Origin of the sequence: Mesorhizobium sp. Root554 (genome assembly GCF_001427025.1) — a bacterium.
Taxonomy (GTDB): domain Bacteria; phylum Pseudomonadota; class Alphaproteobacteria; order Rhizobiales; family Rhizobiaceae; genus Mesorhizobium.
In genome coordinates, this window is record NZ_LMGA01000001.1 from 1,669,329 (window position 1) to 1,726,360 (window position 57,032).

Consider the following 57,032-nt stretch of genomic DNA (forward strand, 5'->3'; position numbering starts at 1 on the left):
CAAATCGCTTGAGCCAGCGATCAAGGAAAGTGATCGCCGCGACTCAAGCGCCGGCGGGCACCCTGCCCTCGATGCGCCTGCCCCAGTCGAGCAGCGGTTTTGCGCGGCGGGTGAAATCGACAAGCTCATCCACCAGTTCCGGCGAATGGATGGACGCCGGGTCGATCTCCTGCCGCACGACGAAGTGGCGGTTGCGGATGGCGGCCGCGAGGTCTTCGTCCGCCACGCCCTCGAAGCCGCGCGGCATGCGCTTCATCCGCTCCTGGTCGTCGAGTTCGAGCCTGCCCTTGGCCAGCTTCGCTGCCAGCGCGCGAAAATCCTGCGGCTTTTCCGCGATGGTGCGCCGCATCTCCTGCAGCAGGTCCGGACGCGGCTGCCACCACGCGACGGCGGCGAAGCAGCGCTCCAGCCCGATATGGACGAAGAACACGCCCTGTTCCATCTTCGTCCCGTCCGGCGACAGGATGGCCGACAGGTGCCGGTTGTAGGGCCGCTTGTCCTTGGCAAAGCGAACGTCGCGGTTGATGCGGAACAGCGACTTCCTGCGGTCGCCCTTTAGGTCCAATCCCTCGGCAGCGAAGCGCTCGGTGAGCGTGTCGACCAGATCGCCGAACGGCTCCTTGAGGTGCAGCTCGAACAGGTCGCGGTTCTCCAGGAACCATTCGCGGCTCTGGTGAAAATCCAGCGCCTTCAGGAACGGAATGGCCTTGTCACCGAAGCCTTTGAACGAACCGCTCATCACGCCCGACCGATCCGTTCCAGCCATGCATCCTCGTCGATCACCTCGACGCCGAGATCGGTGGCCTGCTTGAGCTTGGAACCGGCGCCCGGCCCGGCCACCACGAGATCGGTCTTGGCCGAGACGGAGCCGGCCACCTTGGCGCCAAGGCGCTCGGCCATTGCCTTGGCCTCAGAGCGCGTCATCTTCTCCAGCGAGCCGGTGAACACGACGGTCTTGCCGGCGACCACGCTGTCGGCCGAAGCGGTCACAACATAAGGCTTGGGATGCACATGCGTGAGCAGCGCCTCGATCACCGCGTCGTTGCGCTCATTGCCGAAGAAATCGCGCAGCGCCCCGATCACCGTGTCGCCGATGCCGTTGACCGACGGGAAAACCGTATGCGGGTCCTCGGCCGCGGCCGTCTCCTTGCCGACCCGGATCAGTTCCTCGATGGTCGAGAAGGTGCGCGCCAGCACCGCCGCCGTTGTGTCGCCGATATGGCGGATGCCGAGCGCGAAAATGAAGCGGTCGAGTTCCGGCTCGCGGCGCGCGTCGATGGCCGCGAACAGCTTGTCGAGGCCTTCATAGGTCCGCTCCTCCGCCGACAGCACCTTCTTGCGCGTCGTGCCCTTGGCAGCCTCACGAAGTTGAGCCTGCGCCTCGCGCCGCTCGAACAGGGCGCGCTGGACATCGGCCTTGCGGTCTTTGAGAGTAAAAATGTCGGCGGCGGTCTTGATCAGGCCGGCATTGAAGAACAGGTCGATGTTCTCCGCGCCCAGTCCCTCGATATCCATGGCGCCGCGCGACACGAAATGGCGCAACGCCTCCACCGCCTGCGCCGCGCAGATCAGTTCGCCGGTGCAGCGGCGGCGCGAATCCTCCTTGCCGGTCTTCTCGTTGATCTCGCGCGTCGCCGGCGAGCCGCACACCGGACAGGCGTGCGGCATCTCGTAGGGCCGCGCCTCGGCCGGCCGCTTTTCGAGGAGGACATCGACGATCTGTGGAATGACGTCCCCTGCCCGCTGGATGACGACGGTATCGCCGATGCGGATGTCCTTGCCGTCGCGGATGGGCAGGCCGTTCGAGTCCTTGCCGGCGATATAATCCTCATTGTGCAGCGTGACGTTGACGACGGTGACGCCGCCGACCGTCACCGGGTCGAGCCGCCCCACCGGCGCCAGCGTGCCGGTGCGCCCCACCTGGATGTCGATCTCGCGCAACACCGTGGTCGCCCGTTCGGCCGGGAACTTGTGCGCCACCGCCCAGCGCGGCTCGCTGGAAACGAAGCCCCAGCGGCGCTGCAGTTCGAGCTGGTCGACCTTGTAGACGACGCCGTCGATGTCGTAGCCCAGCGAGGAACGCTGCGCCTCGATGATCTTGTATTGCGCGATCAGTTCCTCGACCGACTTCGCCCGCACCATCAGCGGGCTGATCTTGAACCCCCAATCGGCGAATTTCCGCACCGCTTCGTACTGCGTCGGCGCGGGGTCCTCCGTTGTGTGGCCCCAGGCATAGGCGAAGAATTTCAGGTTGCGGCTGGCGGTGACGGAGGCGTCCTTCTGGCGCAGCGAACCGGCCGCCGTGTTGCGCGGATTGACGTAATCCTGCCCGCCCACCGCCGCCGAACGCTCCTTCAGCGCCTGGAACTCGGCATAGGTCATGTAGACCTCGCCGCGGATTTCGATCACGTCCGGCCAGCCGGAGCCTTTCAGCCGGTGCGGAATGTCGGCGATGGTCTTGAGGTTCGCGGTTATGTCCTCGCCCACCGCGCCGTCTCCGCGCGTCGCGCCCTGCACGAACACGCCGTTCTCGTAACGCAGCGACGCCGACAGACCGTCGATCTTCGGCTCCGCCGTGAAGGCGATGTCGAAATCCTTGTCGCGCTCGAAAAAGCGCTTCGCCCGTTCCAGGAAATCCACCACGTCCTGGTCGGTATAGGCCTTGGCAAGGCTGAGCATCGGCACAGCGTGGCGCACCTTGGCGAAACCTTCCGCCGGGGGCGCGCCAACTTTCAGAGACGGCGAATCCTCGCGCACCAGCTCCGGGAAGCGTGCCTCGATGGCGGCATTGCGGATGCGCAGCGCATCGTATTCCGCATCCGTGATGGTCGGCGCATCCTCGCCATGGTAGCGCCGGTCGTGCCCGGCGATCTCGGCGGCAAGCCTTTCCAGTTCGGCGGCGGCTTCTGCCGCGCTCAACGCATCAATGGGTTTGTCGGACAAGGACATGGCAGATTCCGTCATGGTTCGGGGACGGACTATGGCCGCAGGGCGGGGTGGCGTTCAAGAGGGCGCGTGCCCTTTACCCTCCCCCTTGTGGGGAGGGTCGGCGAGCAGTCGTAGCGAAGTGAAGATTGCGAGACGGGGTGGGGGCGCAGAATCGTTTCCATACCCCCACCCGGCGGGCGTTGCCCGCCGACCTCCCCACAAGGGGGAGGTAGGACGCCGCGCTAATCTTGACTTCTCCCTTGTAGGAGAAAGAAGGATGGCATCCTCAAACCGCCGCGTTTTCCCTGAGCAGCCGCTCCGCCGCCGCGCGGGCCTCGTCGGTGATGGTCGCGCCGGCCAGCATCCGGGCGATCTCCTCCTGCCGCGCCGCCCGATCCATCTCTGCAATGCCGGTGGCGACGCGGTCGGCCCCGCCCGTCTTGGAAATAAGGAAATGCGTCTCGGCTCGCGCCGCGACCTGCGGCGCATGGGTGACGGACAGCACCTGAACCCGCTTGGAAAGCAGCGCCAGCCGTTGGCCGATGGCGTCAGCCACCGCGCCGCCGACGCCGGTGTCGATCTCGTCGAAGACCAGCGTCGGCGCAGAGCCGCGATCAGCCAGCGCCACTTTCAGCGCCAGCAGGAAGCGCGACAGCTCGCCGCCGGACGCCACCTTCATCATCGGTCCGGGCCGCGTGCCCGGATTGGTGCGGACCCAGAACTCGACCTGGTCGATCCCCTCTTCCATGCGGCTGTCCGGCTCGCTGGAAAGCTCCACGATGAAGTCCGCCCGTTCAAGCTTCAGCGCCGGCAGCTCCGCCATCACCGCCTTGGTCAGGCCGATCGCTGCCGCATGGCGCAGCGCGGAGAGCTGCGCGGCGGTCGCATCGTAGGTTTCCCGCGCGGCCACCGCCTGCTTTTCCAGCCCGTGCAGGCGCTCCTCGCCGGCGTCGAGATCGGCCAGATCCGCCGCCATCGTGTCGCGCAGCTGGGCGAGATCATCGACGGCCACATTGTGCTTGCGCGCCGCTGCCCGCAAAGCGAACAGGCGTTCTTCGGATTTCTCCAACTTCTGAGGATCGTATTCCGTCGCCCGCAGCGCTGCCTCGACACCGGATTGCGCGGCATCGAGCGACAGCAATGCTTCATCAAGAGAAGTCACCACCTCGTCCAGCAGGCCGGGGGCTTCGCCTGCCTTGCGCTGCAGGCGGCGCAGCAGGCTGGCCAGTTGCGGCAGCGGCGATGACGCTCCCGACAGCACGTCCTGCGCATCGTGGATTTCCGAGGCTATCTTTTCGGCCCGCATCATCGCCGCGCGGATGTCGGCCAAATCCGTTTCCTCGCCGGGCTGCGGGTCGAGACCGGACAACTCGGCCACGGAGGCGCGCAGATAGTCGGCCTCCCGCGCGGCCGCCTCCACCTTGGCGCGGTGCTGCGCCAGTTGCTGCTCGCAGGTCCGCCAATGGCGCCAGGCTTCGCCCGTGGCGCGCACGGCTCCCATATTCCCGCCGAACGCGTCCAGCAATTCCCGGTGCGAGGCGGCATCCACCAGCGCGCGTTCATCGTGCTGGCCATGGATCTCGACCAGCGCACGGCCGATGTCGCGCATCAGCGCCACGCTGGAAGGCTGGTCGTTGACGAAGACGCGCGTGCGCCCATCCGCCGTTTGCAGCCGCCGCAGGATGACGTCGCCGTCGTCGTCGATGGCGTTCTCGGCCAGCAGCGCGCGCACCGGATGGTTGCGCGGCACGTCGAACACGGCGGTCACCTGGCCCTGCGCCGCGCCGTGGCGGACGAGCCCGGCATCGCCGCGCGCTCCGAGCGCCAGAGACAGCGCATCAAGAAGGATGGATTTGCCGGCGCCTGTCTCGCCGGTGAGCACGGACAGGCCGGACGCAAAATCGATGTCCAGCTTTTCTATCAGGACGATATCGCGAATCGACAACCTGGAGAGCATCGACAGCCTATAGCACCTATCCAATGAAGCCGTGATGCGGCCTCAAAAGCCGCATCAGGCGCCGGTGATCATCTTTCCGGCCTTGGATATCCAGGAAGCACCGTTCTCACGCGGCTCCAGGCCCTTGGTCTGCAGCAGCTTGTAGGAATCCTTGTACCACGGGCTGTCGGGGAAGTTCTGGCCGAGAACCGCGGCGGAAGTCTGCGCCTCGTCGGTCAGGCCCATGGCGTAGTAGGCTTCGGTCAGGCGAGACAGGGCTTCTTCGACATGGCGCGTGTTGGAATAGGTCTCCACCACGGTGCGGAAGCGCTTGATGGCGGCGATATATTCGCGGCGCTCCAGATAATAGCGTCCGACCTGCATTTCCTTGCCGGCGAGCTGATCCTGCGCGAAGCGCATTTTTGCTCTCGCGTCCTCGGCATATTCGGAATCGGGCCAGCGGTTGACCAGATCCTGCATCGCCTGGATGGTCTGGCGCGCTTCCTTCTGGTCCTGCGTCACGTCCTTGATCTGCCGGTAGTAGCTCAGGCCGATAATGTACTCGGCATAGGCCGAATCCTCGGTGGACGGATAGAGCGTCAAATAGCGCTTGGCCGAACTGATGGCATCGTCGTAGTTGCCCTGCCGGTAATTGGTGAAGGCGCCCATGACCATCGATTTGCGCGCATATTCAGAATAGGGGTGCTGCCGGTCGACCGCGGCGAATTTCTTCGCCGCCTCGCCCAGCCGCCCCGAATTCAGGTTGGCCAGGCCCTGATTGTAGAGCACATCGGCCGGCTCCGTCTGGTCGACATAGGTCGACAGGTCGACGTCGGTCTCCGACGACATGCAGGCGGAAAGGAAGAGCGGCGCAGCAATCACCGCGATGAAAGCGGCGCTTGCCGGTGCTTTCGCTATATCAGCCCGTCTGAAAAACATGATCGGTTCGCTCTTTCGGCACCGTTTCGGTCATTCGGCGAGCAGCCATAGACTATAACTGCCCAGTGCGGCAACGCTATCGTCCGGCAATCGCACATTTTTGTGGCGCAGCCCACCCAGCCGGCGGACAGCAGGTTTCGGCTGGCGCGCGTGACATTTGGGCAACAGGCCGGCGCAAGGGGCAGTCTGCGGGCGGATAAGGGATCAGATCACCCAAGGCGCATGAACAGGCGCGCTCACCGGGCTCATCTCGGCCGTGCGGCCGCGATCCCGGCGCGTCGTTTCGACAACCTCGAAGGCGGTGCGGTCCGAAAGCAGACGCCGCAACGCCGCCGCGTTCAGACGATGGCCGCCGCGGTAGGAGCGGAAGCAACCGATGAAGCGCGCGCCGGCAAGCGCCAGGTCGCCCATCGCGTCCAGCGTCTTGTGCCGCACGAACTCGTTGGGATAACGCAGCCCGCCGATGTTGATGACCTTGTGATCGTCGCCGATGACCAGCGAATTATCCAGCGATGAACCCAGCGCATAGCCGGCCGCCCACAGCCGTTCGACATCCTTCATGAAGCCGAAGGTTCGTGCGCGGGCGATGTCCCGCCTGAAGATATCCGCATTCATATCGGAGGCAAATTGCTGACGGCCGATGGCCGGCGTCTCGAAATCGATCTCGACCTCGAACCGCGTGCCGACATAGGGACGGAATTCTGCCCAGGATGCGCCATTTTCGATGCGCACCGGCTTGACCACGCGGATATAGCGGCGCTTGGAAGACAATGTCTCGATGCCGGCCTGGTCGAACGCCTCGACAAACCCCATCGCGGTGCCGTCGAGGATAGGAACCTCGCTGCCCTCGATCTCGATCACGAGATTGTCGACGCCCATGCCGAAAAGCGCCGCCATCAGATGCTCGACGGTCGCGACGTGGTAGCCCTCCGGATCGCCGAGCAGCGTGCACAGGTCAGTGGCGCCGACTTCGGACACCAGCGCGCCGAGCTCCTTGACGACGGATCCGTCCTCGCCCAGCACGTGGAACACGATCCCTGTATCGGCTTCAGCGGGAACGAAATGAACGGAAACGGGCTTGCCGCTATGAACGCCGATGCCTTCCAGCGTTATCCGCGATCTGACCGTCGTTTGATAATCGTGCAAGATCAACCCCACGCCCGAAGCTTCCGCGTCCGCTTTGTCAATTCCGTGTCTGCGGCTCTTGGTTGTCATGACACTCCGGCGAAATCCCCAAAACGCCGCATGCCACCTCAAGTTTTGTGGAAGATAGTGGTGCCCGGAATATACGCCAAATCACGCTTTCTTACTCTTTGTTACGAAACAAGACGTTTCCACGATACGAATAAGCGATTGATTCTATTGCGCTAAAAACATCAACAGGCAAACGATCTCTCGTTTGCCTGTTGATAATCGTCGGGACTTGGGGACGTCAGTTCGCCTGGCGGCGCAGGAAGGCCGGAATCTCCAGCTGATCGTCCTCCTGAGTCCTTTGCGACTGTGGAGCCAGACGGCCATGCTCGTCGAGCTGACCACGACGCGGCGCATAGAGCTGGGCGTCATGACCGGCAAGGCGGCGAACCTCGGGCGCGGCCTGGCGCAGTTTCGGCTCGCGCGGCTGTGCCGGCTGCAGTCTGGCAGGCTCCTCCTCGCGACGGGTCAGGCCCGTGGTGAGGCGCTTGAGCAAGCCCATCGGACCGCTGTCATGGTCGATCGGGTTCGTCTTGGCTTCCACTTCGGCCTTCACGACCGGCGGGAAGTCTTCGACCCGCGGCATACGCTGCGCGGCCACAGGTTGGACCATCTCGCGCATCTGCACAGGCTGCGGAGCCGGCTGAGCGACAGGCTGCTGCATCTGCGGCTGGGCAGCGGGAGCCTGGAACAGCTTGCTCTGCGGACGGGCCTCTTCCACTGCCGCCGGGCGCAAGGCCATGGCGGCGGCGTTCGCTTCAGCCTGCTGGATCGCCTCGGCCACCGGATCGGCGGCACGCGGCTCCTGGATCGGCGGCTGGGCGACAGGACGGATCTCGGCAGTGGCAGGCCGCGCGACCGGCTTGGGCTGCGCGGGACGGATCGAAATCGGCGCGGCGGCGATCTGTTCGGCCGACTTGTCGATGCCGGTGGCGACCACCGACACGCGGATGACGCCTTCCAGATCCTCGTCGAAGGTGGCGCCAAGAATGATGTTGGCGTCCTGGTCGACTTCCTCGCGGATGCGGGTAGCCGCCTCGTCGACTTCGAACAGGGTGAGGTCACGGCCGCCGGTGATCGAGATCAGCAGGCCCTTGGCGCCCCGCATCGAGGTCTCGTCGAGCAGCGGGTTGGCGATCGCGGCTTCGGCAGCGGCCATCGCCCTGCCCTCGCCGGAAGCCTCGCCGGTGCCCATCATCGCCTTGCCCATCTCGCGCATCACCGAACGGACGTCGGCGAAGTCGAGGTTGATGAGGCCTTCCTTGACCATCAGGTCGGTGATGCAGGCGACGCCCGAATACAGCACCTGGTCGGCCATGGCGAAGGCGTCGGCGAAGGTGGTCTTGTCATTGGCCAGCCGGAACAGGTTCTGGTTGGGGATGACGATCAGCGTATCGACGCTTTTCTGCAGTTCTTCGATGCCGAAGTCCGCGGTCTTCATGCGGCGCTGGCCTTCGAAGTGGAAAGGCTTGGTGACGACGCCGACGGTCAGGATGCCCTTTTCGCGGGCCGCGCGGGCAACAACGGGAGCAGCACCGGTGCCGGTGCCGCCGCCCATGCCGGCGGTGACGAAGCACATGTGGGTGTTGGACAGGTGATCGATGATCTCATCGATGCACTCTTCGGCGGCGGCCCGGCCGACTTCCGGCTGCGAACCGGCGCCGAGGCCCTCGGTGACGTGCGCGCCGAGCTGGATCAGCCGTTCGGCCTTCGACATGGTCAACGCCTGGGCGTCGGTATTGGCCACCACGAAATCAACCCCGCGCAACCCGGCGGTGATCATGTTGTTGACCGCGTTGCCGCCGCCACCGCCGACACCGAACACGGTGATCCGCGGCTTGAGCTCGGTGATGTCCGGCTTTTGTAGATTGATTGTCATAGTCCTCGTCCTTTGCCTTTCCCGCCGCTTCGCCGTCGCGGCCGCTTACGGGTTGCCCCGCCAAATCCAAAACCTACGGGTTGCCCCGCCACATCTAGAAACTGTCCCTCAACCACTGACTCATGCGATGGAACGTTCCACCCGTTCCCGTCATCTTCAGACGGGACATTCCTTGCGCATATTGGCTCTCGAAGCTGGCCATCTGCGGATAGATCAAAAGGCCGACCGCCGTCGAGAAAGCCGGCCCCTTGGCCGCTTCCGGCAGCCCGGCCACGCCGAGCGGACGGCCGACGCGAACGTTGCGTCCCAGCACCCGCCGCGCCGCTTCCGGCAGGCCGGAAAGCTGGCTCGCGCCGCCTGTGAGCACGACACGCTTGCCGACGGCATTGCCGAAACCGGACTTGTTGATGCGCTCGCGCAGCATTTCCAGCGTTTCGTCGATGCGGGCGCGGATGATGCGCGTCATCACCGAGCGCGGCACCTGCAGCGGTGCGTCGCCTTCCTCGCCGATCGGCTGGATCGTCACCAGGTCACGGTCGTCGGCGCTTCCGGGCAGCGCCGAGCCATGCATGACCTTAAGCCGTTCGGCAGCCTCGATGGAGGTCGACAGCCCCTTGGCCAGATCGAGCGTCACATGATTGCCGCCGACCGGAATGGCGTCGCCATAGACGAACTTGCCTTCGGAAAACACCGAGATCGTCGTGGTGCCGCCGCCCATGTCGATGCAGGCGGCGCCCATTTCGAGCTCGTCGTCGACCAGCGCCGCCAGGCCGGAGGCATAAGGCGTCGCCACCATGCGCTCGACCGAGAGGTGCGAGCGGTTGATGCCGAGTTCCAGATTGCGCAGCGGCGCGGAATCGCCGGTCAGCACATGCATGTCCACGCCCAGCGTGTCGCCGACCATGCCGCGCGGATCGCGCACGCCGCGTTCCGAATCCAGCGAGAAACCGACCGGAAGCGAGTGGAGCACTTCGCGTTCGGCCCGCAGCGCCTGCTTGGCGCCGGCGGCCAGCACACGCTTGATGTCCGCCTCGTCGACCTCATGGCCGCCGAGATTGATCGTCGCCGAGAAGCCTTCGCTCTTCAGCCGTCCCGCCGTCATGTTGACGATCAGCGAATCGACAGTCAGGCCGGCCATGCGCTCGGCAGCGTCCACCGCAAGACGGATGGCGTGCTCGGCGCGGTCGAGATCGACGACCACGCCCGATTTGACGCCCTGCGACTTCTGGTGGCCGATGCCGATGACCTGGATGCGATGCGACCGGCCGCGCAGCAGCTTGCCGTCATCGCATGGCTTCAGCTTCGCCACCACGCAGCAGACCTTGCTCGAACCGACGTCGAGCGCCGTCAGCACGCCCGAACGGCGCGCGCCGGCATCGTTTTGACCGCCAAGCCAGCTCATATCCGTGCCTCCGGCTTGCGCTTCATCGCCTTCGGCTTTTCTTTCAGCGCCGCGGCCCGCTCGGTGGCGGCCTCGGGCGTCAGCTGCACCACCAGCTTGTCGGCAAGGCGCATGTCGATGGCGACGATGTTGCGCGACAGGATGCCCTTGTCTCGATCCATCGCCACCAGATCGGCAATCGCCTTGTCTTCGCCGACTTCCGGCAGCTTCACGGTGATGCCGTTGTCGAGCTTGATGTCCCAGCGCCGTTCGCCGACACGGATATAGCCTTTGACCCGCGACGCCAGGTCCGGATACGGCGCCAGCTTGGCCAGCAGGTCGGGCGCATGTTCCGGCGCGCCGAAGCCGACGATCAGCGGCAGTTGCGCCTGGTTGCCGCCGGCATAGGGCGCGATGCGGTTGCCGGAACGCTCGATGACCGAAAGCTGCGATCCCTGCTGCCAGATCGCGAACGGCGTGCGCTCGTCAAGGCGCACTTCCAGCGTATGCGGATAGACCTTGCGGACGGCGGCTTCCTGCACCCAGGGCAGCGTCGCGATGCGCTCGCGCGCCGCCTCGGCGTCGAAGCCGACCAGCGAGGTCCAGCCATTGAGATCGAGCTTGTCGAGAACGTCGATTTCGGAGGTTTCGCGGTTGCCGACAACCTTGATCTGGTCGACGGCAAAGCCGGTGCGCGCGGTGACCGCCTGCACGAAACTATCGAGATGGCCGCCCAGATAGCCGCCGTAAAGAGAGCTGGAAACCAGGAACACCGCCGACATGATGGTCGCGGCATAAGGCGGTGCGTTGACCTCGCCATTGCCCATGCGCGAAAGCAGGCGCACCGGCCGGCGCAGCCAGCGCGGCAGGACGAAATGATCGAACGAGAAGGACAGGGCCGACAGCGGCGTCCGCGCCGAACCTGTCCTGATCTGTCCCGACCTCAACGCAGACACGAAGCGTCCTCCACCATCCAGCTCAACAGATCGCCGAACGAATGACCCGCTTGCGCGGCGATCTCCGGCACAAGCGAGGTCGGCGTCATGCCCGGCTGGGTGTTGATTTCCAGCCAGACGACCTCGCCGTTTTCGGAGTGACGGTCGTCATAGCGGAAGTCCGACCGGGAGACGCCCCGGCAGCCGATTGCTTGGTGAGCCTTGAGTGCCAGTGTCTGTATTTTTTGGTAAATATTTAATGAAATTTTAGCCGGAACTTCGTGTTTTGATCCGCCGGCGACGTATTTTGAATCATAGTCGTAGAAGGAATGGCCCGTCGGGATGATTTCGCACACCCCGAGCGCCACATCGCCCATCACCGCGCAGGTCAGTTCGCGGCCGTGGATATAACGCTCCACCATGACCGTATCGCCGTACTTCCATTCCGGCGACGAGATCACCTGCGGCGGATGCGATTGCCCTTCCTTGACGATGACGACGCCGAAACTCGAACCTTCGTTGACCGGCTTGACCACATAGGGCGGCTTCATCGGATGCTCGCCGCCGATCGAATGGCGGTTCATGACCTTGGATTCCGCCAGCGGAATGCCGGCTGCCTTGGCGACTTTCTTGGACTGCTCCTTGCTCATGGCGAGAGCCGAAGCGAGCACGCCCGAATGCGTATAGGGGATGGCGAGATATTCCAGGATGCCCTGGATCGTGCCGTCCTCGCCGAACGGGCCGTGCAGCGCATTGAAGACGACATCCGGCTTGAGATCGGCGAGCACCGAGCCGACATCGCGTCCGACATCGACGCGCGTGACCTGGTAGCCTTCAGCCTCGAGCGCATCTGCGCAAGCCTTTCCCGAAGACAGGGACACGGGCCGCTCGGACGAGAAACCACCTAGCAGGACAGCCACATGCTTGTTTTTCATATCCCCGTCATTTCCCTCTCACGGCGGGTCCGCACTTCAATTCCGGAGTTGAATCCGACGTCTTCCGGCTGGGTGCCCCACCGGACGGAAAACGCGCCGCACGCGCTGCACGACTCAAATCAGGAAACTCTTGAACCCACAGAATCAGAGAGTTGATTCGCTGGCAAGTGCTTCGGATTCCGAGGGATTCACTTTCTGAAAAAACTTGGAAGAAAAAGTTCGACTGAGTCCGCAAAGCAACGGAAAGGACAATCGATCAGAGCAACTGGCCGAGGAATTCCTGAACCTCGCGGCCGGAGCGGAAATTGCCGATGCGGCGAATTTCCCAATGCAGGCGGATGCCGGAATTTTCCATCACCCGGGCGCGCACCGTCTCACCGAGATATTCCAGCTCGAAACCGGTGGCCGAACCGGTGTTGATCATGAAGTTGCAATGCATCGGCGACATCTGCGCGCCGCCGACCATCAGGCCGCGGCAGCCGGCCTTGTCGATCTCCTTCCAGGCAGAGGTGCCTTCCGGATTCTTGAAGGTGGAGCCGCCGGTCTTCTCGCGGATCGGCTGCACCGTCTCGCGATGATGCTGGACCGCATCCATGGCCGTCCTGATCGCTTCCTTGTCCTCGGCATACCCCTCCATCACCGCCGACGTGAAAATCAACCCGGCCGGCGCGGACGAATGGCGATAGGCGTAGCCCATGTCGGCATTCGTAAGCGTATGAATCTCACCCTTGCGGTCGAGCGCCCGCACCTCGACCACGCGCTCGCGGGTCTCGACGCCGTTGGCGCCGGCGTTCATGCGCAGCGCGCCGCCGATGGAGCCCGGAATGCCATGGTAGAAATGAAACCCGCCGATCCCGGCTTCGAGCGCCGCGGCTGCAACGCGCTTGTCCGGCGTCGCCGCGCCGGCCTTCAGCCGGGTCGGCGAAATCGCCTGCGTCTCGCCAAAACCCTTGGCCGAGAGGCGCACGACAAACCCCGGCACGCCGCCGTCGCGCACCAGAAGGTTGGAGCCGACGCCCACAATCACCAGCGGGATTTCTTCCGGAACCGCGCGCAGGAACTGCGCCAGGTCCTCCTCGTCGGCAGGCTGGAACAGCACCTGGGCAAGCCCGCCGGCCCGGAACCAGGTGATCTTGTCCATGTCGGAGTTCGGCGTCAGCCGGCCCCGCAGGCCGGCCAGCCTGTCGCCAAGTTTGTGAAGAAGCGCGTCGCCCTGCATCAAGCGGCGGCCTCGGACAGTTCGCGCGGCAGCGCATAGGCCCATTGGGTGATATTGCCAGCGCCGAGGAAGACGACGAAATCGCCGGGTTTTGCGATGTCGCGGATAATCGGCGCCACGGCTTCCGCGCCCTCGATGTAGCGCGCGTCGCGATGCCCGCCGGAGCGGATGCGCGAAACCAGCGCGTCGGACGACACGCCCTCGATCGGATCCTCGCCCGCCGCGTACACCGGCGCCACCATGACCGTGTCGGCATCGTTGAAGCAGGCGGCGAAATCGTCGAACAGATCGTGCAGACGCGTATAGCGGTGTGGCTGCGCGATGGCGATCACCCTGCCCCTGGCCGCGTCCCGCGCCGCCGCCAGCACCGCCTTGATCTCCACCGGATGGTGGCCATAGTCGTCGAACACCTCGACGCCGTTCCACGACCCTGTATGGGTGAAGCGCCGCTTGACGCCGCCGAAGGAAGCCAGCCCCCTCTTGATCGCGTCTTCCGAGAGGCCGAGTTCATGCGCCACGGCAATGGCGGCGGTGGCGTTCGATACATTGTGCCGGCCTGGCATCGGCAGGCGCAACCCGGACATGGTGACGGTCCTGCCGTTCTTGCGGTCACGGATGACGACATCGAATTCCGAGGCCGCGCCATCGACGCGATGATTGGTGAAGCGCACATCGGCCTGCGCATTCTCGCCATAGGTGATGACGCGGCGGTCCTCGATGCGGCCAACCAGCGTCTGCACCTCCGGATGATCGGTGCACATGACGCCGAACCCGTAGAACGGCACGTTCTCGACGAACTGGCGGAACGCCTCGCGCACCTTCTCGAAGGAGCCGTAATGGTCGAGATGCTCGGGATCGATATTGGTGACCACGGCCACGTCCGCCGGCAATTTCAGGAAAGTGCCGTCGCTTTCGTCGGCCTCCACCACCATCCATTCGCCGTCGCCCATGCGGGCGTTGGTGCCGTAGGCATTGATGATGCCGCCATTGATGACGGTCGGATCGAGCCCGCCGGCGTCGAGCAGCGTCGCGACCATGGAGGTCGTCGTCGTCTTGCCATGCGTGCCGCCGATGGCGACCGCCTGGCGAAACCGCATCAGCTCGGCCAGCATTTCGGCGCGCCGCACGATCGGCAGCAGTTTTTCCCGCGCCGCCTTCAGTTCAGGATTGGCTTTCTTGATGGCGGTCGACACGACAACCACCTCGGCCTTGCCGAGATTCTCGGCGCGATGGCCGACGAAGCACTCGATACCCTTGTCGCGCAGCCGCTGCACATTGGCGCTGTCGGCCTGGTCCGAACCCTGCACCTGATAGCCGAGATTGTGCAGAACCTCGGCGATGCCGCTCATGCCGATGCCGCCAATGCCGATGAAATGCACCAGACCGATGGTCTCCGGCATCTTCATGCGCTCATATCCTTCCTGAATTCCGAAACCGTTTTGCCGGACGCAATAGCCTCTGTCAGGTCGGCGAGCAACCGCGCCGCGTCCGGTTTTCCGGCCGATTTCGCCGCCGCCGCCATACCGGCAAGCCTGTCCGCGTCGTCCATCAGCCCGCCGATCAGCTCGGCGATGCGTTCCGGCGACAGCGTCGCCTGCGGATGCACCTCGGCGCCGCCGGCCGCGGCCAGCGCGGCAGCATTGGCCGCCTGGTCATGGTCGAGCGCATGCGGATAAGGCACCAGAAGGGCCGGCCGGCCCACCACGGCGATCTCCGACACGGTCGAGGCCCCGGAACGCGACATCACCAGATGGGCAGCGGCGATGCGCTGCGCCATGTCGGTGAAGAAGGGCGACACCTGCGCTTCGACGCTCAAGGCACCATAGGCCTCCTTGACGCGCGCGACGTCGTCGGCGCGCGCCTGCTGCACGATCTTCAATCGCCGCCGCTGCGCCTCGGAAAGCAGAGCGATCGCCGCCGGAACCGCATCGGAGAAGAACTGCGCGCCCTGGCTGCCGCCGAAGACCAGGAGATGGAACGGCTCATCGCTCCGCGACGGCGTGTAGGGCGTTGCGGCTGCTTCGATCACCGCCGGACGAACAGGGTTGCCGGTCGTCACCGTCTTCGCGCCGGCGGCGCTTTCGTCTTCGGCGAGAAACCCGCCGGCAATGGCATCGACCCGGCGCGCGAGCACGCGGTTGGCGCGCCCCATCACTGCGTTCTGCTCATGGATCAGCGACGGCACCCGGCGCCGCGTCGCGGCATAGAGCGGCGGCAGGGTCGGATAGCCGCCAAAACCGACCACGGCGTCGGGCTTGATGCGCGCAATCACGCTGGACGCCTGTCGCACGCCGCGCCAGATCGACCAGAATGAGGCGGCCACCGCCAGCGGGTTGCGCGAGCCGATCGTCGCCGACTGGATCTGGTGAACGCCGGCAGCCGGGAAATGGCCGGTAAAACGGTTGACGCGGTCGTCCGTGGCCAGATGCACCGTCCAGCCGCGTTCCTTCAATTCATGCGCAAGCGCCTCGGCGGGAAAAAGATGCCCGCCGGTGCCGCCCGCTGCGAGGAGGATGACACCTCTCGCCATCTATTCCGCCGGCATCGGATGCTGGGCAACGCCGCCGAAGCCGATCGGACGGCGTTTCTCCGGCTTCTTGCGGGTCAGCGCCAGCACCATGCCCATGGAGATGGCGATGGCGATCTGCGAGGAGCCGCCATAGGAGATGAACGGCAGCGTCATGCCCTTGGCCGGGATGAGCTGCAGGTTCACGCACATGTTGATGGCCGATTGCAGGCCGAACACGGTGACCAGCCCGCCAACCGCGTAGCGGCTGAAATCGTCATGTTCCTTCATGGCGGCGTTCAACCCGCGCAGAACGATAAAGGCGAAGATGGACATGATGAAGAAGCACATGACGAGGCCGAACTCCTCGCCTGCGACCGAGAAGACGAAGTCGGCGTGGCTGTCGGGAATGACGCGCTTGATCGTCCCCTCGCCCGGACCGACGCCGAACCAGCCGCCATTGACCAGCGCCTCGTGGCCCATGTCGACCTGGAACGTATCGCCCTCTCCGGTCAGGAAGCGGTCGATGCGGCCGGCGACGTGCGGGAACACGGTATAGGCCGCGAACAGCCCGGCGGCGCCCGTGGCGCCGAGCACGATGATCCACAGCCACGGCAGGCCTGCCATGAAGAACATGACACCCCAGGTGCCGGTCACCAGCATCGTCTGGCCGAGATCGGGCTGCGCCACCAGCAAGGCCAGCACCAGGCCGAGCAGGATCATGGCGAACAGGTTGCCCGGAATATCGGGGTGACGCTTGTGCTCGGCGAACAACCAGGCGCAGATCACCACGAAGGCCGGCTTGAGGAATTCCGACGGCTGGATCGACAGGCCGGCGAAGGAAATCCAGCGCCGCGCGCCCTTTACTTCGACGCCGACGTAAAGAACGGCCACCATCAGCACCAGCATGACGCCGAGCATGAGCAGGGCCGTGCGCCTGATCTGACGCGAATCCAGGAACGAAACCGCCAGCATCACGCCCAGCGCCGGCACGGTGAAGATGATCTGGCGGGTCGCGAAATGGAACGGATCGAGGCCGATGCGTTGCGCGACCGCCGGGCTTGCGGCGAAGGACAGCACGATGCCCAGCCCCATCAGCGACAGGAAGGCCGCCAGGAACCATCGATCGACGGTCCACCACCATGTGGCGACCGGGCTTTTATCCAGACGGCTCGCGCGTGCCATAGTCACTTCCCTCCGATGGGTTCGACACCCTCGATAGCATTCGCAGCTTGCCTGAAGGCTTCGCCGCGAACCTCGAAATTCTTGAACTGGTCGAAACTGGCGCAGGCCGGCGACAACAGCACCGCCGCCTCGCTGCCCGTTTCGCGGGCCGCATCCGCCGCGGCGTGCTCGACCGCCGCCGCCAGCGTGCCGGCGATCTCGTAAGGCGCCGCCTCGCCCAAAGTCGCAGCGAAGGCCGGCGCCGCCTCGCCGATCAGGTAAGCCTTGGCGATACGCGGAAAGTAGTCGCGCAGCGGCTCGATGCCGCCTTCCTTCGCCAGTCCGCCGGCGATCCAGTAGATGCGCTCGAAGCTCGACAGCGCCGGCGCCGCGGCATCGGCATTGGTCGCCTTGGAATCGTTGATGAACAGGACATGTCCCTTGCGGCCGACCTGCTCCATGCGGTGCGCCAGCCCGGGGAAGCTTTGCAGGCCTGACTGGATTTCCGCGGCGCTCAGCCCGACCTTGAGGCAGGCGGCCAGGGCGGCGAGCGCGTTCTGCGCATTGTGCTGGCCGCGCAGCGAACCGATGCTGTCCAGCGAGGCGACACGGCTGACGCGGCCCCCGGCTGCTTCCATCAGGTTCGCGCCGTCGGCGAAATAACCGTCCGTGAGCGCCCGCCGCTTGGAGATGCGCACGACATCACTGCCGGCGCGCTCCAGCCGGTCTGCGATCTTGGCGCACCAGTCGTCATCGACCCCGACGATGGCCGTCCGGCTGCCGGCTACCAGCCGCTCCTTGATCGCGGCGTAATGCTCCATCGAGCCATGCCGGTCGAGGTGGTCGGGCGTCAGGTTGAGCAGGATGCCGGCCGTCGGATCGAGCGAGGGCGCGAGATCGATCTGATAGGATGAGCATTCGACCACGTAGTGCCGTTCGGGCGCAGGCGGATCGAGCGTCATCACCGCGCGGCCGATATTGCCGCCCATCTGCGTGTCGCGTCCCGCGGATTTCAGCACATGCGCAATCAGCGCGGTGGTGGTGGATTTGCCGTTGGTGCCGGTGATCGCGATGAAGGGCGCATCCGGCGACTGCTTCGCACGCTCGCGCACGAACAGCTCCACATCGCCGATGATCTCGACGCCCGCCTGATGCGCCAGGTCGACGGTCCAGTGCGGCTTCGGATGCGTCAGCGGCACCCCCGGCGACAGCACGAAAGACGAAAAGCCGGACCAGCCGGCCTCGCGCAGATCGGCGGTGGCGATGCCCTGCGAGGCGGCCTTGGCCACGCTGTCGGGATTGTCGTCCCAGGCCAGAACCTCGGCCCCGCCTTCCTTGAGCGCGAGCGCGGTCGCGATGCCGGACCCGCCGAGCCCGAACAGCGAAACGCGCTTGCCGCCGAAGGTCGTTGCGGGGATCACGGGTCTACCTGAGCTTGAGAGTGGAGAGGCCGACCAGCGCCAGGATGACGGCGATGATCCAGAAGCGGATCACCACCTGGCTTTCCGTCCAGCCGAGCTTCTCGAAATGGTGGTGGATGGGGGCCATCAGGAAGACGCGCTTGCCGGTCATCTTGAAGTAGCCGACCTGGATGATCACCGACAGTATCTCGACCACGAACAGGCCGCCGACGATGGCCATGACGATCTCGTGCTTGGTGGCGACGGCGACCGTGCCGATGAGGCCGCCGAGCGCCAGCGAGCCGGTGTCGCCCATGAAGATCGCCGCCGGCGGCGCGTTGAACCAGAGGAAGCCGAGGCCTGCGCCGATCACCGCGCCGAGAACCACGGCCAGCTCGCCGGTGCCGGGCACGAAATGGATCTGCAGGTATTCCGCGAACACGGCGTTGCCCGACAGATAGGCGATGACGCCGAAGGACGCGGCCGCGATCATGATCGGCACGATGGCGAGGCCGTCGAGCCCGTCGGTCAAATTGACGGCATTGCCGGCGCCCACCACCACGAACGCCGCGAACGGAATGAAGAACCAGCCGAGATTGATCAGGAATTCCTTGGCAAAGGGGAAGGCCAGCGATGACGAGAACGGCTCCTGGCCGTTGTGCATGATGACCCAGGCGGCGATGCCGGCGATGACAAACTCCAGCGCCAGCCGCGCCTTGCCGGAAAAGCCGAGATGTGACTGCTTCGTCACCTTCAGATAGTCGTCATAGAAGCCGATGGCGCCGAAGCCGACGGTCACCAGAAGCACCGTCCAGACATAGACGCTGGTCAGGTTCGCCCACAGCAGCGACGAGCCGATGATGCCGGTCAGGATCATCAATCCGCCCATCGTCGGCGTGCCGGCCTTCTTGAAATGCGTCTGCGGCCCGTCGGCGCGGATCGGTTGACCCTTGCCCTGCCGCAGGCGCAGCGAATTGATGATCGCCGGGCCGAAGATGAAGACGATGAGCGCCGAGGTGATCAGCGCGCCGCCAGTTCGGAACGTGATGTAGCGAAAGACGTTAAACGCCTGGAAATCTTCCGCGAAATCGACGAGCAGCGTAAACATCCGTTTGTCCCCCGATCCGGCCCTAGCCCTGTCCTTTGACAGGCGCATCCGCCGGAAATTTTTTCAGCAGCGCATCGATCAGCCTGGAAAAGCCGATCCCCTTCGAAGACTTGACGACGACCGTGTCGCCGCCTTCGACCATGGCCATCAGCTTGGGCTTCAAATCATCCGCCGTCGGCTGGTAGACGACCTCGACTTCGCCCGACAGGGCATCGGCCAGCCCCTGCATGTGCGGCCCGGCCAGCAGAAGCACTTGGACGCCGGCATCCTTGACCGGTCCGGCCAGAGCGGCGTGCAGCTTTGCCGAATGTTCGCCCAGTTCCAGCATGTCGCCGAGGACGGCGACCCGCCGCCCGCCTTCGCCGACCGGCGCGGCCTGGAGCAGGGAAAGCGCTGCCTGCATCGAAGCCGGATTGGCGTTGTAGCTTTCATCGATCAGCGTGATCGTGCCTTTCGGGTGGCGCAGCCTGTAGCGCTTTCCCCTGCCCGCCTCCGCCGACAAATCGCCCAGCGCCATAGCAACGGCAGGTACATCCGCGCCGACGAGGTGCGCCGCGCCGAGAACGGCCAGCGCGTTCTGCACCATGTGGCGGCCCGCGGCGCCGATCCGGGCGACGATCTCGCGCCCGCCGATCTTGGCCGTGATAGTGGAATGATCGACATGCAGCACGCATTGCAGCAGCCGGTAGGTCGAGCGCGCATTTTCGCCGAAGCCGTAGACATGCTCGACGCCGGCGGCGCGCGCCATCTTGCCCAGCATGTTGGCGCGCGGATCGTCACGGTTCAAAAGCGCCGAGCCGCCGGGCTCGATACCTTCGAAGATTTCGGCCTTGGCCTTGGCGATCTCGTCGAGATTGCGGAAGAAGCCGAGATGCGCCGCCGCGATCAGCGTGATGATGGCGACGTGCGGCCTTACCATCTTCACCAGCGGGCGGATCTCGTCGGGATGGTTCATGCCGATCTCGAACACGGCATAATCGGTGTCCTGCGGCAGCCGCGCCAGTGTCAGCGGCACGCCCCAGTGGTTGTTGAAGGATTTGTCGGAGGCGTGCACGGTGCCGACCGTTGAAAGGGTGTGGCGCAGCGCCTCCTTGGTCGAGGTCTTGCCGACCGAACCGGTCACGGCGATGACCTTGGCGGTGGTCCGCTTGCGCGCCGCGATCCCAAGTTTTTCAAGCGCCACCAGAACGTCCGGCACCACCACCATGGGCGCGGTGAGACGGCCGAGCCCGGCCAGCCGGCCCTCGGCCACGACCAGCACCGCGGCGCCGGCCTTGACGGCAGCGGTCGCGAAGTCATGGCCGTCCATCGCGTCGCCCTTGATGGCGAAGAAAGCGTCGCCAGCGTTCAGGCTGCGGCTGTCGATCGAAATGCCGGTGACGCCCGCTGGCAGCGTACCGAAAGGACGGCCGCCCATGGCCTGCACCAGCGCGTCCGAAGTCCACAAAAGGGTCATGCTGCGCGCTCCTTCAGCGCTGCCCGCACCTCTTCATGATCGGAAAACGGCAGGGTCTGCGACCCTACGGTCTGCCCTTCCTCGTGGCCCTTGCCGGCGACGATCAGCGTATCGCCCGCCCTCAGCATCGCTACCGCTTCATGGATCGCCCGCCGCCGGTCGCCGATCTCGATGGCGCTGGGGGCAGCCACGAGGATCGCAGCACGGATGGCTTCGGGAACTTCGGAACGCGGATTGTCATCGGTGACGATCACCACGTCCGCCAGCCGCGCTGCGATCTCGCCCATGATCGGACGCTTGCCCGTGTCGCGGTCGCCGCCGCAGCCGAACACGACGACCACGCGCCCGGTGGTGAAGGGCCGCACCGAGGCGAGCACATTCTCCAGTGCATCGGGCTTGTGGGCGTAGTCGACATAGACCGGCGCGCCACCGACGGTCGTGCCGACGAGGTCGAGGCGGCCCGGCGCTCCCTTCAGCTTCTCCAGCGCGGCAAGCGCCCTGTCCGCCGGCGTGCCGGTCGCGATCGCCAGACCTGCCGAGACGAGCGCGTTGGATATCTGGAAATCGCCGGCAAGCGGCAGGTCGATCTCGCGCAGCACGCCCTCGAACTCGACCTCGGCGCGCTGCCGATGGCGTTCGTGCTCGACACGCTTCAGCTTGAGGAAATTCCCGTGCCGCCCGACGGTCAGTACATCCAGGCCCGATGCCGTTGCAGCCTTGATAGTCGGTTCCGACCACGGATCGTCGGCGAAGATCACCGCCGGCGCGCCCTTCGGCAGCAGCGCCTCGAACAGCCGCATCTTGGCCTGGTGGTACGCCTCGACGGTCGGGTGATAGTCCATGTGGTCGCGACCTAGATTGGTGAATCCGCCGGCCTTCAGCTTGACGCCATCGAGGCGGCGCTGGTCGAGGCCGTGGCTGGATGCTTCCATCGAGGCGTGGCTGACGCCGGCATCGGCGAGTTCGGCGAGCAATTTGTGCAGGGCGATCGGGTCCGGCGTCGTCAGCGAGCCGTAGTCGTTGCGGCCCGGGGCCACCACCCCTGTGGTGCCGATGGAGGCGGCTGCATAACCCGCCTGCTCCCATATCTGGCGGGTGAAGGCCGCCACCGAGGTCTTGCCGCTGGTGCCGGTCACGGCGACCATCGTCTCGGGTTGCCGGCCATAGAATTTAGCCGCCGTCAGCGCCAGCGCCAGGCGCGCGTCCTCTACCTCAATAACCGGAACCGAAACGCCGGTGCTGCCGCGCGTCGAGGTCACGATGGCGGAAGCACCGCGTTTGGCGGCGTCGGCGGCATAGGCCATGCCGTCAGCCTTCGTGCCCGCGAGCGCAAAGAAAAGCGTTCCCGGCACGACCTGCCGGGAATCCGACGAAACGCCGGTTACCGCGGTGTCGGAGAGCCCTTCGACAGGCAGGATACCGGCTAGATCTCTAAGCTTCATCGAATCCCAGTCATGGCAACGAATGGACGCGCATCGGGCGCAAGGGCAATTCCGCCGGCCTGTGCGGAAACGCCGGAAGAATCATTGGAAGGAAACCAGCGTTGGATCATTTTCATGGCTGAAATCTGGCTTCACGCCAAGCATGGCGGCCGAACGGGCAATGATGTTGTGGGCAATCATGCCGGCGTTCGACGCCGCGGTGGCGCCCATGCCCGGCTTTTCCGCCTTTGGCTCGTCGGCGATGCTCAAAACGATGTATTGCGGATCATCCATCGGGAACGCCGCGACGAAGGCGTTGAAGTTCTTTTCCTTGGAATAGCGGCCGTTGACGACCTTTTCCGCGGTTCCGGTCTTGCCGCCGACGCGGTAGCCCGGCACGCGCGCATTGCGGCCTGAGCCTTTCTCGGCGTTGAGGCGGTAGACATAGCGCATCCCCGCGACCGTGGTTTCCTTGACCACGCGCTTGGCGGTCGCCATCGCTTCTTCCTGCGTGCGGCGCAGGAAGGTCGGCTCCATCAGGAAGCCGCTCATCAGCGCAGCACAACCCACCGCCGTCTGCAGCGGCGTCGTCGAGACGCCGTGTCCGAAGGCGATGGTGATGGAATGCACCTTCTTCCACACTTTCGGCTCGGTCGGCCTGGCGACTTCCGGCAATTCCGTCTGCATTTTTTCAAGAATGCCGAGGCGATGCAGGAACTCGCGGTGGCCGTCGATGCCGACCACGTCGGCCTCCTTGGCCGAACCGATGTTGGACGAGTAGATGAACACCTCCGGCACGGTCAGCCAGCGGCCCTTGCCGTGGAAATCGTGAATGGTCTGGCGGCCGATGCGGATCGGGCGCGTCGCATCGAACTTGGTGTCCATGGTGACCTTGCCGGAATCCAGCGCCATGGCCGTGGTGAAGCTCTTGAAAGTCGAGCCCATCTCGTAAAGGCCGGCCGACATGCGGTTCAGCCGGTCCTTGTCCTGCGCGTTATAGGGATTGTTCGGATCGAAATCCGGCACCGACGCCATCGCCAGCACTTCGCCGGTCTTGATGTTGAGCACGACGGCGCCAGCGGCGATCGCATGATATTTCTCCATGCCGATCGCCACCTCGTCGCGCACGACATGCTGGACCCGCAGGTCGATCGACAATTGCACCGGCTTCAGATCCTTGGCGATGGCGAGCCCCGACTGCTGCAGGTCCGAAAGGCCCTGCTCGTCGATATATTTCTCCATGCCGGAGATGCCCTGATTGTCGATGTTGGTCAGGCCAACGACATAGGCAGCGGTTTCGCCACCTGGGTAGAACCGGCGCTTCTCGGTGCGGAAGCCAATGCCCGGTATGCCGAGCTGCAGGATTTCGCCCTGCTGCTTCGGCGTCAGCTGGCGCTGCAGCCAGACGAACCCCGCCCCGCTCTTCAATTTGCGATAGGTCTGCTCGTAGTCGATCTCGGGCAGCACCGTCGCCAGCCGCTCGATCGCCTCGTCGGCATCGACGATGTGGCGCGGCTCAGCATAGAGCGACGCGGTCTTGATGTCGGTCGCCAGCACCTCGCCGTTGCGGTCGACAATGTCGGGTCGCGACGCGGTGATGCGACTCGCCGGAACCCCGGAGGTATCCGGGTCCTGGAAGCCGAGATAGACCAGCCGCCCGGCAATCGTCGAATAAATGGCGAAGAACACTGCCATCGTCATGACAGTGCGCGTCCTGGTGCGGCCCCCGGTCGCCTTGCGGGCGCTGTCGAACACGATGGAGCCGTCGGATGCGGCCGTCGAGGCCCTTTTCAGCAGCTTGCCGATCATCGCACCGCTCCAGTGACCGTCTGATCGACCGTCTTGTCCTGGCCGTTGTCGGCCATGTCGCCACCTGGGTCCGCCGACAGATCCTCGATCGTCAGCGCCCGAATGGGGATATCGTCCAGCTTGACGATCTGGTGCGGATCGACCGGCTCGAGCGCCAGCTGGGATTTGTAGATCTCTGCCAGCTTCTGCAGCCGTGAGGGTTGCGTCAACAGGCTCCAGTCGGCCTTCAGCAGGTCGATCGTGTCTTCCTCGGCGTTGATCTGTGCCTGCAGCCGGTGCACCACCGTCTGCTGTTCCTCGGCCTCGCGCTTGATCTTGTAGGTCAGGGCCGCAGCCGAAACCATGACAGCGATCAGGACTATGTCGGTGGTACGGAACACGTCTTACCTCTCTCCCGGGCGGTCGATGCCGGGCAGCTTTGGAAGGCCGAAAATCGAAAGATCGTCCGAGCGCGCGGGCGCCCCGGTGCGCACCGCGGCCCGCAGCCGGGCGGAGCGCGAACGCGGATTGGCGGAAAGTTCGGCCTCGCCGGCGGTTGCCGCGGACCCAAGTTTCTGGAACGTGGCGACGCGCGCCTGCGCCTCCGGCATGTGCCGCGACCCGCTGCCCATCTCGGAACGGTCGGCGATGAAGCGCTTGACGATACGGTCTTCGAGCGAATGGAACGTGACCACGACAAGCCGCCCGCCCGGCTTCAGCACGCGCTCTGCCGCGAGCAGCGCCCTCGCCAACTCGCCCAGCTCGTCATTGACGAAGATGCGCAGCGCCTGGAACACGCGCGTCGCCGGGTGGATCTTGTCGCCCGGCTTGCGGCCGATATGCGTCTCGATGGCGTCGGCGAGATCGAGCGTCCGCTCGAAGGGACGCTTCTCCCGCCGTTGTTCGATCATCCGGGCGATGCGGCCGGCGTGGCGCTCCTCACCGAGGAAACCGAAGATGCGCGCCAGGTCGCCGGTCTTGAAGCTGTTGACCACTTCGGCGGCGCTCAGGCCCGCCTGCGCCATGCGCATGTCGAGCGGGCCGTCGAAGCGGAAGGAAAAACCGCGCTCCGCCTGGTCGATCTGCATGGAGGAGACACCGATATCGAGCACGACGCCATCGGCGCTTTCGGCATGTTCGTCGAGAGTTGAGAACGGCGCCTGTACCAGTCGGAGCCGGCCTTCGGCTTCCTGCTCCAGCGGCCTGCCGGCCGCTATCGCGTCGGGATCGCGGTCGATGGCGACAACCGATGCGCCGGATTCCAGGACCGCCTTGGTATAGCCGCCGGCGCCGAATGTTCCGTCGATGATGGTTTCACCCGGCCGCGGCGAAAGCGCCGTCAGAACCTCGGCGAGAAGGACCGGAATGTGACGGGCCGGTCCGCCAACGGCGTGAAGGTCATCGCCGTGGCCCGCCATCATTCCGGCTGCCCCCCGGTTTTCGTCCCCTGCCGAAGCTTCAAAAGCCGCGCCCGCGCCTGCGCCCCATAAGTCGCCAGCCGCGCCGGTTCCCAGATCTGGAAGAAATTGCCACGTCCGACGAACGCCACGTCCGTCGAGATGCCCGTATGCTCGCGGATGAAATCCGTGACGGTGATGCGCCCGTCCTGGTCCAGCTTCAGGAACGCTCCGTCGCCATGGCAGAAGAAGGACATGTCGTCCGCCGTCTGCAGGAAAGGGTCCTCCTGCGCGATACGCTGCTCGTAGCGGTCCAGCAGATCGGGCCCGCCCACGTCCATTGCCGGATTGTCCAGGCAGCGCAGCGCATAGAGGTCCGCATAACCGCGCTTCTGCACCACCGAACGGAAATGCGCCGGCACGGAGACCCGCCCCTTGGCGTCGATCCTGTTCACCGCGTTTGACAGAAAACGGTCCATGACGCCCTACAGCCGCTTCCGCCGCCGCACCCCTCTCCATCCTCGCATCCGCGTCGCCTCGGCGCGGTCCCTTGCGCGCTTCGCATGTGTTCGGGCGAGCGAAGGTCTGCAAACGAAAAGCCACAGCGGCTGCCCGTCTGGCGTACGCTTCACCCTGACACGGAACGAAGGCTTGAATGAGTGAATGGGATAACATGGGGCACTATGGGCGTCAACGGGAACAAGCTTCACGAATCGGGCGCCAGGCCCCTGTCACAGGGCTTTGCGCAGATTCCCGTATTTATCGTCCATTAAGCCTAACGAACCGTTTAAACGGCCGAGCGCCGACGGCGGCGGCCGACCGCTCGGGTCGCCGTCGCTGCAAGGCACAAATGTCGAAAAATGCCAGCCGGCCTGTAAGCCGGGTTCTGTATGGCCCCTGCCTCGCGGCAGGAACGTGGCGGCCATTCATCTTGAGCGCATGTCGCCATGCGCCTCACGCAACCTACCCGGGTGACTGGGCCGGAAACAGCCCTGAAGGTTGCCCTTCGCGCCACCCCTATTCGGTTTTGCTCCCGGTGGGGTTTACCTTGCCGCGTCCGTTACCGTCCGCGCGGTGGGCTCTTACCCCACCCTTTCACCCTTGCCGCGAAAATCGCGGCGGTTTGCTTTCTGTGGCACTTTCCCTGGGGTCGCCCCCGCCGGCCATTAGCCGGCACCGTGTTTCCATGGAGCCCGGACTTTCCTCACCCGCAGCCTTTCGGCTTCGCGGGTGCGGCCGCCCGGCCAGCTGGCAGAGCGTATAAAGGGGTTCGCGCATGAAAACGCAAACGAAAAAGCCGGCAGGGCGGAGTGCCCGCCTCGCCGGCCAGCCATCAGGCTCCGACGCCGAGCGCCGCCATTTGCACCTTGACCTTGGCGCAATAGGCTGAAGACACCGGATTCATCCGCTTGGCGGCATGTCCGGCATTGTATTTCAGGATCGTGCCGCAGGTGCTTCCGCCGCCCAAATCCTGCGCCATCGCCAGATATTTGATGCCGTATTTAATGTTGGTCTCCGGATTGTAGAGCCCGGCCACCGAACCGCTGTAGCCCAGCATCCGCGCCGTCGCCGGCTTGATCTGCATGAGACCGATCTCGCCGGCGCTGCCGACGATGTTCGGCTGATAGTTGCTCTCGACGCTGATCACCGCATGGGCAAGCGAAACCGGAACGCCGTAGCTGGCGGCATAGCGCGAAACGATGGCCGAATAGCGCGTACCGCCGGAGGCCGCGGCGATCACCGCGGGCTTTCCGATCGTACGTTTGCGCGCCTTGAGCGAAACGGTCTTGACCGGCTTCGTCGCGCGCTTCTGCGCTTTGGCCGCTTTGGCCTTTTCCGTGCCGGCTTTTGCAACCTTGGCGGACTTGGACGGGGCTTCGTCAGCCTTCGCGGCCTTCTTGGTTCCTGGCTTGATGGCCGCGCTCTGGCATCCGAAGACGGAGCAGATGCCGGCGTCGTTTTTCTCAGGCGACTTGGCGGTTTTGGTCTTGCCCGCTTCGATTTTCTTGGCTGCCTCACCCGTGTAGACGTCCCCGACATCTTTGGCGTTGGCAGCAAAACTCGTCATCGCGGCAACAATGGCGGCCGCTACAAAAATATAGCTCTTCATTTGGTCCTGTTTGTCCCGGCCGCTTGAAAGATGTTTTCAGCGGCAACCTCGAATAGTGCTGGTTTATTTATGTGTATTGACCAGCACGGGTGCGGAACAGGCTTTTGCAGGCCCAATGCGCATCAAAAAGGGCAGCGCAATTCACATTGCGTAACAGTATGTAACTTAAAGAAATTGAACAGGTTGCTTTCCGGTTGCCTTTGGAAGGCGTTCGTGAAGCGCGCGCAATGTCCCGATGGTGGACGCATCGGCGACGCCATCGACGCGGCGCGGGCGGAAATGCCTCTGGAAGGCTTCGACCGCGGTTCTGGTCTTGTTGTTGAACCTGCCGCAGACCTCAACGCCATAGCCATACTGCTGCAGCAGGGCCTGAAGTTCCTCCACGGACGGTCCGGTGTCACCCAAACCGAGGCCTTTTGCCGAGCGTATTGGAGCGGCGGGAACCAGATGTCCGATCCCTGCCTTGAAGAGAGTTCGCCAGGGAAATTTCTCGCCCGGATCGACCTTCCGACCCGGCGCGATATCGGAATGCGCCAGCACGCGCTCCGGGACGATAGCGTGCCGCCCAACAATACCGGAACACAGGTCGATCACCGCCCCGATCTGCCGTTTTGGAAACGACGGATAGCCGTTGGAATGGCCTGGATTGACGATCTCGATGCCGATGGAACAGGAATTGTTGTCCGTTACGCCATGCCAGAAGCTTTTTCCGGCATGCCAGGCGCGATCCTTTTCGCGCACCATCTGAACGATGCGACCATCTTCATGCACGAGGTAATGGGAAGAAACTTCGCTTTGCGGATTGCAGAGCCAGTCTTCGGCGGCGGCCCCGCTGTCCATCCCTGTATAGTGCAGCACGATCATGTCGGGGTCTTGCGTACCGCGCCGGGAACCGAAGTTGGGCGATGGCCTCACCGCGGCGCTGATATGATCGGGCGCGAACTCCGTCATGCCGGCGCGAGGTCCCTTTCGATCATTTCATAGGCGGCATTGATCGCCGCGACCCTCGCCGTGGCGATCTTGATGAATTCCTGCGGCAGTCCGCGCCCGATCGCCCGGTCCGGGTGGTTTTCGGCGACAAGCTTGCGGTAGTGCTTCTTGACGTCTTCGAACGGCCTGCCCCGCTCTATCCCGAGGATCGCATAGGGATCGTCCCGTCCCAGATGTACATGCCGCGCGAGGATGCTCTGGTAGTGAGCCTCGTCGATCTTGAAGACGGTTGCGACAGTTTGGAGGAACCGGGCCTCACGTTCATGCAGCACACCATCGGCGGTCGCGATATGGAACAGCCCGTCGAGTATATTTTCCAGCATGTCGCAGTTTTGATGCCCCGAACCGCAAAGCTGCGCCATTTTCTCTGCATAGGCCTCGAAGCCGGCGGTATCCTTTTTCGCCAGATCGTAGAGCCGCGCCACATGATGCGTCTCCTCGCGCGGAACCTCGAAAATCTCGCGGAAGGCACGGATTTCCTCCTGCGTCACGACGCCGTCGGCCTTGGCCATCTTGGCCGAAAGCGCGATCATCGCAACGGAGAACGCGACGCGGCGGCGCAGTTCCGCATCGCCGGAAAATACGGTGCGGACGGCCTCCACCAGATCGGCGACGCCGGACGTCGCCGAGGCGGAAACACGGGTAATGAAGTCGCCAATGCGATCCCAAATCGACATGGGCGCCTGTGTAGAGCGAACCGCTTGCACACCGCAAGCCAAACGTCTTCACATGCTTGCTATCGGATGACCATTCCTGCCACCCAAACAAAAAAAAGGCCGGCAAACGCCGGCCTTTCTCTACTCACTCACGCTAATTACTTGGCCGGAGCCGGGGTTGCCGGAGCCGGTTCAACAGGCTTCACTTCCGGGTTAGCCGGTGCACTCGGATTCATCGGCTGCTCCGCAGCCGGCGGATTGGTGCTCTGCGTGGTGGTGGTGTCGGTACCGCTGTCGCTGCAGGCGGCAACGCCCAGCAAAGCCAAAGCGGAAACAGAAGCGAGAACAAATTTCTTCATGACATCTCTCCTTTCGCAATAACGCCGTTTTCGGCGGCGGTCGGAGAGAAAATGCCTGGTGGCGGATTCCGTTTCGTCACGTTGCGTTTCGTTTTGTAACAACAGAACAGCGAGGGCCCTTGGCAACCTTGCCGCCTGTCACACAACGCGTCATCGACCTGTCATCGCCCTGCGATACCCGCTTGCCTCAATGCAAATCGGGGATTCGCGGTTCCATGACCGACATTTCAGGTGAACTGGTCTTTCGTCGCGGCAAGGAAGTCGGCAAGGCCGTCTACCAGAACCGCCCCCTCTCAAAGGCGGGCATTTCAGAGCGGCTTTTCGCGCTACTGTTTTCCGGCCTCGTCTATCCGCAGATATGGGAGGATCCCGATATCGACATGGAAGCGATGGCGCTCGGCTCAAGCCATCGCGTCGTCACGATCGCTTCCGGCGGCTGCAACGTGCTGGCTTATCTGACGCGCTCGCCCGCAAGCGTCGAGGCTGTCGACCTCAACGCCGCGCATATCGCCCTCAACCGCATGAAGCTGGCGGCGATGCGGCACCTGCCCTCGCAGGCGGATGTCTTCCGCTTCTTCGGCAGCGTCGGCAATGCGCATAATGCGGCGGCCTATGACCGCTTCGTCGCGCCGCATCTCGATCCCGTCAGCCGCCATTACTGGGAACGCAAAAGCTGGCGCGGCCGGCGCCGCATCGAGATATTCAACCGCAATTTCTACCAGACGGGCCTTCTCGGCCTGTTCATCGCGGCGGGACATCGTACGGCAAAGCTGCACGGCGTCGACCCGGCCGAACTGCTGCGCGCCGGCACGATGGAAGAGCAGCGGCGCTTCTTCGATGAGAAGCTGGCGCCGGTTTTCGACCGCCGCCTGCTGCGCTGGGCCACCGCACGGAAATCGTCGCTGTTCGGCCTCGGCATCCCGCCGGCACAATACGATTCGCTCATCACCTCCGGCGACGGCACCATGGCGAGCGTGCTCAGGGCGCGCCTGGAGAAACTCGCCTGCGGCTTTCCCCTGAAGGACAACTACTTCGCCTGGCAGGCCTTTGCCCGCCGCTACCCCGAACCGGACGAAGCGGCGTTGCCCGCCTATCTCGAGAAGCGCAATTACCCGACACTCAAGGCCAATGTCGGACGCGCCTCCATCCACCACGCCAACATGATCGACTTCCTCGCCGCCAAGGATGCCGGAACGGTGGATCGCTTCGTGCTGCTCGACGCGCAGGACTGGATGACCGACGCGCAGCTCAATGCGCTGTGGACGGAAATCACCCGCACCGCCGCGGCAGGCGCACGCGTCATTTTCCGCACCGCCGCCGAGCCCAGCCTGCTGCCCGGACGTGTCTCGGCCTCGCTGCTCGACCAGTGGAGCTACGAAGAGGACGCCTCGCTTGATTTCTCGGCACGCGATCGCTCTGCCATCTATGGCGGCTTCCATCTCTATGTGAAGCGCGCCGCATGAGCACGCCGGCAGCCGAACGGCTCGGCGGCCACGCCGAACTGATGGACGGCGTCTATCGCTGGCAGCGCCACATCTACGACCTGACCCGCAAATATTACCTGCTCGGCCGCGACCGGCTGGTTGCCGGTCTCGATGTAACGGCCGGCGGCACGGTGCTGGAACTCGGCTGCGGCACCGGGCGCAATCTCGTTCTGGCAGCGCGCCGCTATCCGAACGCCCGCTTCTTCGGCCTCGATATCTCGAACGAGATGTTGGAAACGGCGCGGGCCGCTCTCGCCCGCGACGCCCTTTCCGGGCGCGTGACCGTCGCACGCGGCGATGCCACCGATTTCGACCCGTCGATTCTGTTCGGCGAGGTGAAGAGCTTCGACCGCATCTTCATCTCCTATTCCCTCTCGATGATTCCGGAGTGGGAAAAAGCGGTGACTGCGGCGCTCGCGGCGCTTTCGCCTGGCGGTTCTCTGCATGTCGTCGATTTCGGCGGGCAGGAACGCTTGCCGGCGTGGTTCCGCGTGGCGCTGCGCGGCTGGCTGCGCCGGTTCCACGTATCGCCGCGTGATTCTTTGCGCGAAGTGCTGGAATCGGAATCTGCGCGAACGGGCGCAAACCTCTCTTTCCAAACGCTTTATCGCGGCTATGCCATTCTGGGGATATTGAAAAGATAGTGGTGCGTCCTTCGAGGCTCGCTCCAGATAGTTATTTCAGCGCCACCAGCAACTGGCTGGCCAGCACCTGTGGACGATACTGCAGCTTCGACGGCGTCAGGCCGAGGCGCACGACGACCAGCTTTTCGGAGGGAACGACGGCAATCGTCTGCCCGTCATGGCCGGTCAGCCAATAGCTGTCCTCGGGCAACCCGGCGGCGACGTCCGAACTCTCCTCGTCGCCCGGACCCTCGGTCCAGACCTGGCCCCTGCCATAGATGCCGTTCGAGGCCGGCGCCGGCTCATGCATCCAGGCGACGTAGCCGGCGGGCAGGATTTCCTTGCCGTTCCAGACGCCGTCCTGCAGCAGGAACTGGCCGAAGCGCGCCCAGTCGCGCGCCGTAGCGTAAAGATAGGACGACCCGACGAAGGTGCCGGTCTCATCCGTCTCCATCACCGCGCTCTGCATGCCGAGCGGATCGAACAGGGAAAGCCGTGGCCAGGCCAGCGCGTTGCCCTTGTCGCCGATCGCATCCTGCCAGATGCGTGACAGCATCACCGCGGTGCCGCTGGAATAGGAAAACACCTTGCCGACATCGCCTTCCAGCGGCTTTGCCTCGGCGAAACCCGCCATGTCGGGCGCCAGATAGAGCATGCGCGTCACGTCGGTGACGTCGCCATAGTCCTCATTGAACTGCATGCCGCTCGACATCGCCATCAGGTCGGCGATGCTGATCGCCGCGCGGCCGTCGGCCTTCCAAGGCTCGAACAGTCCGTTCTTATCGATCGCAAGCTTGCCGTCTTTCACCAGCGTGCCGACGATCGCCGCATTGACCGTCTTGGTCATCGACCAGCCGAGCAGCGGCGTCTTCTCGGAGAAACCTTCGCCATATCGCTCGCCGGCGATCCGCCCGTTCTTGACCACGACCACGGCGCGCATGCCGGGGCCGGTCAGGGCGGGATCGTCGAGGATCCGTTTCACCTCCGTGTCCTGCGAGGGATCGACCCGGCTGCCTTCCGGCCACGGCGCATCGAGCGGCGGCGCGGGCGTCAAAGTCGGTCCCGCTATCGCCCTGGCGGCGGCTACATCGCCATTTGGAACGCTGGTGCAGCCGAGTCCATCGCGCCGGATCGCCACGCTGCGGCCAAGGATGCCGAACAACCCCGCCGAAACGGTGCCGGCCTCCCTGTCCACGTCAACCCGCATCAGCTTGAGCAGCGGATGGCCGGGCGCCTGCACATCGACGGCCAGCACCTCCCCGGCGTCCCTGTCGGCCAGGAAAACATTCGAGCAGACGATCTTGGCGGAATAGCCGGAGGCGATGCGGATCAGATCAGGCGGCGAGACATAGAGCCAAGTGAATAGCCCGGCGACGGCGAGGACAAGCAGCGCCAGAAACCATTTCACGATCCTTGCCACGATACGCATTGCGCCTCCTCCATGCTCGCCATGAGGTCTGCCATGGATTCGCCGCCATTGCTCCCGCAAAATTGCAGCCGATTCACTTGGCATAACCGAATATCAACCATGTTCGGCGATGAATTCGTGGCAAGTGGGTTGCGGGGATAGCGCGGAGCGGGATGAAGCCGACGGACGCAACCTTTGGCATGACCTGTAACCGGTCGGGGGGACATATGCGCCGTTTCGCGGCACTCTTAGCGCTGACGCTGCTGGCCGCATGCTCGACGGTCAACGACCTCGTGCCGGTCCCCTCGGGCGGATCCGGCGTCGCCGTGCGCTCCCCCCGCTTCGCCGACTCCGATCCGCATGAATGGGTGAGCGGCGCGCCCTGGAACTATGCCGTCCACGGCACCGACGTGTCGAAGTACCAGACCTCGGTCGATTGGCGCCAGGCAAAGGCCAGCGGCATTTCCTTCGCCTTCATCAAGGCGACCGAGGGCGGCGACCGCGTCGACGACCGGTTTTCCCAGCACTGGAGCGGCACGAGAGCGGCCGGAATCCCGCGCGCGGCCTATCATTTCTACTATTTCTGCCGCCCCGCGGCCGAACAGGCGCGCTGGTTCATCCAGAACGTGCCGAAAGAGCGCTCGTCCATGCCGCCGGTGCTGGACATGGAATGGAACCCGCAATCCCCGACCTGCAAGCTGCGTCCCGACGCCGCCACCGTGCGCAGCGAGATGAGCATCTTCCTGTCGATCGTCGAGAAGCACTACGGCAAGAAACCGATCATCTACACATCGATCGATTTCTTCGATGACAACGGTCTTTCGGGCTTCCGCGGCTACCCCTACTGGCTTCGCTCGGTCGCCGGCCATCCGCGCGAAAAGTACGGCAGCCACCCCTTCACCTTCTGGCAGTACACCGGAACCGGCGTCATCCCGGGCATGAAGGGTAATGCCGACATCAACGTTTTCAACGGCTCGGAAGCCGCCTGGAATAGCTGGCTGAGACAAAACACCCGTTGACACGGGTTCCCCTGCCTGCTTTTCGACACATGTTGTCGGCAAGCGGTGCCCAGCAACTGTTCCCGGAGAAACGATGAAATCGCGCTTCAGCCCATTCGTGGCGTTTTTGCTGGCGGCATCGGCATTGCCGGCCGCCGCGCAGGAATGCGGCGGCGACTTCGCCAACTGGAAACAGGGCGTCTCTGCCGAGGCAACCGCAGCCGGCGTCGGCCAGGCCGGCCATGAGGCGCTGGCCATTGCCACGCTCGACGACAAAGTGCTGGCCCGCGACCGCTCGCAGGGCGTCTTCTCGCAAACCTTCAACCAGTTCTCGGGCCGCATGATCTCGGCCTATCGGCTGAAGCAGGGCGCGGCCAATCTGGCGAAATACGCCGATGTCTTCGCCCGGGCGAAGCAGGAGTTCGGTGTGCCCGGCGCGGTGGTCGGCGCCTTCTGGGCGCTGGAAACCGATTTCGGCGCCGTGCAGGGCGATTTCAACACCCTCAACGCGCTGGTGACGCTGGCGCATGACTGCCGTCGCCCGCAGGTATTCCGGCCGCAGCTCATCCCGCTGCTGAAGCTCATCGACCGCGGCATCGTGCCCGCCGACGTCAAGGGCGCCTGGGCCGGCGAGATCGGCCAGACGCAGATGCTTCCGGCCGATTATCTGGCGGACGGCGTCGATGGCGATGGCGACGGCGCCATCGATCTGCGCGGCAGCGCTTCCGATGTCATCATGACCACGGCCAAGAAACTGGAGATGAAGGGCTGGAAGCGCGATCAGCCCTGGATCCAGGAGGTCCGCGTACAGGACGAGATGCCCTGGGACCAGACCGGCCGCTCCAACAAGCTGCCGCTGTCACAGTGGACTGAATGGGGCGTCACCAACCCTGACGGCTCGCCCTTGCAGGACAACGGCCTCAAGGCCGGTATCGTCCTGCCGATGGGCCGCAAGGGTCCGGCCTTCCTCGCCTATGAGAATTACGACGTCTATCTGGAGTGGAACCAGTCGGCCACCTATGCGCTGACCGCCGCTGTCCTTGCCTCCCGCCTCGCCGGCGCGCCGGCCTACGATCCGCGCAATCCCGAAACCGGCCTCACCATGGACCAGATGAAGGACCTGCAAACCCGGCTCGAAGCGCGGGGCTACGATGTCGGCAAGGTCGACGGCATCCTTGGCAACAACACGCGCGAGGCGATCCGCAAGGAGCAGATGCGTCTCGGCATCGCGGTCGATGGCTGGCCAACGCCGGACCTGCTGGCGAGGCTTTGACGCCCTGCCTTCCCCCTGGGGGAGAAGGCAAAGAACTCACCCCGCCATCGTCTCAAGGCTGGCCAGTCCCTGCGGCGCCTCGCCCTCGTCGAACGGTGTCGTCACCTCCACGAACGTGTCGGGGTAGAACCCGTTGAAGCGGGTCCGCAGCGACAGCGAATAGGCGCCGATGTGGCCGATCTCGATCCAGTCGCCGGTATCCACCGTTTCCGGCAGCCAGAACGGCCGCGACAGGATATCGACGGAATCGCAGGTCGCCCCGCACACCTTGAACGGCACGATGTTGGCTTCCGAGCCGTTGCGCGAGCGGATGGCGGGATCGGGAATGAAACGCGCCGGCAAGGTGATCTTGCCGGTCCATGAGTCCGACAGCGACGCCCAGATGCCGTCATTGATGTAGAGCCGCCTGCCCTTGCGCAGGAGGACGCGCACGATCAGCGAGAAACAGCGCGCGACGATCACCCTGCCCGGCTCTGCGAACAGCGGCACCTCGCCGAAGCCGTACTCCTTGAGATCACCGCGCAACCGCGCCATGAGTTCGGCCAGCGACGGCATTGCCACCGTCTTGCGGTTGGGGTCGTGGCCGTATTCGGCGGGAAAGCCCCCGCCGACATCGAGCCCTGTCAGATCGAAGGACAGCCGGTTGCGCACCCAGTCGGCTGAGGCCAGCGCCCGCTCATAGGTGTCCGGCTCCTCGATCTGGCTGCCGACATGGAAGCACAGGCCGACCTTGTAGCCGGTGCGGTTCAGGCGCTCCGCAAGCTCGACCGCATAGGCCGGACCGGCGCCGAATTTCTTGGACAGTTCGTAAGCAGCGTGTCCTTTGGTCTGCACGCGCACGTATACCGTCATCGAACCGGGGTCGATATCCAGCGCCCGCACCACGCGGGTCAGCTTGGTGATCTCGTCCTCATGGTCGACGGCGATCACCCGAATGCCGTATTTTTCCAGCGCCAGCTTGATGTCCGACTGGGCCTTGACCGGATGCATGTAGAGCATCTCGGCATCGGACGAGACCGCGCGCACCGCCGCGAACTCCCCAGGCGACGCAACGTCGAACGCCTTCACACCGGCCTCGACCAGCGTTTCGAGCACCATCGGCTCGCCATTGGTCTTTACCGCATAGGCCGTCTTGCCGGGAAACATGCTCATGAACTGGCGGGCATCCGCCTTCAGCACCTGGGGCCGGAAGCAGTAGACCGGGTCGTCCGGGNGTTGGCGCACTCTATCCGGTCCGGCACGCGGAAAGAACCGTGCTTTCAAGCCGCTTCAAGGGATTTTGAACACCGCTTGTCGGGACTCAGACCGAAACCCGAATAAGGCAGTTTCGCCACATTTTTTGCACAGGGCCGGCTCCGTAATTTCGGCAGCGATTTCAAACCTTAAGCCTATAGAATGGGTAGAAAATTCCACAGTCCTGTCGCAATGCAGCACATTTTCCGCTTGTCTGTGGGCCAAATGACCCTAGACTCCCAGCCATAGCTCTTTGATGAGGAGGCTATGCATGGGACTTACGAGGCCACTTAACGCTTTGATGATCTGTGCTGCGTTCGCTTTCATCGGCGCCCTTATTGTGGGCGTTCTTCCGTAAGGCCGCATCAGCGGGGGAAGACCAGCACCTCATAGTGAAAAATCTTTGAAAGGCCGGGTTTATCGCCCGGCCTTTCTGCATGGGGTCACGCCGCTGCCGAGCCTGCGGCATCCGCCGGCTGCTGCGCTCGGATACCGATCATATGGCAGATGGCGAAAACCAGATCGGCCCGGTTCATCGTATAAAAGTGGAAGTCGCCGACGCCGCGCTCGACCAGATCCATGACCTGCTCGGCAGCGACGGCCGAGGCCACCAGCGCATGGGTCTGCGCATCGTTGTCGAGACCTTCGAAGCGCTCCGCCAGCCAACCCGGCACATGCGCGCCGGCCCGTGCGGAGAAGTTCGCCACCTGCTTGAAGCTGTGCACCGGCAATACGCCCGGCACGATCGGGATGTAGATGCCGGCTCGCCGCACCCGCTCGACATAGCGCTCGTAAAGGTCGTTGTCGAAGAAGAACTGGGTAACGGCGCGTGTCGCGCCATTGTCGACCTTGCGCTTCAGCATGTCGATATCGGTGGCGAAATCCGGGCTTTCCGGATGCTTTTCCGGGTAGGCGGAAACCGACACGTCGAAATCGCCGATCGCCCGCATCGCGCCGACCAGTTCGGCGCCATTGGCGTAACCGCCGGGATAGGGCTGATAGGCCGCGCCCGCCCCCGCCGACGGATCGCCGCGCAACGCCACGAAGCGGGTAACGCCCATCTCGGCGAATTCGCGGATGACCGAGTCCACCTCGCCGCGGGTGGCGTCGACACAGGTCATGTGCGCCGCTGGCGTCAGGCTGGTTTCCTTCAGGATGCGCTTCACCGTGCGTGCCGTGCGTTCGCGCGTCGAGCCGCCGGCGCCATAGGTGACGGAGACGAAATTCGGCTGCAGCGGCTCCAGCCGCGTCACCGTATCCCACAGCCTTGCCTCCATCTCGTCGGTCTTCGGCGGGAAGAACTCGAACGAGACCCTGATCTTGTCGCCGATATCGGGCCGGCGGGAAAAGCGAAACTGGTTCATCAGGCAATTTCCCCCATGGGCGATCTGCTGGCGGCGCTCGCGTCGGTCGACGGTTCGGCGATCAACAGCCGCCGGTCCCGGCCGAGCCAGAGCTTGACCGTCAGTTTCGGTTCGGTGCCGGCGCGCGGCTCGAAATCCTGCGTGTCCTCAAGGTCGAGACCGGCCTCGTTCAACCATTCGGCCATCTGGATGTCCGAAAAGCCGAGACGCTGGTGCGCATGCTTGTCACGCAGGAACTCCAGCGCATGCGGCGCGAAATCGACAATCGCCAGACGGCCGGCCGGCCGCAGCAGCCGCGCCGCCTCACGAATGGCCCGGGCTGGATCGTCGAGATAATGAAGCACCTGGTGAATGGTGACGAGATCGAAGGAATCGCGCTCCACCGGCGGCGAAAAAATATCGCCCTGCCGTACCTGCGCGTTGGATATGCCCGCCTTGTCGAGATTGGCCCGCGCCACGGCGAGCATTTCTCGCGACATGTCGATGCCGACGCCGCGCCGGTAAAGCGGCGAGAAGATTTCCAGGATGCGCCCCGTGCCGGTGCCGAGATCGAGCATGGACTGGAACGGCCGCTTGCCCACCAGCTTCAGCAGCGCCGCCTCCACCGCGCGGTCCGGCACATGCAGCGAGCGGATGTGGTCCCAGCTGGCTGCATTTTCAGAGAAATACTCGGCGGCGCGGTCCTGCCGCCGGCGCTTGACGCCCGCAAGCCGCTCCAGGTCACGTTCGACCTGCGCATCGCCGGAGCGGATTCCCGACACAAGCCGCAGCACGAAGTCGCGCGCCGCATCGGAATCCGAAAGGCGGAAAAAGGCCCATGAGCCTTCCTGATAGCGGCCGATCAACCCGGCTTCCATCAACAGCTTGAGATGGCGCGAGACGCGCGGCTGCGACTGGCCGAGAATGTCGGTCAGGTCGGAGACCGTCAGATCTCCGCGCGACAAAAGCGCCAGAATGCGCAGCCGGCTGGATTCGGCCGCCGCCTTCAATGTATCTACCATCGTGTCGAGCGAGACATGCATGGGCGGTCTTCTTGTCTAAAAGATATAAAGATATGTTTATGTCGATTTCGTTTCCATTGCAATCGCCAATGTCGCTGCACGGCAAGAAAACGGCGCGGCTGGACAGTGCGCGGCAGGACCGCCGATGAGCGCGCCGACCGGCCGCCGCCGCGCCATCGCCAAGGCCTTGACCGCGCTTCTGCCAATGGCGCCCTATGCGGACATGGAAAAAATCCGCGCCGATGCCGGCGCCGTCCACATGAAGACCCTGCCGCCATCGATCGCGGTATGGCTAGCGACCGTCGCGCATGTGCGGCATGGCTACACCGACTACGAAAAGCTGCTGGCCGAAGGCTACGACCGCGACTCGGCACGGTTCTTCGTCATCGACCAAACCAATGAAACACTGACCCGCTGGCGCGCGACACGCCTGCTCGATGCCGACGATGAGGAAGGCTGAAGCGCCTTCAGCCCCGATATATCCACTGCTCGGGCACGCGCACGGAAATCTCCTCGCCCTGCCGGATCAAGCCCGGCTTCTCCACCCATGCGACCAGCCCGCGCAGTCGCTTTGCCGCCTTGACGAAGGCGAGCGCGCCGGCCGGCCGGTCGGCCATGCGCGCCTGCTCGGCCACCAGCCGCCCCGTCTGGCGGCAGGGGTTGTTCAGCGCATCGATCTTTAGCGTCGCGCCGCCCTTGAAGAACAGCAGCGTGCCCGACGGCAGCAGCGAGAACCGCGGCAGGCCTTCGATCAGAAGGTTGGCGCCCATCCATTCCGGCTTGATTTCGGCGATGCCCATGGTCTGCGCCACCTGTGCCAGCTCGTCGGGCGCCACCAGCGAAAGCTGGCGCTCGTTGCGGATCTCGGTGCCGCGCGGATACCACGGTTCGCGCCCGCCCGATCGGCGCGTCACGCCGGCGTGGTAGTCGCCGGCAATGCCCTCGAACCCGACTGCCAGTGCATCGACTGCCCGCGTCTCGAAATGGTCGGACGGCGCCGCATAGACGCCGGCCACCCGCGCGGCCAGCTTCCGGGCCGGGACGATCTCGGGTTCCGCATTCGGTGTTTCGAACAAATCGAGCATCGTGCAATCCTGTCTGGACGGCCGAAAATGTCGAGTCTTGCTGCCACCGTCCAGCCAAAAAGCCTGAAGCCGGCATCGGCGCCGTCGATGGGTCACATCATGCGCAGCAGCGCCCCGCCGATCGAGTAGCCGGCGCCGAAGGCGCACAGCAGCCCGAAGTCGCCGGGCTTCATGTCGGCATGGTTTTCCGACAGCGCGATGATCGACCCGGCCCCCGCCGTGTTGCCGAGGCGGTCGAGCACCATCGGCGCGCGGTCGTGGTCGACATCGTGGCCGAAGGCGAGCTTCAGGATCATCGAGTTCATCCGCGCATTGGCCTGGTGCAGCCAGAACCGGCGGATGCCCTCCGGCGTCAGCCCGTGCTCGGCGAGGAAATCGACGATGAAGCGGTGCCCGGCGACAGTGACTTCCTTGAACACCTTGTTGCCGACCTGCTTGATCATGTTGCCTTCGAGGCCGATCATGTAGGGGTCGTCCAGCGCCGTGCGGGTCAGGTAGCCGAGATTGGTGCGGATGTTGGAGGACATCTGCGTCCAGGTGCGCGTGTCCAGCACCTCGAAACGTCCGGCCCGCGTCTCGCCCTCGTCCAGCGCCTCGACCACCATGGAAACGGCGGCGTCGCCGAAGATGAAATGCGTCTGCCGGTCGCGGAAGTTCAGATGCCCGGTAATGATCTCCGGCACCACCACCAGCACGCGCTTCTGGGCGCCGGCCCGCACCAGATTGGCCGCCACATGCAGCGCCGCCGCCGCCGAGGAGCAGCCGAGTCCCATGTCGAAGCCGGCGCCCTGCGTGCCGAGCGCCTGCTGCATCTCGATGGCGATGGCCGGATAGGGCCGCTGCAGATGCGACGACGAGCAGATCACCATGTCGATGTCCCGCGGCGCACGGCCGGCATGGGCCAGCGCCTTGCGCGCCGCTGCGATGCCGAATTCGGCCTGCAGCGACAATTCCTCGTCGGCGCGCGCCGGAATGCGCGGCGCCATGCGTGCCGGATCGAGGATGCCTTCGCGCTCCACCACATGGCGCTGGCGCACGCCGGAAGCATGGACGATGAAATCGGCGTCGGACTTCTGCAGAGCCGCTTCGCCGGCAGCGGCGCGCCGGGGGTTTTCGGCATCGACCCAGGCGTTGAAACTGGCGACCAGTTCCTCATTGGTAATCGACGCCTGCGGAATTTCGACGCCGATGCCGCTTATCACTACGCGATGCATATCTAATTCGTCCCGTACGCAACCCTGCGACGTTCATGGGAAGGGCGATGCGAGGGCGCCCGCACCTTTGCACGGGGCCGGTTTACGCCAGCTTAAGCGGCTGGGCGAGCGATTCTTTTGAGGCCGGCGCGGCCTGCCGGCGCGGCGACCGTCAGTCCCCGCGCACCGCGACGATGAACAGCCGCGGAAATTTCAGCAGCACCTTGCCGTCGGCGGTCGGCGGATAGGCCTGTGTGATGCGCGCCGTGTAGCGCTGCAGGAACAAGTGCCGCCCGGCCTCGTCCAGCGGATCGAGGAACGGCTTCAGCCCGGTCGACTTCACCCATTCCACGATGGCCTCGGCATTCGCCAGCGGGTGGTTGTAGGCCGTGTGCCAGATGTCGACCCGCGCCGAAAGCGGCGTCAGCAGATCGTAGTAGAACGACACCGGGGGCAGCGGCGGGCGCGCCGCGCCTTTCAGCGTCTGCGTGAACGGCGCTTCCGCCGCCACCTCGCGCATCAGCCGGTGCGACGGCTCGGCGATGTTGTCCGGCATCTGCACGGCGAGCGCGCCGCCGGGCGAAAGCAGCCCCATCAGCCGCTGGAACACGGCAGGATGTTCAGGCAGCCACTGGAACACGGCATTGGCGAAGACGACGTCGACCGGCTCGTCCGGCGCCCAGGACGCCGCGTCGGCCAGCTCGAACGAAACCTGCGGCAACCGCCTGCGCGCCTTGTCCAGCATATCGGGCGAGGTATCCAGCCCGCTGACCTTGGCGTCCGGCCAGCGCGCGGCCAGCAGCTCGGTCGAATTGCCCGGCCCGCAGCCGATATCGACGACGCGCTTCGGCTCCGCCACCGGCACCTGGGCAAGCAGATCCCGCGCCGGCCGCGTGCGCTCGTCCTCGAATTTGAGATATTGGGCGGCGGACCAGTCCGGCTTTGTCATGGGGTAACCTCGTCAGCAATGTTTTCGGCGATGCCTGAATGCCACTCCGATGAAGGAATGGCTAGGCGGGCAGAAGCCCACCCTCCCCCTTGTGGGGGCCCGAAGGGCGGGCGAGACCCGTGGCTCGCCCCGGCAGGTCGCGGAGCAATTGAAGCCAATGCGGAAATTGCGACGCGGGGTGGGGGTGCGCGGCGGTTATAATGCTTCTGCAGCACCGCCATCCACCCCCCCCCCCCCCCCCCCCCNCGCACACTTCACCGTTTCCTGTGCTCACCGACCCTCCCCACAAGGGGGAGGGTAAAGACGCACATCGTCGCCACCACGCTGCCCTTCGGCCCTGGTCATTGATTGTCGAAAAGAATGGAAGACCGCGCCGCGAGAACGACAGCGCCAAACCGCATTTTCACGGGTCAGGACGTATCGAACCCCTGCCCTCTCACGCTGCATCGACCGGCGAAATGCGCCGCCGCCTCGGCGGCCATCGGCGCGAGGCCGGCGCGGTCGCGGCCACCGAGATCGCAGGCGAGAAACGCCAGCATAAGCGCGAGCGCCCGGAAGCGCGCGGCAAGCAGCATGACCGATGCCGGATCGTTGCCTTCGCCGCCCGGCAACGCGACCTCCTCTGCCAGCAAGCTCCACGCGGCCTGCTCCGCCGGCCGCAGAAAGCACAGCACCGAGACACGGACACGGGCCGGAGCGCGGCAGGCGCGCTCGGCAAGGGCGCTCAAGCCAAGCAGCAGCACGACGATGCGCATCAACTGCTCCCTCTCCTCGTCCGCCGTCCAGTCCATCGCCGTCTCCAGTGGCGGGGATTATGGGCGGGGCGGGAGGTGGGTGGATAAAGGGGGATGAGCGCAGCCGAGATAGAAAGGGAAAACTGTAAAAGGCGACAGACTTCCAAAAGAGGTTGTGCGGCAGACTACTTGTTGAGCAAGATGGCCGCGCCGCCTTCGTTCTAGAAGACAGAAAGCAGTTCGATTGCCAATGGAATTCGGTTTTGAAGAAACCCAGTCGCCTTATCGGAGCGGTTCGCAAAGCGCGCGCGTCTGGACAGAGCAATGGGTAGCAAAGTGGGCCTATTGCCCAAACTGCGGCAAGTCTCAGTTAAACCAATTCGCGGCCAATCTTCCGGTCGCGGACTTCTTTTGCAACGATTGCAATGATCAGTTTGAACTCAAGAGTCAGAAGAAGACATTTGGACGGAAGGTCGCAGACGGCGCCTATGCCACAAAGATCGAGCGTCTAAAGTCGGCCACGAATCCAAACCTTATGCTTCTGAATTATGATCTGACCCGTCTCAGCGTCACTGACGTTTGCATCGTTCCGAAACATTTCTTCGTGCCCGATGCTATCGAACGGCGTAAACCGCTCGCTGCCACGGCTCGGCGCGCAGGTTGGATCGGATCGAATATTTTGCTCGACCGGATTCCGGCATCCGGTCGAATTGTCATCGTAAGAAATGGCGTTCCTCTTCCGAAGGAAACCGTGCTCGAAAAATGGCGCGAAACTCTATTCTTGCGCGACGCAGAGATCGGAAAGCGCGGCTGGCTCATCGAAGTTATGAATTGCCTCGAAAAGATCGGCTTACGGGAATTCGACACTGATGATGTTTACGCGTTCGAGCAGCACCTGAGCTGGCTTTATCCGAACAATCAAAATGTAAAACCAAAGATCAGGCAACAATTGCAGGTGCTGCGAGACAACGGATATCTGGAATTTGTTGACAGAGGGCGTTATCGTCTAAAATCAACCTAACACGTCAACCGGTATTCAGGACGATGGCTTGGTATCGCAACCAATATGTGTGCTATCACTGTAGCGAGATTTGGGAGGACGAGTGGTCCTGTGGTTGTGACGACGACTGTCCATCCTGTGACGCGCGACATGCAAGCCCGGTGGGTAGCGAGGACCTAACCTTCGTTATCGAGGATGAGAGGCACTGTTTTGTGGTGCTGAAGTCACCGCCCGAAGCGGATGACCATCCCGACTATCGTGAGGTCATTCGCTTCCTATCGAAAGGCTTTGCCGAGGCATACATTCGGGCGGAACCCACGCACACGCTCGTCTAGTCCCCCTACCTTGTCAGCCTCTTACACATTATTCCTATGCGGGTTGACCGCTTCCCTCGCCCATCGCCCCAGCCGCACGCCCTACCCCGCAAACGCAACCTTCACGCCGCGCTGGCGGAAATAGGCGTGCATGAGCTTGCGGCCGGAGCGGTTGTTTTGCGCCAGCCGGGCCGGGTCGAACACCGCTTCCTTGACGCCCTCGCGCGCCAGTGCTGCCTTGAGCGACGTGATGCCTTCGTCGAGGCCGGCATTGTCGGCCTGCAGCGCCGCGTAGATTGCCTCGGTCGCCTCGGCCACGGTCGGATCGCTCATGGGTTGCACTCCTGATGTGTCGGCAAGGCCATGGTCTACCGCGTCAGCCGCTTGTACGTCATGCGGTGCGGGTTGACCGCCTCGGGTCCCAGGCGCCGGATCTTGTCCTGCTCGTAATCCTCGAAATTGCCCTCGAACCATTCGACATGGCTGTCGCCCTCGAAGGCGAGGATGTGGGTGGCCAGCCGGTCGAGGAACATGCGGTCGTGGCTGATGATGACGGCGCAGCCGCCGAAATTCTCCAGCGCGTCTTCCAGCGCCGCCAGCGTTTCGGTGTCGAGGTCGTTGGTCGGTTCGTCGAGCAGCAGAACGTTGCCGCCGGTCTTCAGCATCTTGGCCAGGTGCACGCGGTTGCGCTGGCCGCCGGACAAATTGCCGACCTTCTGCTGCTGGTCCTGACCGCGGAAGTTGAACGATGAGCAGTAGGCGCGCGTGTTGGCCTCGAACTTGCCGAGCTTGACCACCTCGGCGCCGCCGGAGATTTCCTCCCAGACGGTCTTGTTCGGGTCGAGCGCGTCGCGGCTCTGGTCGACATAGCCGAGCTTGACGGTCTCGCCGACACGGATCGAGCCGTCGTCCGGCTTTTCCTGGCCGGTGATCATGCGAAACAGCGTCGTCTTGCCGGCGCCGTTGGGGCCGATGACCCCGACGATGCCGCCGGGCGGCAGCTTGAATTCGAGGTCGTCGATCAGCAGCGTCTCGCCGAAGCCCTTCGACAGGTCGGAGACCTCGATCACCACATTGCCGAGCCGCTCGCCATGCGGGATGACGATCTGCGTATCCGACGGACGCCGCTTGTCGGCCGCGTCCAGCAGGTCCTGGAACGCCTGGATGCGGGCTTTCGACTTGGTCTGGCGGGCCTTCGGGCTGGACTGGATCCATTCGCGCTCGCGGCCGATGGCGCGCTGGCGGGCGTCGTCCTCGCGGCCTTCCTGCTTCAGCCGCTTGGCCTTGGCTTCGAGATATTTGGTGTAGTTGCCTTCGTAGGGGATGCCGCGGCCGCGGTCGAGCTCGAGGATCCAGCCGGTGACATTGTCGAGGAAGTAGCGGTCGTGGGTGATGATCATCACCGCGCCCGGATAGGCGCGCAGGTGCTTTTCCAGCCAGGCCGTGGTCTCGGCGTCGAGATGGTTGGTCGGTTCGTCGAGCAGCAGCAGGTCGGGCTGTTCGAGCAGCAGCTTGCAAAGCGCAACGCGGCGGCGCTCGCCGCCGGAAAGCTTGGTCACGTCGGCATCCTTGGGCGGGCAGGCCAGCGCCTCCATCGCCATCTCGACCTGCTGTTCCAGGTCCCACAGGTTCAGCCGGTCCATGTCGTCCTGCAGCCTGGCCGACTCATCCGCCGTTTCGTCGGAGTAGTTCATCATCAGCTCGTTGTAGCGCTCGATGAAGGCCGTCTTCTTGGCGACGCCCTCCATGATGTTCTCGAACACCGTCTTCTTCGGGTCTAGCGCCGGTTCCTGCGCCAGGTAGCCGACGGTGGCGCCTTCGGCCAGCCAGGCCTCGCCGTTCCAGTCCTTGTCGATCCCGGCCATGATCTTGAGGATGGTCGACTTGCCGGCTCCGTTGGGGCCGAGAATGCCGATCTTGGCGTCCGGGTAAAAGGAAAGATGGACGTTCTCGAGCACCTTCTTGGTGCCGTAGGCCTTGTTGAGACCGGCCATGTGATAGATGAACTGGCGTGCCACGCTTGGCTTATCCCTGTATGAAAATCGGAATGGATGGAGGTTGCGCGCTATGTAGGCGATGCCGGCCCGAACGGCAATCGCTTTCGCCACCCTTCTGCCTTTGCGGGCGCGAAGAAACACGCGCTTAACCCTTATGCGTCAAAACTGGCCGGTGCAGGAACCGCTATCGTGCGGTTCCGACATATGGGCATCGAACCTTGCAGAACAGCCTCCTGCTCCTGGCCGAAGCGCTTCTCTACTTCACCGCCATGACCGCCCTGTTCCGCGCGCGCGGCCGCATCGGCATCGGCGTCTTCATGTGCGCCATCGGCGTCATGCATTTCCTGGAAACCTATCTCGCCAGCGTTTTCTATGTCGTGCTGCCCTTCGGCATCGTTTCCCCCGGTTCCGCCGTGCTGTTCTCGGGCAAGCTGGTGATGCTGCTTCTCCTCTATATCAAGGAAGACGCCGCAACCGTGCGCCAGCCGATCTATGGCCTCTTGCTCGGCAACGCGCTGATGGTCGGGCTGGTTCTGATCCTGCGGCAGCACCAGATTGCGCCCCTGCCGGATGGCCGCATGCCAGATCTCGCCTTCATCGACGAGATGGGCTGGCTGATGGTGTGGGGCACGGCGCTGCTGTTCGCCGATGCAATCCTCATCATCCTGCTTTACGAAAAGCTCGGTCGCACTTTCCGCAAGGCGCTGTTCGCCCGCATCCTTGTATCGGTAGCCTGTGTGTTGACCTTCGATCAGGCCGGTTTCTTCACCGCGCTGCATTTCGTCTCGGGCGCACCGTTGGAGGTTTTCCTCGGTGGCTGGGTGGCGAAAATGGGGGCGGCGCTCGTCTTCAGCGCCATGCTGGTTGGCTATCTGCGCTATGTCGAAACCGAACGTCTTGCATCACCGCGCGGGCTGACGGACGTGTTCGAAACGCTGACCTATCGCGAGCGCTATGAAGCGCTGGTCCAGGATGCCGGGCGCGACGGGCTAACCGGCCTCCTGCACCGCGGCCGCTTCGACGCCGATGGCCAGCAGGCGGTGGCCAAAAGCCGTGGCGGCGGGCTGCCGCTCAGCCTTCTGATCATCGACGTGGATCATTTCAAATCGATCAACGACCGCTTCGGCCATGCCGAAGGCGACCGGGTGTTGCGGGCGATCGCAACCATGCTGCAGGAAACCACCACGCCGGGCGACCGGGTGTTCCGGGTCGGCGGCGAGGAATTCGCGGTGCTGTGCAGCCATCCGCATGCGATAGCGCGCCTGCTGGGCGAAAAGATACGCCATGCGGTCAAGGCAGCGGAGATCGGCGGCCTCGAGGTGTCGGTGAGCGTTGGCGTGGCGACCGTTTCGGGAGACGCCGACAGCCTCGACAAGCTTTTCGCGCTCGCCGACCAGCGCCTCTACGCGGCAAAATCCTCCGGCCGCGACCGGGTGGTGGGTGAAGGCGCGGAGCATCACGCGCAGGCACCGGCGGCGCAGGCGAGAAATTAGCTTCAGCACGAGGGATCGAAGATCGGTCTGTCTCTTGACCCCTGCCTCGCCTGTGCGACAGTCGTTTCAGGGAGCAGTCATGCCATTCGACAGACAAGCGACGCTGGCTTCGCCGACAGGCGCGGCGATCAATCTCTACACCCGCAAGGCGGAAGGCTCCGCTCGCGCCGTCGTTCAGATCAACCACGGGCTGGCCGAGCACGCCGCCCGCTATGAGCGCTTCGCCGATTTCCTCGCCGAGCGCGGCTTCCATGTCTACGCGCACGACCATCGCGGCCACGGCTATACGAAGGCGCCGGATGCACCGCCCGGCAAGTTCGGCCAACCGGACGGCGCGGAAAAGGCGCTGGCCGACATCGGCGCGGTGCATGATCTGGTCGCGCAGGAGCATCCCGGCCTGCCTGTCATCCTGTTCGGCCATTCGCTCGGCGGCGTTCTGGCGCTCAACTTCATGCTCCAGAACTCGGCGCGGCTGCATGGAGCCGCCATGTGGAACGCCAACGTCTCCGCCGGCCTGTCCGGGCGGGCGGCGCAGGCCATCCTCGCCTGGGAAAAATTCCGGCTGGGGTCGGACGTGCCCTCCCGTGTGCTGCCGAAGCTGACCTTCGAGGCCTGGGGCAAGGCGGTGCCCGGCCATCGCACCCTGTTCGACTGGCTGTCGCGCGATCCGGCCGAGGTCGAGAAATACATCGCCGATCCGCTGTGCGGCTGGGGGGCGTCTGTATCGCTGTGGCAGGATATCTTCGGCCTGATCTTTCAAGGCGCAGACGACCGGAATTTCGTCCGAGCACGGCGCGATCTTCCCGTCCTCCTGGTGGGCGGCGGCAAGGACCCCGCCACCGACGGCGGCAAGGCCGTTCGCCATCTGCATGACCGCATGCGGCGCATGGGCTTTTCGAGGCTGGCGTTGAAGATCGACCCCGAAGCCCGGCACGAATGCCTCAACGACCTGGATCGCGACGCCGTCATGGCGGATTTCGTTTCATGGGTTGAGGGCGTGATAGAGCACAAGCGGATTGGCACAGCGCAAGTGTCGTGACATGGCCGGTGGCGCTTGCTACAGCCTGAAGCGTCCGAACAATCTGGGTAAGCCATGAGCGAACCTCCGCTGAAAGGCGTCCGCGTCATCGAACTCGCCCGCATCCTGGCCGGCCCATGGGCGGGGCAGCTTCTGGCCGATCTCGGCGCCGATGTTATCAAGGTGGAGAACCCTGATGGCGGCGACGACACCCGCAAATGGGGTCCACCCTTCGTGACCGGCCATGACGGCGAGAACCTTTCGGCCGCCTACTACCACGCCTGCAACCGCGGCAAGCGGTCCGCGGCCATCGATTTCTCGACGCCGGACGGCGCCGAAAAGATTCGGAAACTCGTGGCTTCCGCCGATGTGCTGATCGAGAACTTCAAGCTCGGCGGCCTGAAGAAATACGGTCTCGACTATGACAGCCTGAAGGCGATCAACCCGAAATTGGTCTATTGCTCGATCACCGGCTTCGGGCAGGATGGCCCCTATGCCGCCCGCGCCGGCTACGATTTCATCGTCCAGGGCATGTCCGGCCTGATGTCGATCACCGGGGCTGCCAACGGCGAGCCGCAGAAGGTGGGGGTTGCCGTCACCGACATCTTCACCGGGCTTTACTCCGTCATCGCCATCCAGGCGGCGCTCCGCCATGCCGAGGCCACCGGCGAGGGCCAGCATATCGACATGGCGCTGCTCGACTCCCAGGTTTCCGTACTTGCCAACCAGAATTTGAACTATCTGGTCTCGGGCGTGTCGCCCGTACAGATGGGCAATGCTCATCCGAACATCGCACCCTACGAGGTGCTGCCGGTCAGCGACGGCCATTTCATCCTCGCCGTCGGCAATGACGGCCAGTTCGCAAAATTCTGTGCCGTGGTCGGCCTCGAGCGTCTGGCGGCGGACGCTGCCTTCAAGACCAATGCGGCACGCGTCGCCAACCGCGAGGCGCTGCGCGGCCACATGCTTCCCGCGCTCGCCGCCTTCGACCGCGACGGCCTGTTGGCGCGGCTGCAGGCAGCCGGCGTGCCGGCCAGCCCGATCAACACCATTGCCCAGATGTTCGACGACCCGCAGACACAAGCGCGCGGGATGCGCCTCGACCTCGACGACGGCCACGGCAACACCCTGCCCTCGGTGCGCGCGCCGATGGTGATGAGCGCGACGCCACTGACTTATGAACGTCCTTCGCCCCGGCTGGGTGAGCATACGGCGGAGGTTCTGGCGGAACTGGCGGACAAGGCATGATGGAAATGTTGAGCACCCCCACCCCTAACCCCTCCCCACCAGGGGGAGGGGGATTCTATTCTAGCGTTGCCTCAAACCTTCGGACATTTGTGCCGGGCAGCATCGTACCCGCATTCCCCTCCCCCTTGTGGGGAGGGGTTAGGGGTGGGGGTGCGCTCGGATCGGAAAGCAAGACAACATGATGCGCACAGGCGGACAACTCATCGTCGAGGCGCTTGAAGCCAACAAGGTCGAGCGCATCTTCTGTGTGCCGGGGGAATCCTACCTCGCCGTGCTCGACGCCCTGCATGATTCCGCCATCAAGACCATCGTCTGCCGCCAGGAAGGCGGCGCCGCCATGATGGCCGATTGCGAGGGCAGGCTGACCGGCCGCCCCGGCATCTGTTTCGTCACCCGCGGCCCCGGCGCCACCAATGCGTCGGCCGGCGTCCACATCGCCATGCAGGACTCCGTGCCGATGATCCTGTTCATCGGCCAGATCGCCGCGCACGCCAAATATCGCGAAGCCTTCCAGGAAGTGAACTACCAGTCCTTCTTCGGCGGCATCGCCAAATGGGTGGTCGAGATCGAGGACGCCGCCCGCATCCCCGAACTCGTCACCCGCGCCTTCGCCGTCGCCACCTCGGGCCGCCCCGGCCCCGTTATCGTTTCGCTGCCGGAAGACATGCTGACGAGCGAGGCGGAAGCGCCGACCGCCCTGCCCTTCACGCCGGTCGAGACCTCGCCGGGCGAGGCGGAAATGCACGCGCTGTTCGAGCGGCTGGAAAATGCCGAGCGGCCCGTCGCCATCCTTGGCGGCACCCGCTGGAGCGCCGAGGCCAAGTCGGCCTTCGAGAAGGCGGCGGAGGAATGGGCGCTGCCGGTCGCCTGCTCCTTCCGCCGGCAGATGCTGTTCGACCATCTGCACCCCTGCTATGCCGGCGATATCGGCATCGGCCCGAACCCCAAGCTCGCCGCCTATATCAAGCAGTCGGACCTCGTGCTGCTGATCGGCGGCCGCTTCGGCGAGATGCCGTCCTCCGACTACACCGTGCTGAAAAGCCCCTACCCGGACCAGGCGCTGGTCCATGTCCATGCCGATGCGAGCGAGCTCGGCCGCGTCTACCGGCCGGAGGTCGCCATCAACGCCTCGCCGGCGGCCTTCGTGAAGGCGTTTGCAGGCCATTCGCCCAAGGCGCCACCCGCATGGGACGGCGAGACCGCGCAACTGCACGGCAACTATCTCGACTGGTCGACGCCACCGCGGACCGGACCGGGGGCGGTGCAGATGGGGCCGATCATGGCATGGCTGGAAGAGACGCTGCCGGACGACGCGATCCTGACCAACGGCGCCGGCAACTACGCCACCTGGCTGCATCGCTTCCACCGCTTCCGCCGCTTCGCCACGCAGGCGGCGCCGACCTCGGGCTCGATGGGCTATGGCACGCCCGCCGCCGTCGCCGCCAAGGCGCTGTTCCCCGACCGCCAGGTCATCGCCTTCGCCGGCGATGGCTGCTTCCTGATGAACGGCCAGGAATTCGCCACCGCCGTGCAGTACGGGCTGCCGATCATCGTCGTCGTCGTCAACAACGGCATCTACGGCACCATCCGCATGCACCAGGAGCGGGAATATCCCGGCCGCGTCTCCGGCACCGAGCTCGTCAATCCCGATTTCGCAGCGCTCGCCCGCGCCTATGGCGGGCATGGCGAAACGGTGGAAAAGACCGCAGACTTCGCGCCCGCCTTCGAACGCGCCGCAGCCAGCGGCAAGCCGGCGATCGTCGAGGTGAGGCTCGATCCTGAGGCGATCACGCCGACGCGGACGCTCAGCCAGATCCGGCAGGGAAGCTAGCGGCGCCAGCCAGCCGACTTTTTGGCGATGGTCGATGCTGATGAGCACGCGCCGGCCATCCGGCGCTTGACATCCATAACTTCGCGGTTATATGAATAATCATAACCACAGAGTTATTGATACGATCATGAGCAGCACCCACGATACCCTCTTCAGGACACTGGCCGATCCGAGCCGGCGGGCCATCTTCGAACGGCTGTGTCACGACGGCGAACAGACGGTCGCGGCCTTGACCGCGCAGGCCGGCATTTCGCAGCCGGCGGTCTCGAAGCATCTCGCGGTGCTGAAGCGGGCCGGTCTCGTCCGTGATCGCCATGAAGGCCGGCAGACCCATTACAGCCCCCGGCCCGGCGCGCTCGCGCCCCTGCTCGACTGGACCAGCCAGATGGCAGGGTTCTGGGAAAGCCGCTTCGATGCGCTCGAAACCCTGCTGAAAAGGATGGATCAATGAACCAGGCCCTGCCTGAAACGCGCACCGTCATCGTCGAGCGGGATTTCCCGCATCCGCCCGAAAAGCTGTGGCGCGCGCTGACGCAGCCGCACCTGATGGAGGAATGGCTGATGAAGAACGACTTCAAGCCCGCTGTCGGGCACCGTTTCAACCTGCGCGGGGAATGGGGCGGCGTGCTGGATTGCGAGGTGCTTGCCCTCGAGCCGCACAGACGCCTCTCCTACAGCTGGGACTTCGCCCATGAGGACGCTGCCTACAATCTCAAAAGCGTCGTGACGTTCACCCTGGCTCCGACGGCAACCGGCACGCGCCTGCGCGTCGAGCAGGCGGGCTTCCGTCCGGAGCAGAAGCAGGCCTATGGCGGCGCAAAGGCCGGATGGCAGCAGATGCTGGAAAAGCTGGAGCTGGTCATCGCGCGGCCGCAATAGCGCTCAGCCACCGCGCGCCATCGAATCCGGTCGATCGAAAAAGGAACAGTCATGAACTGGAACAAAGGGATCCGGCAGTTTCACCGCTGGGTGTCCATCATCTTCACCGCGACCGTCGCCAGCAATTTCGTCGCCATGGCGCTTGTCGGCCAGCCTCCGGCATGGATCGTCTATTCACCCTTGCCGCCGCTGTTCCTCCTGCTGTTCAGCGGTCTCTACATGTTCGTGCTGCCTTATGCGACGAAGCAGAAAAACGAGCTGCGTCGCGCTTGACGGCTGGCGCAAGCAATCCGCCGGGAACGAAAAAGGGGCGGTTGCCCGCCCCTTTTCATGTACGACGAACGAACGTCCGTAACCTCTACTGCTGGATCGCCTTGTCGGTGATCGCGGTGGTGTAGGCGCCTTCCGGCTGCTTGGTGATGATCTTCTGGTCGAGCAACGCCTTGGCGGTCCGCTCATAGGCCTCCGGGATCAGCTTGCCATCGGCATTGTCGATCAGCTTGGCCACCTCGCCCATCATGCGCTTCTGGTGGTTCTCGTCCTGGCCGCCATTGTCCATGACGATTTCGGCGGCTTCGTCGGAATGCTCGGTGGCGTACTTCCAGCCCTTCATCGAGGCGCGGACGAACTTCACCATCTTCTCCTCGAAGGCCGGGTCCTTCAGCTTGTCCTCGAGCGCATAGAGGCCGTCCTCGAGCAGGTCGTTGCCCATCGCCGTGTAGTTGAAGACGGTCAGATCTTCCGGCTTGTAGCCGGCGTCCATCAGCTGCCAGTACTCATTGTAGGTCATGACCGAAATGCAGTCGGCCTGCTTCTGGATCAGCGGCTGCACGTCGAAGCTCTGCTTGAGCACCGTCACGCCATCGGCGCCGCCTTCGGTCGAGAGGCCGAGCTTGTTCATCCAGGCGTAGAACGGATATTCGTTGCCGAAGAACCAGACGCCCAGCGTATGGCCCTTGAAATCGGCCTCGGTCTTGATCGGTCCGTCCTTCGGGCAGACCAGCTCCATGCCGGCCTTCTTGAACGGCTGGGCGATGTTGACCAGCGGCACGCCCTTTTCGCGCGCCGCGAGCGCGCCGCCCATCCAGTCGACGATGACATCGGCGCCGCCGCCGGCGATCACCTGTTCGGGCGCGATGTCCGGGCCGCCCGGCTTGATATCGACGTCGAGGCCTTCCTCTTCGTAGAAGCCCTTGTCCTTGGCCACATAGTAGCCGGCGAACTGCGCCTGCGTGACCCATTTGAGCTGCAGCGTCACCTTGTCGGCGGCCAGCGCCTGGAAGGCGGCCAGCGACATCGCTCCCGCCAGAACCGGAATGATTATCTTTTTCATCTGTTACCCTCTGAAGTTAAACCCTGAAGTTCATACCCTATCCGCATCTATCCGCCACGGACAGATGGATGCCAGAACGTAGCCGCCCTTTCGCAGAGCGCGATAACGCCATAGAAGACCGAACCCGCGAACGCCGCAACAGCGATTTCCGCCCACACCATGTCGATGTTCATGCGGCCGACCTCGGTGGAGATGCGAAATCCCATGCCGACCACCGGCGTGCCGAAGAATTCGGCGACGATCGCGCCGATCAGCGCCAGCGTCGAATTGATTTTCAGCGCGTTGAAGATGAAGGGCGCGGCCGCCGGCAGCCTGAGCTTCCACAGCGTCTGCCAGTAGTTCGACGCATAGGTGCGCATCAGGTCGCGCTCCATGTGGCCGGAGGCGGCCAACCCCGCGACCGTGTTCACCAGCATCGGGAAGAAGGTCATGATGATGACGACGGCGGCCTTGGACTGCCAGTCGAAGCCGAACCACATGACCATGATCGGCGCGACGCCGATGATCGGCAGCGCCGACACCATGTTGCCGATCGGCATCAGCCCTCGCCGCAGGAAGAGGAACCGGTCGGCGAGGACGGCGACGATGAAGCCGGCGGCGCAGCCCAGCACATAGCCGACGATCACCGCCTTGAAGATCGTCTGGTTCACGTCCGCCGCCAGCACCGGCAGCGAGTTGACGAGGCGCGCGCCGATGGCGCTGGGCGGTGGAAGCAGGATAAACGGGATGCCGGCGCCGCGCGTGATCGCCTCCCAGAGGATCAGTATCCAGGCGCCGAAGATCGTCGGAACGAGAACCCGCAGAGCCCGCGCCGCCCACAGCGAGGCCGGGCGCATGGATGAGAGCACGGCGACGCAGCGCCACGCGAGCAGCCATGCGGCGGCGAGGATGATGAAATACGGCGCTTTCGCCGTGCCTTCGAACCCGCCTATGCCATGGATCAGCAGCCAGGCGGCGAGATGCGCGCCGACGAACAGGACCAGCGCTTCGATCAAGGCGGGAAGCCGCAGCGTGGAGATGATCGCAGCGAGCGCGACCAGCCCGAACATCAGGCTTTTTGTTCCCGGATAAGGATAGGCGATGGTCGTTGTCGGATTGGCCAGCGCATCCGTCTCGGCAGTCGTCATGGCGCCCAGCGCGACGGCGGCCACGACGAGAAGGATCGCGAGACCGGTCTGCCAGGATGGCTTCAGCCAGTTCATGCCGACCTCGCAGCGAAAAATAGATGTCGCGCACCCCCACCCCTAACCCCTCCCCACAAGGGGGAGGGGGACAAGGATGCGCTGTGGCTAAGTCCCCCTTCTTCTCTTTGCGAAAAGGAAAAGGGGAAAACGCGAACGCCAAGTTCCCCTCCCCCTTGTGGGGAGGGGTTAGGGGTGGGGGTGCGCGACATACAAAATCTCACACCGGCCTCCCGCCCATGGCGCGATCGACAATCCGGCCGGCCAGCCCGACGACTACGACCAGCAATGCCGCGACCACCGACCCGGCCACCAGCGCCGACCAGATGTCGATGGTCTGGCTGTAATAGGCGCCGGCCAGAAGCTTTGCGCCGATGCCCGCCACCGCGCCCGTCGGCAGCTCGCCGACGATGGCGCCGACAAGGCTGGCCGCGACAGCGACTTTCATGGAGGCGAACAGATATGGCACAGACGCCGGCACCCGCAATTTCCAGAAAGTCTGCGCCCGGCTTGCATTGTAGGTGTGCATCAGGTCGAGGTTCATGAGTTCGGGCGACCGCAAGCCCTTCACCATGCCGACGGCCACCGGGAAGAACGACAGATAGGTCGAGATCAGCGCCTTTGGGATCAGCCCGGTGATGCCGACCGCGGCCAGCACCACGATGATCATCGGTGCGACGGCGAGGATCGGGATCGTCTGCGACGCGATGATCCACGGCATCAGGCTGCGGTCGAGCGTCGTCACATGCACGATGCCGACCGCGATGACGATGCCCAGAACCGTGCCCATGGCGAAGCCGAGCAGCGTCGAGGAGAGCGTCACCCAGGCGTGGTAGACGAGACTGCGGTTCGAGGTGATCTTGCGCAGGAATGTGTTCTCGAAAAAATTCTGCGCCACCTGATGCGGCGCCGGCAGCGTCGGCTTCGGCTGCGACATGGTCTTGGCGACGAGCTCGGAAAATGAAGACGTGACGCCGGCCCGGCGGTCGAGATCGCGCTGGAACGGCGCGTTCATGAAGAAGACGCCGACATACCAGATGACGACGATGCCGGCGAGGATGCTGGTGACGGGGAGAAACTTGGAACGGAGGGAGTCCATGGCGCTATCCAAGTCCCCCTCCCCCCTGTGGGGAGGGGTTAGGGGTGGGGGTACGCCTGCGACCATCCATCAAGCCGAGAACGCCCAAAATCTCTTCGATGCAGCCACTGAAGTTATCTGACAACTCGCCTGTGTTGAAACGCAGGACTGTATAGCCCTCACCTGCGAGCCACTCGTCGCGTTCGCGATCCCGCCTCTGGCCTTCCGGCGTAAAATGGTGCTCGCCGTCCACCTCCATGACCAGCCGGTGTTCGTGGATGACAAAGTCGACGACATAATATCCGATTGGCGCCTGCTTGCGGATATGAATCCCATACCAACGCCGGAACTGGCTAAGCTCCGCCCAGAGCTTTCGTTCGCCTTCCGTCATGTTGCGCCGCAATCTGCGGGCGCGTGGGATGACCTTCGGGTCGATAGCCGTTGACACGCCGAGCACCCCCACCCCTAACCCCTCCCCACAAGGGGGAGGGGAAGCTGCCGCACGCCAAGTCCCCCTCCCCCTTGTGGGGAGGGGTTAGGGGTGGGGGTACGCTGACTTCCGAAGGACATCAGTCGTTTTTCAATCCTCATAGCTGTGCCCTGCCCTGAGTCCGTCG

General features: G+C 64.3%; 53 protein-coding genes and 1 other RNA gene (1 of these 54 only partly in view). 13 read left to right on the plus strand and 41 right to left on the minus strand.

The genetic code is table 11. From position 1 onward, the window contains the following. Positions 1-43: 43 nt before the first annotated feature. From ASD44_RS08070 to ASD44_RS18130, 26 genes are all read right to left on the minus strand, one after another. On the minus strand, positions 44-739 hold the full coding sequence (locus tag ASD44_RS08070; RefSeq protein ID WP_056110506.1) for a TIGR02453 family protein: 696 nt from the start codon (positions 737-739) through the stop codon (positions 44-46). Beyond that, the gene (gene ligA / locus ASD44_RS08075; protein WP_056115699.1) at positions 739-2,943 is read right to left on the minus strand and encodes an NAD-dependent DNA ligase LigA; all 2,205 of its coding nucleotides are present in this window, start codon (positions 2,941-2,943) and stop codon (positions 739-741) included. Before ligA ends, ASD44_RS08070 begins: the two co-directional genes overlap by 1 nt. A gap of 271 nt (positions 2,944-3,214) precedes the next feature. Then, positions 3,215-4,885 carry a DNA repair protein RecN gene (gene recN / locus ASD44_RS08080; protein WP_056110508.1) on the minus strand — a complete coding sequence of 557 codons (1,671 nt, stop codon included), beginning with the start codon at positions 4,883-4,885 and terminating at the stop codon, positions 3,215-3,217. Positions 4,886-4,939: 54 nt separating this feature from the next. Next, a complete protein-coding gene (locus tag ASD44_RS08085; protein ID WP_056110510.1) occupies positions 4,940-5,803 on the minus strand; it encodes an outer membrane protein assembly factor BamD in 864 nt (287 codons plus the stop codon). Positions 5,804-6,007: 204 nt separating this feature from the next. Further along, positions 6,008-6,961: a UDP-3-O-acyl-N-acetylglucosamine deacetylase gene (gene lpxC / locus ASD44_RS08090; RefSeq protein ID WP_056115703.1), complete on the minus strand. Its 954-nt coding sequence runs from the start codon at positions 6,959-6,961 to the stop codon at positions 6,008-6,010. 274 nt (positions 6,962-7,235) lie between these two features. Beyond that, positions 7,236-8,873, minus strand: coding sequence for a cell division protein FtsZ (ftsZ, locus tag ASD44_RS08095; protein ID WP_056110512.1), 1,638 nt, complete (start codon positions 8,871-8,873; stop codon positions 7,236-7,238). A gap of 94 nt (positions 8,874-8,967) precedes the next feature. After that, positions 8,968-10,275: a cell division protein FtsA gene (gene ftsA, locus ASD44_RS08100; protein WP_056110514.1), complete on the minus strand. Its 1,308-nt coding sequence runs from the start codon at positions 10,273-10,275 to the stop codon at positions 8,968-8,970. Next, the gene (locus tag ASD44_RS08105) at positions 10,272-11,210 is read right to left on the minus strand and encodes a cell division protein FtsQ/DivIB (protein ID WP_056110516.1); all 939 of its coding nucleotides are present in this window, start codon (positions 11,208-11,210) and stop codon (positions 10,272-10,274) included. Before ASD44_RS08105 ends, ftsA begins: the two co-directional genes overlap by 4 nt. Then, positions 11,198-12,124 carry a D-alanine--D-alanine ligase gene (locus tag ASD44_RS08110; RefSeq protein WP_056110518.1) on the minus strand — a complete coding sequence of 309 codons (927 nt, stop codon included), beginning with the start codon at positions 12,122-12,124 and terminating at the stop codon, positions 11,198-11,200. Before ASD44_RS08110 ends, ASD44_RS08105 begins: the two co-directional genes overlap by 13 nt. 256 nt (positions 12,125-12,380) lie before the next feature. Beyond that, on the minus strand, positions 12,381-13,346 hold the full coding sequence (gene murB / locus ASD44_RS08115; protein WP_056110520.1) for a UDP-N-acetylmuramate dehydrogenase: 966 nt from the start codon (positions 13,344-13,346) through the stop codon (positions 12,381-12,383). Further along, the gene (gene murC / locus ASD44_RS08120; RefSeq protein WP_056110523.1) at positions 13,343-14,749 is read right to left on the minus strand and encodes a UDP-N-acetylmuramate--L-alanine ligase; all 1,407 of its coding nucleotides are present in this window, start codon (positions 14,747-14,749) and stop codon (positions 13,343-13,345) included. Before murC ends, murB begins: the two co-directional genes overlap by 4 nt. Beyond that, on the minus strand, positions 14,746-15,873 hold the full coding sequence (gene murG / locus ASD44_RS08125; RefSeq protein WP_056110525.1) for an undecaprenyldiphospho-muramoylpentapeptide beta-N-acetylglucosaminyltransferase: 1,128 nt from the start codon (positions 15,871-15,873) through the stop codon (positions 14,746-14,748). Before murG ends, murC begins: the two co-directional genes overlap by 4 nt. Further along, positions 15,874-17,034: a putative lipid II flippase FtsW gene (ftsW, locus tag ASD44_RS08130; protein WP_056110527.1), complete on the minus strand. Its 1,161-nt coding sequence runs from the start codon at positions 17,032-17,034 to the stop codon at positions 15,874-15,876. Positions 17,035-17,036: 2 nt separating this feature from the next. Next, entirely contained in the window at positions 17,037-18,434 is a 1,398-nt protein-coding gene (gene murD, locus ASD44_RS08135) for a UDP-N-acetylmuramoyl-L-alanine--D-glutamate ligase (RefSeq protein WP_056110529.1), read from the minus strand. Positions 18,435-18,438: 4 nt separating this feature from the next. Then, entirely contained in the window at positions 18,439-19,521 is a 1,083-nt protein-coding gene (mraY, locus tag ASD44_RS08140; protein ID WP_056110531.1) for a phospho-N-acetylmuramoyl-pentapeptide-transferase, read from the minus strand. 22 nt (positions 19,522-19,543) lie between these two features. Next, the gene (locus ASD44_RS08145) at positions 19,544-20,977 is read right to left on the minus strand and encodes a UDP-N-acetylmuramoylalanyl-D-glutamyl-2,6-diaminopimelate--D-alanyl-D-alanine ligase (RefSeq protein WP_056110534.1); all 1,434 of its coding nucleotides are present in this window, start codon (positions 20,975-20,977) and stop codon (positions 19,544-19,546) included. After that, the gene (locus ASD44_RS08150) at positions 20,974-22,419 is read right to left on the minus strand and encodes a UDP-N-acetylmuramoyl-L-alanyl-D-glutamate--2,6-diaminopimelate ligase (protein ID WP_056110536.1); all 1,446 of its coding nucleotides are present in this window, start codon (positions 22,417-22,419) and stop codon (positions 20,974-20,976) included. Before ASD44_RS08150 ends, ASD44_RS08145 begins: the two co-directional genes overlap by 4 nt. A gap of 81 nt (positions 22,420-22,500) precedes the next feature. After that, complete coding sequence (locus ASD44_RS08155) at positions 22,501-24,207, minus strand: penicillin-binding protein 2 (protein ID WP_056110538.1); 1,707 nt, start codon at positions 24,205-24,207, stop codon at positions 22,501-22,503. Then, positions 24,204-24,587, minus strand: a complete 384-nt coding sequence (locus tag ASD44_RS08160) for a hypothetical protein (protein ID WP_056110541.1) — start codon at positions 24,585-24,587, stop codon at positions 24,204-24,206. Before ASD44_RS08160 ends, ASD44_RS08155 begins: the two co-directional genes overlap by 4 nt. Before the next feature lie 3 nt (positions 24,588-24,590). Next, a complete protein-coding gene (rsmH, locus tag ASD44_RS08165; RefSeq protein ID WP_056110543.1) occupies positions 24,591-25,607 on the minus strand; it encodes a 16S rRNA (cytosine(1402)-N(4))-methyltransferase RsmH in 1,017 nt (338 codons plus the stop codon). Further along, positions 25,604-26,062 (minus strand): division/cell wall cluster transcriptional repressor MraZ, encoded by a 459-nt coding sequence (gene mraZ, locus ASD44_RS08170; protein ID WP_056110545.1) that lies wholly within the window; start codon positions 26,060-26,062, stop codon positions 25,604-25,606. The genes rsmH and mraZ overlap by 4 nt, the downstream gene beginning before the upstream one ends. A 380-nt stretch (positions 26,063-26,442) precedes the next feature. Continuing rightward, an RNA gene (rnpB, locus tag ASD44_RS17965) (RNase P RNA component class A) lies at positions 26,443-26,835 on the minus strand. An 81-nt stretch (positions 26,836-26,916) separates the two neighbouring features. Continuing rightward, positions 26,917-27,693 carry a transglycosylase SLT domain-containing protein gene (locus ASD44_RS08175; RefSeq protein ID WP_056110548.1) on the minus strand — a complete coding sequence of 259 codons (777 nt, stop codon included), beginning with the start codon at positions 27,691-27,693 and terminating at the stop codon, positions 26,917-26,919. A gap of 165 nt (positions 27,694-27,858) precedes the next feature. Then, positions 27,859-28,644, minus strand: coding sequence for an N-acetylmuramoyl-L-alanine amidase (locus tag ASD44_RS08180; RefSeq protein ID WP_056110550.1), 786 nt, complete (start codon positions 28,642-28,644; stop codon positions 27,859-27,861). Continuing rightward, on the minus strand, positions 28,641-29,360 hold the full coding sequence (locus ASD44_RS08185; protein WP_056110551.1) for a DnaJ family molecular chaperone: 720 nt from the start codon (positions 29,358-29,360) through the stop codon (positions 28,641-28,643). Before ASD44_RS08185 ends, ASD44_RS08180 begins: the two co-directional genes overlap by 4 nt. 137 nt (positions 29,361-29,497) lie before the next feature. Then, on the minus strand, positions 29,498-29,698 hold the full coding sequence (locus ASD44_RS18130; RefSeq protein WP_056206758.1) for a hypothetical protein: 201 nt from the start codon (positions 29,696-29,698) through the stop codon (positions 29,498-29,500). 215 nt (positions 29,699-29,913) lie between these two features. Here ASD44_RS18130 and ASD44_RS08190 point away from each other — a divergent pair, with 215 nt between their 5' ends. Both ASD44_RS08190 and ASD44_RS08195 read left to right on the plus strand, forming a co-directional pair. After that, positions 29,914-31,161, plus strand: a complete 1,248-nt coding sequence (locus ASD44_RS08190) for a DUF3419 family protein (protein ID WP_056110553.1) — start codon at positions 29,914-29,916, stop codon at positions 31,159-31,161. Beyond that, the gene (locus tag ASD44_RS08195; RefSeq protein ID WP_056110555.1) at positions 31,158-31,826 is read left to right on the plus strand and encodes a class I SAM-dependent methyltransferase; all 669 of its coding nucleotides are present in this window, start codon (positions 31,158-31,160) and stop codon (positions 31,824-31,826) included. Before ASD44_RS08190 ends, ASD44_RS08195 begins: the two co-directional genes overlap by 4 nt. A 31-nt stretch (positions 31,827-31,857) precedes the next feature. On the opposite strand, the gene ASD44_RS08200 is transcribed toward ASD44_RS08195, so the two are convergent. Further along, positions 31,858-33,234 (minus strand): serine hydrolase, encoded by a 1,377-nt coding sequence (locus ASD44_RS08200; RefSeq protein ID WP_056110558.1) that lies wholly within the window; start codon positions 33,232-33,234, stop codon positions 31,858-31,860. 206 nt (positions 33,235-33,440) lie between these two features. Between ASD44_RS08200 and ASD44_RS08205 the strand changes: the two genes are divergently transcribed. Beyond that, positions 33,441-34,232, plus strand: coding sequence for a GH25 family lysozyme (locus ASD44_RS08205; protein ID WP_056110560.1), 792 nt, complete (start codon positions 33,441-33,443; stop codon positions 34,230-34,232). Positions 34,233-34,305: 73 nt separating this feature from the next. Continuing rightward, positions 34,306-35,484 carry a lytic murein transglycosylase gene (locus tag ASD44_RS08210; protein ID WP_056110562.1) on the plus strand — a complete coding sequence of 393 codons (1,179 nt, stop codon included), beginning with the start codon at positions 34,306-34,308 and terminating at the stop codon, positions 35,482-35,484. 36 nt (positions 35,485-35,520) lie between these two features. Here ASD44_RS08210 and ASD44_RS08215 read toward each other — a convergent pair. The 3 genes from ASD44_RS08215 to ASD44_RS08225 all read right to left on the minus strand — a co-directional run. Next, positions 35,521-36,697 (minus strand): alanine racemase (locus ASD44_RS08215; RefSeq protein ID WP_156460921.1); only part of this gene is annotated, 1,177 nt, incomplete at its 5' end. Between the two features lie 463 nt (positions 36,698-37,160). Then, the gene (gene metF, locus ASD44_RS08220) at positions 37,161-38,081 is read right to left on the minus strand and encodes a methylenetetrahydrofolate reductase [NAD(P)H] (RefSeq protein ID WP_056110565.1); all 921 of its coding nucleotides are present in this window, start codon (positions 38,079-38,081) and stop codon (positions 37,161-37,163) included. Further along, complete coding sequence (locus tag ASD44_RS08225) at positions 38,081-39,103, minus strand: metalloregulator ArsR/SmtB family transcription factor (protein ID WP_056110567.1); 1,023 nt, start codon at positions 39,101-39,103, stop codon at positions 38,081-38,083. The genes metF and ASD44_RS08225 overlap by 1 nt, the downstream gene beginning before the upstream one ends. Positions 39,104-39,227: 124 nt before the next feature. On the opposite strand from ASD44_RS08225, the gene ASD44_RS08230 reads away from it, so the two are divergent. Further along, complete coding sequence (locus ASD44_RS08230; protein ID WP_056110568.1) at positions 39,228-39,542, plus strand: DUF2293 domain-containing protein; 315 nt, start codon at positions 39,228-39,230, stop codon at positions 39,540-39,542. Positions 39,543-39,549: 7 nt separating this feature from the next. Here ASD44_RS08230 and ASD44_RS08235 read toward each other — a convergent pair whose 3' ends face one another. From ASD44_RS08235 to ASD44_RS08250, 4 genes are all read right to left on the minus strand, one after another. Further along, positions 39,550-40,167, minus strand: coding sequence for an MOSC domain-containing protein (locus ASD44_RS08235; protein ID WP_056110571.1), 618 nt, complete (start codon positions 40,165-40,167; stop codon positions 39,550-39,552). 92 nt (positions 40,168-40,259) lie between these two features. Then, positions 40,260-41,381 (minus strand): beta-ketoacyl-ACP synthase III, encoded by a 1,122-nt coding sequence (locus ASD44_RS08240; RefSeq protein WP_056110573.1) that lies wholly within the window; start codon positions 41,379-41,381, stop codon positions 40,260-40,262. A gap of 151 nt (positions 41,382-41,532) precedes the next feature. Further along, entirely contained in the window at positions 41,533-42,309 is a 777-nt protein-coding gene (tam, locus tag ASD44_RS08245) for a trans-aconitate 2-methyltransferase (protein ID WP_056110574.1), read from the minus strand. A gap of 410 nt (positions 42,310-42,719) precedes the next feature. Beyond that, positions 42,720-43,100: a hypothetical protein gene (locus ASD44_RS08250; protein ID WP_056110576.1), complete on the minus strand. Its 381-nt coding sequence runs from the start codon at positions 43,098-43,100 to the stop codon at positions 42,720-42,722. Positions 43,101-43,293: 193 nt separating this feature from the next. On the opposite strand from ASD44_RS08250, the gene ASD44_RS08255 reads away from it, so the two are divergent. Beyond that, the gene (locus tag ASD44_RS08255) at positions 43,294-44,064 is read left to right on the plus strand and encodes a DpnI domain-containing protein (RefSeq protein WP_056110578.1); all 771 of its coding nucleotides are present in this window, start codon (positions 43,294-43,296) and stop codon (positions 44,062-44,064) included. 395 nt (positions 44,065-44,459) lie between these two features. On the opposite strand, the gene ASD44_RS08265 is transcribed toward ASD44_RS08255, so the two are convergent. Next, positions 44,460-44,690, minus strand: coding sequence for a hypothetical protein (locus ASD44_RS08265; RefSeq protein WP_056110582.1), 231 nt, complete (start codon positions 44,688-44,690; stop codon positions 44,460-44,462). Between the two features lie 35 nt (positions 44,691-44,725). After that, a complete protein-coding gene (ettA, locus tag ASD44_RS08270) occupies positions 44,726-46,375 on the minus strand; it encodes an energy-dependent translational throttle protein EttA (protein ID WP_056110584.1) in 1,650 nt (549 codons plus the stop codon). Positions 46,376-46,572: 197 nt separating this feature from the next. On the opposite strand from ettA, the gene ASD44_RS08275 reads away from it, so the two are divergent. The 7 genes from ASD44_RS08275 (at position 46,573) to ASD44_RS08305 (ending at position 53,096) form a co-directional block, all read left to right on the plus strand. Then, a complete protein-coding gene (locus ASD44_RS08275) occupies positions 46,573-47,847 on the plus strand; it encodes a GGDEF domain-containing protein (protein ID WP_244478735.1) in 1,275 nt (424 codons plus the stop codon). 79 nt (positions 47,848-47,926) lie between these two features. After that, positions 47,927-48,886, plus strand: a complete 960-nt coding sequence (locus tag ASD44_RS08280) for an alpha/beta hydrolase (RefSeq protein ID WP_056110586.1) — start codon at positions 47,927-47,929, stop codon at positions 48,884-48,886. A 54-nt stretch (positions 48,887-48,940) separates the two neighbouring features. Next, complete coding sequence (locus ASD44_RS08285) at positions 48,941-50,113, plus strand: CaiB/BaiF CoA-transferase family protein (RefSeq protein ID WP_056110587.1); 1,173 nt, start codon at positions 48,941-48,943, stop codon at positions 50,111-50,113. A gap of 181 nt (positions 50,114-50,294) precedes the next feature. Then, positions 50,295-51,944, plus strand: coding sequence for a thiamine pyrophosphate-binding protein (locus ASD44_RS08290; protein ID WP_056115708.1), 1,650 nt, complete (start codon positions 50,295-50,297; stop codon positions 51,942-51,944). Between the two features lie 127 nt (positions 51,945-52,071). Next, positions 52,072-52,395 (plus strand): metalloregulator ArsR/SmtB family transcription factor, encoded by a 324-nt coding sequence (locus ASD44_RS08295; RefSeq protein ID WP_056110589.1) that lies wholly within the window; start codon positions 52,072-52,074, stop codon positions 52,393-52,395. Continuing rightward, positions 52,392-52,823 carry an SRPBCC domain-containing protein gene (locus ASD44_RS08300; protein WP_056110591.1) on the plus strand — a complete coding sequence of 144 codons (432 nt, stop codon included), beginning with the start codon at positions 52,392-52,394 and terminating at the stop codon, positions 52,821-52,823. Before ASD44_RS08295 ends, ASD44_RS08300 begins: the two co-directional genes overlap by 4 nt. Before the next feature lie 51 nt (positions 52,824-52,874). Further along, the gene (locus tag ASD44_RS08305; RefSeq protein ID WP_056110593.1) at positions 52,875-53,096 is read left to right on the plus strand and encodes a hypothetical protein; all 222 of its coding nucleotides are present in this window, start codon (positions 52,875-52,877) and stop codon (positions 53,094-53,096) included. 85 nt (positions 53,097-53,181) lie between these two features. On the opposite strand, the gene ASD44_RS08310 is transcribed toward ASD44_RS08305, so the two are convergent. The 5 genes from ASD44_RS08310 to ASD44_RS08330 all read right to left on the minus strand — a co-directional run. Then, complete coding sequence (locus ASD44_RS08310) at positions 53,182-54,156, minus strand: ABC transporter substrate-binding protein (protein WP_056110596.1); 975 nt, start codon at positions 54,154-54,156, stop codon at positions 53,182-53,184. Positions 54,157-54,203: 47 nt separating this feature from the next. Further along, a complete protein-coding gene (locus ASD44_RS08315; RefSeq protein ID WP_056110597.1) occupies positions 54,204-55,358 on the minus strand; it encodes an ABC transporter permease in 1,155 nt (384 codons plus the stop codon). Between the two features lie 199 nt (positions 55,359-55,557). After that, complete coding sequence (locus ASD44_RS08320) at positions 55,558-56,436, minus strand: ABC transporter permease (protein ID WP_056110600.1); 879 nt, start codon at positions 56,434-56,436, stop codon at positions 55,558-55,560. 4 nt (positions 56,437-56,440) lie between these two features. Beyond that, complete coding sequence (locus ASD44_RS08325; RefSeq protein ID WP_244478736.1) at positions 56,441-56,878, minus strand: DUF559 domain-containing protein; 438 nt, start codon at positions 56,876-56,878, stop codon at positions 56,441-56,443. 117 nt (positions 56,879-56,995) lie between these two features. Further along, positions 56,996-57,032, minus strand: the 3' end of a protein-coding gene (locus ASD44_RS08330; RefSeq protein ID WP_056110603.1) for an ABC transporter ATP-binding protein. 755 nt of this gene lie beyond the right edge of the window; only the last 37 of its 792 coding nucleotides appear in the window; its start codon lies beyond the right edge, outside the window — the gene reads right to left on this strand; it ends in the stop codon at positions 56,996-56,998.

Excerpts from the sequence above, each read along its gene's own strand:
- ASD44_RS08145 (WP_056110534.1), bottom strand. The coding sequence starts at position 20,977 with ATGACCCTTTTGTGGACTTCGGACGCGCTGGTGCAGGCCATGGGCGGC.
- ftsZ (WP_056110512.1), bottom strand. The coding sequence starts at position 8,873 with ATGACAATCAATCTACAAAAGCCGGACATCACCGAGCTCAAGCCGCGG.
- murC (WP_056110523.1), bottom strand. The coding sequence starts at position 14,749 with ATGAAGATGCCGGAGACCATCGGTCTGGTGCATTTCATCGGCATTGGC.
- ASD44_RS08280 (WP_056110586.1), top strand. The coding sequence starts at position 47,927 with ATGCCATTCGACAGACAAGCGACGCTGGCTTCGCCGACAGGCGCGGCG.
- ASD44_RS08295 (WP_056110589.1), top strand. The coding sequence starts at position 52,072 with ATGAGCAGCACCCACGATACCCTCTTCAGGACACTGGCCGATCCGAGC.
- ASD44_RS08150 (WP_056110536.1), bottom strand. The coding sequence starts at position 22,419 with ATGAAGCTTAGAGATCTAGCCGGTATCCTGCCTGTCGAAGGGCTCTCC.
- tam (WP_056110574.1), bottom strand. The coding sequence starts at position 42,309 with ATGACAAAGCCGGACTGGTCCGCCGCCCAATATCTCAAATTCGAGGAC.
- ASD44_RS08300 (WP_056110591.1), top strand. The coding sequence starts at position 52,392 with ATGAACCAGGCCCTGCCTGAAACGCGCACCGTCATCGTCGAGCGGGAT.
- ASD44_RS08290 (WP_056115708.1), top strand. The coding sequence starts at position 50,295 with ATGCGCACAGGCGGACAACTCATCGTCGAGGCGCTTGAAGCCAACAAG.
- ASD44_RS08085 (WP_056110510.1), bottom strand. The coding sequence starts at position 5,803 with ATGTTTTTCAGACGGGCTGATATAGCGAAAGCACCGGCAAGCGCCGCT.
- ASD44_RS08235 (WP_056110571.1), bottom strand. The coding sequence starts at position 40,167 with ATGCTCGATTTGTTCGAAACACCGAATGCGGAACCCGAGATCGTCCCG.
- mraY (WP_056110531.1), bottom strand. The coding sequence starts at position 19,521 with ATGTTTACGCTGCTCGTCGATTTCGCGGAAGATTTCCAGGCGTTTAAC.
- ASD44_RS08315 (WP_056110597.1), bottom strand. The coding sequence starts at position 55,358 with ATGAACTGGCTGAAGCCATCCTGGCAGACCGGTCTCGCGATCCTTCTC.
- ASD44_RS08070 (WP_056110506.1), bottom strand. The coding sequence starts at position 739 with ATGAGCGGTTCGTTCAAAGGCTTCGGTGACAAGGCCATTCCGTTCCTG.
- ASD44_RS18130 (WP_056206758.1), bottom strand. The coding sequence starts at position 29,698 with ATGAAGAAATTTGTTCTCGCTTCTGTTTCCGCTTTGGCTTTGCTGGGC.
- ASD44_RS08205 (WP_056110560.1), top strand. The coding sequence starts at position 33,441 with ATGCGCCGTTTCGCGGCACTCTTAGCGCTGACGCTGCTGGCCGCATGC.
- ftsW (WP_056110527.1), bottom strand. The coding sequence starts at position 17,034 with ATGGCACGCGCGAGCCGTCTGGATAAAAGCCCGGTCGCCACATGGTGG.
- ASD44_RS08305 (WP_056110593.1), top strand. The coding sequence starts at position 52,875 with ATGAACTGGAACAAAGGGATCCGGCAGTTTCACCGCTGGGTGTCCATC.
- ASD44_RS08175 (WP_056110548.1), bottom strand. The coding sequence starts at position 27,693 with ATGAAGAGCTATATTTTTGTAGCGGCCGCCATTGTTGCCGCGATGACG.
- ASD44_RS08195 (WP_056110555.1), top strand. The coding sequence starts at position 31,158 with ATGAGCACGCCGGCAGCCGAACGGCTCGGCGGCCACGCCGAACTGATG.
- recN (WP_056110508.1), bottom strand. The coding sequence starts at position 4,885 with ATGCTCTCCAGGTTGTCGATTCGCGATATCGTCCTGATAGAAAAGCTG.
- ASD44_RS08320 (WP_056110600.1), bottom strand. The coding sequence starts at position 56,436 with ATGGACTCCCTCCGTTCCAAGTTTCTCCCCGTCACCAGCATCCTCGCC.
- ASD44_RS08310 (WP_056110596.1), bottom strand. The coding sequence starts at position 54,156 with ATGAAAAAGATAATCATTCCGGTTCTGGCGGGAGCGATGTCGCTGGCC.
- ASD44_RS08225 (WP_056110567.1), bottom strand. The coding sequence starts at position 39,103 with ATGCATGTCTCGCTCGACACGATGGTAGATACATTGAAGGCGGCGGCC.
- ASD44_RS08250 (WP_056110576.1), bottom strand. The coding sequence starts at position 43,100 with ATGGACTGGACGGCGGACGAGGAGAGGGAGCAGTTGATGCGCATCGTC.
- ASD44_RS08200 (WP_056110558.1), bottom strand. The coding sequence starts at position 33,234 with ATGCGTATCGTGGCAAGGATCGTGAAATGGTTTCTGGCGCTGCTTGTC.
- ASD44_RS08285 (WP_056110587.1), top strand. The coding sequence starts at position 48,941 with ATGAGCGAACCTCCGCTGAAAGGCGTCCGCGTCATCGAACTCGCCCGC.
- ASD44_RS08155 (WP_056110538.1), bottom strand. The coding sequence starts at position 24,207 with ATGATCGGCAAGCTGCTGAAAAGGGCCTCGACGGCCGCATCCGACGGC.
- ASD44_RS08255 (WP_056110578.1), top strand. The coding sequence starts at position 43,294 with ATGGAATTCGGTTTTGAAGAAACCCAGTCGCCTTATCGGAGCGGTTCG.
- ASD44_RS08240 (WP_056110573.1), bottom strand. The coding sequence starts at position 41,381 with ATGCATCGCGTAGTGATAAGCGGCATCGGCGTCGAAATTCCGCAGGCG.
- ASD44_RS08185 (WP_056110551.1), bottom strand. The coding sequence starts at position 29,360 with ATGTCGATTTGGGATCGCATTGGCGACTTCATTACCCGTGTTTCCGCC.
- ftsA (WP_056110514.1), bottom strand. The coding sequence starts at position 10,275 with ATGAGCTGGCTTGGCGGTCAAAACGATGCCGGCGCGCGCCGTTCGGGC.
- ASD44_RS08110 (WP_056110518.1), bottom strand. The coding sequence starts at position 12,124 with ATGAAAAACAAGCATGTGGCTGTCCTGCTAGGTGGTTTCTCGTCCGAG.
- metF (WP_056110565.1), bottom strand. The coding sequence starts at position 38,081 with ATGAACCAGTTTCGCTTTTCCCGCCGGCCCGATATCGGCGACAAGATC.
- ASD44_RS08210 (WP_056110562.1), top strand. The coding sequence starts at position 34,306 with ATGAAATCGCGCTTCAGCCCATTCGTGGCGTTTTTGCTGGCGGCATCG.
- mraZ (WP_056110545.1), bottom strand. The coding sequence starts at position 26,062 with ATGGACCGTTTTCTGTCAAACGCGGTGAACAGGATCGACGCCAAGGGG.
- murG (WP_056110525.1), bottom strand. The coding sequence starts at position 15,873 with ATGGCGAGAGGTGTCATCCTCCTCGCAGCGGGCGGCACCGGCGGGCAT.
- ASD44_RS08180 (WP_056110550.1), bottom strand. The coding sequence starts at position 28,644 with ATGACGGAGTTCGCGCCCGATCATATCAGCGCCGCGGTGAGGCCATCG.
- ASD44_RS08265 (WP_056110582.1), bottom strand. The coding sequence starts at position 44,690 with ATGAGCGATCCGACCGTGGCCGAGGCGACCGAGGCAATCTACGCGGCG.
- ASD44_RS08230 (WP_056110568.1), top strand. The coding sequence starts at position 39,228 with ATGAGCGCGCCGACCGGCCGCCGCCGCGCCATCGCCAAGGCCTTGACC.
- ASD44_RS08190 (WP_056110553.1), top strand. The coding sequence starts at position 29,914 with ATGACCGACATTTCAGGTGAACTGGTCTTTCGTCGCGGCAAGGAAGTC.
- rsmH (WP_056110543.1), bottom strand. The coding sequence starts at position 25,607 with ATGATGGCGGGCCACGGCGATGACCTTCACGCCGTTGGCGGACCGGCC.